The organism is Luteimonas sp. GW821-FHT14E02, from assembly GCF_058803905.1.
In genome coordinates, this window is the sequence record NZ_JBXAPK010000015.1 from 10,080 (window position 1) to 56,226 (window position 46,147).

The 46,147-nt window shown below is 66.2% G+C and carries 29 protein-coding genes and 3 pseudogenes; 8 read left to right on the forward strand and 24 right to left on the reverse strand.

Annotation, left to right across the window (positions count from 1 at the left end; all coding sequences use genetic code 11):
* Positions 1-261: pentapeptide repeat-containing protein (locus tag AC1RNP_RS18505; protein ID WP_493052797.1), on the forward strand; the 261-nt coding region annotated here is incomplete at its 5' end.
* A gap of 172 nt (positions 262-433) precedes the next feature.
* On the opposite strand, the pseudogene AC1RNP_RS18510 reads toward AC1RNP_RS18505, so the two are convergent.
* Positions 434-634, reverse strand: a pseudogene (locus tag AC1RNP_RS18510) (hypothetical protein); the annotation flags it as partial.
* On the opposite strand from AC1RNP_RS18510, the pseudogene AC1RNP_RS18515 reads away from it, so the two are divergent.
* Positions 538-1,071 (forward strand): annotated as a pseudogene (locus AC1RNP_RS18515) (hypothetical protein); the annotation flags it as partial. The pseudogenes AC1RNP_RS18510 and AC1RNP_RS18515 sit on opposite strands and share 97 nt — an antisense overlap.
* 496 nt (positions 1,072-1,567) lie before the next feature.
* On the opposite strand, the pseudogene AC1RNP_RS18520 reads toward AC1RNP_RS18515, so the two are convergent.
* The 5 genes and pseudogenes from AC1RNP_RS18520 to pilG all read right to left on the reverse strand — a co-directional run.
* Positions 1,568-3,319: pseudogene (locus tag AC1RNP_RS18520) on the reverse strand (Hpt domain-containing protein); the annotation flags it as partial.
* A 79-nt stretch (positions 3,320-3,398) separates the two neighbouring features.
* Entirely contained in the window at positions 3,399-5,420 is a 2,022-nt protein-coding gene (locus AC1RNP_RS18525; protein WP_493052772.1) for a methyl-accepting chemotaxis protein, read from the reverse strand.
* A 37-nt stretch (positions 5,421-5,457) separates the two neighbouring features.
* Positions 5,458-6,012: a chemotaxis protein CheW gene (locus AC1RNP_RS18530; protein ID WP_226470572.1), complete on the reverse strand. Its 555-nt coding sequence runs from the start codon at positions 6,010-6,012 to the stop codon at positions 5,458-5,460.
* A gap of 1 nt (position 6,013) precedes the next feature.
* Entirely contained in the window at positions 6,014-6,379 is a 366-nt protein-coding gene (locus AC1RNP_RS18535) for a response regulator (protein ID WP_493052773.1), read from the reverse strand.
* A 19-nt stretch (positions 6,380-6,398) separates the two neighbouring features.
* The gene (pilG, locus tag AC1RNP_RS18540) at positions 6,399-6,800 is read right to left on the reverse strand and encodes a twitching motility response regulator PilG (RefSeq protein WP_493052774.1); all 402 of its coding nucleotides are present in this window, start codon (positions 6,798-6,800) and stop codon (positions 6,399-6,401) included.
* A gap of 202 nt (positions 6,801-7,002) precedes the next feature.
* Here pilG and gshB point away from each other — a divergent pair, with 202 nt between their 5' ends.
* A complete protein-coding gene (gene gshB / locus AC1RNP_RS18545; RefSeq protein WP_493052775.1) occupies positions 7,003-7,965 on the forward strand; it encodes a glutathione synthase in 963 nt (320 codons plus the stop codon).
* A 161-nt stretch (positions 7,966-8,126) separates the two neighbouring features.
* Positions 8,127-9,002, forward strand: a complete 876-nt coding sequence (locus AC1RNP_RS18550; protein ID WP_493052776.1) for a TonB family protein — start codon at positions 8,127-8,129, stop codon at positions 9,000-9,002.
* Positions 9,003-9,058: 56 nt separating this feature from the next.
* Here the strand turns inward: AC1RNP_RS18550 and AC1RNP_RS18555 are convergent, their stop codons facing one another.
* From AC1RNP_RS18555 to mrcB, 8 genes are all read right to left on the reverse strand, one after another.
* Entirely contained in the window at positions 9,059-9,328 is a 270-nt protein-coding gene (locus AC1RNP_RS18555; protein ID WP_226470567.1) for a hypothetical protein, read from the reverse strand.
* Positions 9,325-9,555, reverse strand: coding sequence for a hypothetical protein (locus AC1RNP_RS18560; RefSeq protein WP_493052777.1), 231 nt, complete (start codon positions 9,553-9,555; stop codon positions 9,325-9,327). The genes AC1RNP_RS18555 and AC1RNP_RS18560 overlap by 4 nt, the downstream gene beginning before the upstream one ends.
* 64 nt (positions 9,556-9,619) lie before the next feature.
* Positions 9,620-10,300: a class I SAM-dependent methyltransferase gene (locus AC1RNP_RS18565; RefSeq protein ID WP_493052778.1), complete on the reverse strand. Its 681-nt coding sequence runs from the start codon at positions 10,298-10,300 to the stop codon at positions 9,620-9,622.
* Positions 10,301-10,465: 165 nt separating this feature from the next.
* A complete protein-coding gene (gene lepB / locus AC1RNP_RS18570) occupies positions 10,466-11,092 on the reverse strand; it encodes a signal peptidase I (protein WP_493052779.1) in 627 nt (208 codons plus the stop codon).
* Positions 11,093-11,151: 59 nt separating this feature from the next.
* Positions 11,152-11,853 carry a tRNA (adenosine(37)-N6)-threonylcarbamoyltransferase complex dimerization subunit type 1 TsaB gene (gene tsaB / locus AC1RNP_RS18575; protein ID WP_493052780.1) on the reverse strand — a complete coding sequence of 234 codons (702 nt, stop codon included), beginning with the start codon at positions 11,851-11,853 and terminating at the stop codon, positions 11,152-11,154.
* Positions 11,854-11,965: 112 nt separating this feature from the next.
* Entirely contained in the window at positions 11,966-13,942 is a 1,977-nt protein-coding gene (gene yoaA, locus AC1RNP_RS18580; protein WP_493052781.1) for a DNA repair helicase YoaA, read from the reverse strand.
* Entirely contained in the window at positions 13,926-14,456 is a 531-nt protein-coding gene (locus AC1RNP_RS18585) for a hypothetical protein (protein ID WP_493052782.1), read from the reverse strand. Before AC1RNP_RS18585 ends, yoaA begins: the two co-directional genes overlap by 17 nt.
* Before the next feature lie 161 nt (positions 14,457-14,617).
* Positions 14,618-17,104, reverse strand: a complete 2,487-nt coding sequence (gene mrcB / locus AC1RNP_RS18590; protein WP_493052783.1) for a penicillin-binding protein 1B — start codon at positions 17,102-17,104, stop codon at positions 14,618-14,620.
* Positions 17,105-17,284: 180 nt separating this feature from the next.
* Between mrcB and AC1RNP_RS18595 the strand changes: the two genes are divergently transcribed.
* Entirely contained in the window at positions 17,285-19,405 is a 2,121-nt protein-coding gene (locus AC1RNP_RS18595) for a glycosyltransferase (RefSeq protein WP_493052784.1), read from the forward strand.
* Between the two features lie 137 nt (positions 19,406-19,542).
* On the opposite strand, the gene AC1RNP_RS18600 is transcribed toward AC1RNP_RS18595, so the two are convergent.
* The 4 genes from AC1RNP_RS18600 to AC1RNP_RS18615 form a co-directional block, all read right to left on the reverse strand.
* Positions 19,543-21,078, reverse strand: a complete 1,536-nt coding sequence (locus AC1RNP_RS18600; RefSeq protein ID WP_493052785.1) for a hypothetical protein — start codon at positions 21,076-21,078, stop codon at positions 19,543-19,545.
* A 229-nt stretch (positions 21,079-21,307) separates the two neighbouring features.
* Entirely contained in the window at positions 21,308-22,282 is a 975-nt protein-coding gene (locus AC1RNP_RS18605; RefSeq protein ID WP_493052786.1) for an amidohydrolase family protein, read from the reverse strand.
* Between the two features lie 149 nt (positions 22,283-22,431).
* Positions 22,432-23,211: a TylF/MycF/NovP-related O-methyltransferase gene (locus AC1RNP_RS18610; protein WP_493052787.1), complete on the reverse strand. Its 780-nt coding sequence runs from the start codon at positions 23,209-23,211 to the stop codon at positions 22,432-22,434.
* Positions 23,212-23,342: 131 nt separating this feature from the next.
* The gene (locus AC1RNP_RS18615; RefSeq protein WP_493052788.1) at positions 23,343-25,556 is read right to left on the reverse strand and encodes a RelA/SpoT family protein; all 2,214 of its coding nucleotides are present in this window, start codon (positions 25,554-25,556) and stop codon (positions 23,343-23,345) included.
* Between the two features lie 62 nt (positions 25,557-25,618).
* Between AC1RNP_RS18615 and AC1RNP_RS18620 the strand changes: the two genes are divergently transcribed.
* Positions 25,619-26,113, forward strand: coding sequence for a hypothetical protein (locus AC1RNP_RS18620; protein WP_493052789.1), 495 nt, complete (start codon positions 25,619-25,621; stop codon positions 26,111-26,113).
* A gap of 39 nt (positions 26,114-26,152) precedes the next feature.
* Here AC1RNP_RS18620 and hrpA read toward each other — a convergent pair whose 3' ends face one another.
* On the reverse strand, positions 26,153-30,187 hold the full coding sequence (gene hrpA, locus AC1RNP_RS18625; protein WP_493052790.1) for an ATP-dependent RNA helicase HrpA: 4,035 nt from the start codon (positions 30,185-30,187) through the stop codon (positions 26,153-26,155).
* Positions 30,188-30,298: 111 nt separating this feature from the next.
* Here hrpA and AC1RNP_RS18630 point away from each other — a divergent pair, with 111 nt between their 5' ends.
* A complete protein-coding gene (locus tag AC1RNP_RS18630) occupies positions 30,299-30,853 on the forward strand; it encodes a Dps family protein (protein ID WP_493052791.1) in 555 nt (184 codons plus the stop codon).
* A gap of 212 nt (positions 30,854-31,065) precedes the next feature.
* A complete protein-coding gene (gene recQ / locus AC1RNP_RS18635) occupies positions 31,066-32,943 on the forward strand; it encodes a DNA helicase RecQ (protein ID WP_493052798.1) in 1,878 nt (625 codons plus the stop codon).
* A gap of 78 nt (positions 32,944-33,021) precedes the next feature.
* Here recQ and AC1RNP_RS18640 read toward each other — a convergent pair whose 3' ends face one another.
* From AC1RNP_RS18640 to AC1RNP_RS18660, 5 genes are all read right to left on the reverse strand, one after another.
* The gene (locus AC1RNP_RS18640) at positions 33,022-34,824 is read right to left on the reverse strand and encodes a prealbumin-like fold domain-containing protein (RefSeq protein ID WP_493052792.1); all 1,803 of its coding nucleotides are present in this window, start codon (positions 34,822-34,824) and stop codon (positions 33,022-33,024) included.
* A gap of 839 nt (positions 34,825-35,663) precedes the next feature.
* A complete protein-coding gene (locus tag AC1RNP_RS18645) occupies positions 35,664-36,620 on the reverse strand; it encodes an endo-beta-N-acetylglucosaminidase (RefSeq protein WP_493052793.1) in 957 nt (318 codons plus the stop codon).
* 19 nt (positions 36,621-36,639) lie between these two features.
* Positions 36,640-38,496 (reverse strand): prealbumin-like fold domain-containing protein, encoded by a 1,857-nt coding sequence (locus AC1RNP_RS18650; RefSeq protein WP_493052794.1) that lies wholly within the window; start codon positions 38,494-38,496, stop codon positions 36,640-36,642.
* Positions 38,497-38,583: 87 nt separating this feature from the next.
* Entirely contained in the window at positions 38,584-42,327 is a 3,744-nt protein-coding gene (locus AC1RNP_RS18655) for an RHS repeat domain-containing protein (protein WP_493052795.1), read from the reverse strand.
* A 16-nt stretch (positions 42,328-42,343) separates the two neighbouring features.
* Positions 42,344-46,147: Ig-like domain-containing protein (locus tag AC1RNP_RS18660; protein ID WP_493052796.1), on the reverse strand; the 3,804-nt coding region annotated here is incomplete at its 5' end.

Genomic DNA, 46,147 nt, shown 5'->3' on the forward strand with positions numbered 1-46,147 from the left:
CAAGGCGTTCGGCTTCGAGGCGTTCGGCTTCGAGGCGTTCGGCTTCGAGGCGTTCGGCTTCGAGGCGTTCGGCTTCGAGGCGTTCGGCTTCGAGGCGTTCGGCTTCGAGGCGTTCGGCTTCGAGACGCTCGGCCTCCAGGCGAGCGGATTCCTTCGCTTCTTCCTCGGCAATGCGGGCGGCTTCCGCACGCGCCGCTTCGAGATGTGAAACTTCGAGCTGTTCGGCGGCGAAACGAGCCGTTTCGAACCGCTCGGCCTTGATACGCTCCGCTTCGAGCAAGCCGGACTCCAGTTGCTGGAGCTCTCGGCGTTCGATTTCGAGGCGCTCAGCTTCGAGACGGATCGCTTTTTCGTGCTCCTCGGCCAGCACCTGCTCGTGTGCGATGCGTTCTGCTTCAGTACGCTCGGCTTCCAGGCGCGCGGATTCTTTCGCCTCTTCCTCGGCGAGGCGAGCAGCTTCTGCACGCTTGGCCTCGAGACGTTCGGCTTCGAGACGTTCGGCTTCGAGACGTTCGGCTTCGAGACGTTCGGCTTCGAGACGTTCGGCTTCGAGTCGTTCGGCTTCGAGACGTTCGGCTTCGAGACGTTCGGCTTCGAGTCGTTCGGCTTCGAGTCGTTCGGCTTCGAGACGTTCGGCTTCGAGTCGTTCGGCTTCGAGTCGTTCGGCTTCGAGACGGCTTTCCTCTTGCCGGCGCACTTCGTCCAGCAGCATCGCTTCCGCCGCCGCGGTCGCCACCGCGGTTTCGTCCACGGCAACCGCCAATGCGGGACCGCCGTTCAGCAGGCTCTCGCTGTCGTCGAGTTGAACGATTTCGACTTCGTCCTCGAAACTCTCGAACGCGCCGATGGTCGGCGTGCTCACTTCCGGCAGGCTATCGCGCAAGGCCGCGAGGCGTGCCGCCACGGCATCGCAGGTCGGCACGTGCGGCGAGGAGGCATGCAGGCCGGCGACGGTCGCGCGGATCAACGCGGCCAGTTCGGTCATGGCCTCGACGCCTTCGCCGCTCGCTTCCTGCTTGGCCGCGAGCATGCGTCGCACCCAGGCTTCGGCCGGGCCGAGCGCTTCGTTGATCACCGGCACTTCGGCCATCGCGAAAGCGCCGTTCATCGTATGCACGGCACGCAGCAGCGCATCGCTGGCGGGCGTGGGCGCGCTGCGCGCTTGCGCCAGCCAGGCGTCGACGGTCACCAGATGGCCGGCCACCTCGGCGTCGAGGATTTCGAGCAGCAGGGCATCCACCGATGCGGGGACGCGCTTGGGCTCCACGACCGGAGGCGGGGCCGGAGTCGGCGGTGGCGGTTCGGCCGGAGCCGGCGGCTCCACTTCGGCCAGGCTCGTCGCGGCTGCCGGCGTGGCGATCACGACTGTCGGCGCGGCGGCGGTCGGAACGACAACGGCTGGCGCGAATACTTCCTCGCCTTCGGCGACGCGGTCGGCGAACACCTGCAGGCTGCCCAGATCAGCGGTGATGGCACCGTCGCCACGCAACGCGGCGTGCAATTGCGGCAGCGTCTCGAACGCGCGATCGACGACGGCCACCACGGCCGGCGTCGGGCTGCGCGCACCATCGAGCACGCGGTTGAGCAGGCTTTCGATCTTCCAGCTGAACTCGCCGAGCGTGCGCGCGCCGACGAGACGTCCACTGCCCTTGAGCGTGTGGAAGACGCGCCGGATCGGGCGCAGGCGGTCGAGATCTTCCGGCTGCTCGCGCCAGGCGGGCAGCAGGGTTTCGAGATTGGTGGTTTCTTCCGCGAACTCCTCCAGGAAGACTTCGCGGATTTCGTCGTCGATGTCGTCGCCGGCATCCTCGAAGCCGCTGGTCGTCGCGGAGACAGCAGGAATGGCAGCGGCAGGAGTCTCGGCAAGCACCGGCGCTGGCGCTTCGGCGACGGCTTCCTGAGCCGTGGCGACCGCAGTCTTCTCGACTTCGGCCGGGGCTTCGGCGAACGTTGCGGAAACGACTTCGCTTTCCGCCGCTTCCACCACTTCGGCCACCGGTTCCTCGGCGACTTCGGAAACGGAGACCACGGCTGGCCGGATTTCGGAAATGACCTCGGGGATCACTTCGGGAATCGGCCAATACCCCAGGGCTTCCAGGCTGTTCTGCGCGACGTCGAGGATCTCGTCGCGATTGGAGCGATTCTCGCGCAACGCCTCGGCGTAGTACTCCAGGCTGGTCAGCGTATCGGCCACGGTGTCGAGCTGGCGGCCGTTGGGAACACGTTTGCGTCCGAGCAATTCAGTCTCGGTGTACAGGCGCATGCCGTCGAGATAGGCGGCCGGCTGCGGCAGGTCGAGCATGGTCATCGCGCCAGCCACTTCGGCGAGCAGGCGCGGCACTTCGCTGAGCTGGTGATGATCCCAGCCGGTTTCGACGAAGGCGACGAAGGCCTGGCGCGCATCGGCGAAGTTGACGGCCGCCTCGCGCGAGACGGTTTCGACCACTTTGCGCGATTCGTTACCGATCCTGCCTTGCTGGCTGATGTCGATATCGCTGTCGGCCAGGCGCGCGACCTGTTCGTCGAGCGTGGCGTCGACGTAGAGCAAGGCGCCGGCGACGTCGAGCAAGGTGCCTTCGTCGGCGGGCTGCTGTCCGTTGGCGATCGCATGCACGGTGTCGCGCTGCTGCTGGACGATGCCGCGCGCGACGCCGAGGCCGAGCATGCCCAGCGTGTCGGCGACACGATCGAGCGTTTCCGCCTGCGCCTTCAGACCGGAGACATCGTCGCCGTGGCTGCGCACGTGCAGGTCGAGCATGTCCTTGACCCGCAGCAGTTCTTCCTTCACCGCCGCCGCGACGGTTTCCAGCAGCGTGCGGTTGCGGCCGCGCAGGCTGCCTTCCGCATGTCCGATTTCGATTTCGCTCGGTGCCTGTGTCGGCTCCGATGCGAACAGGACGGTTTCGCTCAGAACCGTCTCGCCGCGCGCGGCGCGTAGTTCGTTGAGCAGCGGCAGCAGCACGATCGGGATGTCGCGATGGCCGCTCTGCAGGCGCTCCAGGTAGTCCGGCAACAGCAGCGCGCCGCGCATCAGCGCGGTGCTGCCGGCATCGCGATCGGTGATTTCACCGTTCTGCAGCGCCTGCGCCAGGCGCTCCATCTCCTCGGCCACCATCGCCGGCGCGTACAGTTCGAGCATGCGCAACGTGCCCTGCACCTGATGCAGGTGCTCGACGCATTGGCGCATGTGCTCGCTGTCGGTGGGATCTTCCGCGAACCCCTCGATCTCCGCGCGCGCCTGGCGCAGGGTCTCGTCGAGTTCGGGCTTCACCCAACCCAGCGTGGTGTAGTCGATCGCGGAGCGCAACGCGGCCGTCATCGCGTGACCTCGGGACACGTCGGCGTGTTGCGGCGGCAGGCGGCGGTCCCGGTCATGTCGATACGCGTCTCGAACCTGCTCAGGCTGGCAGCTTGAAGTCGGCGACCGAACGGCGCAGGTCGGCGGCGAGTTGCGCCAGGTTGCCGATCGACTCGGCGGTCTGGTTGGCGCCCTGCGAGGTTTGGGCGGTGATCGACTGGATCGTGTTCATGGTGGCGGTGATGTTCGATGCCGCGGCGGATTGCTGCTGTGAAGCCGTCGAGATGCCTTCGATGAGCGAGGCCAGGTTGGTGGAGACGTTTTCGATCTCGCCCAGCGCGGTACCGGCGTCCTCGGCCAGGCGTGCGCCGGCCACCACTTCCGAGGTGGTCTGTTCCATCGAACTCACGGCCTCGTTGGTGTCGGACTGAATCGCCTGCACCAGCGTTTCGATTCGCTTGGTGGCGTTGGAAGCACGCTCGGCGAGGCGCTGCACTTCGTCGGCCACGACCGCGAAGCCGCGACCTGCTTCACCGGCCGAGGCGGCCTGGATGGCCGCGTTCAACGCCAGGATGTTGGTCTGTTCGGAGATGTCGTTGATCAGTTCCACGATCTGGCCGATTTCCTGTGACGACTCGCCCAGGCGCTTGATGCGCTTGGAGGTTTCCTGGATCTGGTCGCGAATCGAATCCATGCCGGCGATCGTCTCGCGCACCACGCCCGCGCCCTTGGTGGCGATCTGCACCGAACGCTGCGCCACGCTGGCCGATTCGGTGGAGTTCTTCGACACCTGGCTGATGCTGGCCGCGATCTCGTTGATGCGGTCGGTGGCGGAGGAGATTTCCTGCGCCTGGTGTTCGGCGGCCTCGGCCAGATGCATGGCGGTGGCCTGCGTTTCCTGCGCGCTGGAGGCCACCTGCACCGAGGTGTCGTTGATGGTGGTCACCAGGCCGCGCAGGTTCTCCACGGCGAAGTTGATCGAGTCGGCGATCGCGCCGGTCATGTCCTCGGTCACCGTCGCCTTCACCGTGAGGTCGTTCTCGGCGAGCGCGCCGATCTCGTCCAGCAGGCGCATGATCGCCTCCTGGTTGCGGTTGTTGAGTTCCATCGTGGTTTCGTAGCGCTCGCGCTGGGCGGCGCCGAGGCTGATCACCAGCAGCACGATCGATGCCAGCACCACCAGGCCCGAAAAGATGCTGATCCAGATGTTGCCGAGGATGCTGGTATCGCGCATCGAACCGAAGGCGGTGAAGGCGCGGAACAGGTCGACGCTGTCGGACAGCAGCTTGTCGGAACCGGCGGTCAGCGTGGCGGCGGAGGATTGCGCGCTGAACAGGTTCTTGGAGCTGGACAGGATCGCGTCGAGGTCGCGCTTCATCTGCGTCCACTGCGTCGTCGCCTGATCGAGCGCGGCGATGGCGGCGCGGTTGCCGAGCGGCTGCACGTTCATCGCCTGGTCGCCGGACTTCAGGCCGGTGAGCACCTGCTGGAACACGTTCACTTCGTTCGCCAGCGCCTGTCCGGCCACGGCCGCGCCGGGGCCGCCCGCGCGCACTTCGGTCACGCGCCGCGAGAGGTTGCCCGCCAGCACGTTCTGGCGCAGGGCGATGTAGATCTGCGAAGCCGGCGAGCCGCTGGAGGACATCGCGCGCACCACTTCGTCGAGCTGGGCCTGCAACTGCGGCACCGCCTTGGTGAAGCGATCGGCATTGCCGGCCAGGGCGAGCACGGCCGACTCGCTGGCGATCACCTGCTGCGCGCTCTTGTCCAGCGGCGCCCAGGTGTCGGTAACGGTGCGGATCGGGCCGCTCAGCCCGGTGGTTTCGCCGTAGCTGCTGTTCAATTGCTGGATGTCGGTGTCGATCTGTGCCTTGGTGGCCTTGAACGCCTTGAACGCCTCGGCCTTGCCCTCGACCGCCTCGCGGCCCTGGTTGGCGAGCTTCTGCGAATTCACCTGCAGGTTCGAGGCCGCCGTGCTGGCACCGCCGAGCCGGGCCGCCTTCCAGAAGGCGTAGCCGATGTTGACGCTGAAGATCACCAGCGCGACCACCAGCACGATCAGCCAGAAGTTGCTGTTCAGGAACCGGCGCTTGCCGGTGTCGCGACCCATCATTGTGCTCATGTTGCGATCCCCTAAACCTTCAATTACATCGCGCCGCTCATACCGCGGCTTGTCTGAACTCTGGTGTGCGGGCCAGCTTTTCCAAGCTGAAAACCCCCCACGCATGGTCGGCCAGCTGATAAGCCCGGCCAATGAAATTTGCATACCGGCCGACCGCCAGCGGGCTGTCGGACAGCACCTCCGCCGGCATCGTCTGCTCCTCGAGGAAGCTGCGCTGGCCGTATAGCTCGTCGATGGTGACCGCCACGTCGCCACCGGGCTGACGCACCAGCAGGATGCGCTGGTCCTCGTGCAGCACGGTGCGTTCGCCTTCCAGGAACTGCTTCAGGTCGACCACCGGCAACAGATTGCCACGAACGTTGGCCACACCCAGCATCCACCCCTGCGCGCCCGGCACGGGCGTGACCTGCGGCATCGGCAGGATTTCGATGACTTCGTCGAACTCCGACGCCAGCCGCCGCTTGCCGACGCGATAGCCGACACCGCGCCACAGGCCGGGCGCGTCGAGCTGTTCGGGAAGGCCGACGACGTGCGCGAGGCTCTTGCGCTCGTATTCGGCCAGGATCTCGAACGGATCGCGCGCGTCGGTCATCTCAGGCCCCGAGCGCGGCGTTGATGCGGCTGATCATGTCGCTTTCCACAGGCGGCTTGACGATGTAGTCCTTCGCGCCCTGGCGCAGGCCCCAGGCGCGGTCGGTCTCCATGCCCTTGGTGCTGACGATCAGCACCGGGATCGCGCGGGTGGCATCGTCACGGGCCAGCGCGCGGGTGGCCTGGAAGCCGTTCATGCCCGGCAGGACGACATCCATCAGCACCAGATCCGGACGCTCGCGCCGGCACACCTCGATGCCGGCCTCGGCGGTGGCCGCGGCCAGCACTTGGTGGCCGTTGCGTTCGAGCAGCGACGTGAGCACTGCCGTGTCGGTCGGCGAGTCCTCGATCAACAGGATACGTGCCATTGGGATGCCTGCCCCCCGGTCAGGCGTTGACATGCTTGTGGATCGCGTCGAGGAGCTCCTCGCGCGTGAACGGCTTGGTGACGTACTGCTCGGAGCCGACGATGCGGCCGCGCGCCTTGTCGAACAACCCATCCTTGGACGAGAGCATGATCACGGGCGTCTGCTTGAACAGCTGGTTGTTCTTGATCAGCGCGCAGGTCTGGTAACCGTCCAGCCGCGGCATCATGATGTCGACGAAAATGATCTGGGGGCGTTGGTCGACGATCTTGGCGAGCGCTTCGAAGCCGTCGGTGGCGGTGACCACGTCCGCGCCTTCCCGTCTGAGCAGCGTTTCGGCGGTGCGGCGGATGGTTTTCGAATCGTCGATCACCATCACGCGCAGCCCGTCGAGGCTGCCAGCGCGTGCTTCTTCATGCATCATCGTCATTCCCCTGGCGCGACGCTTCATGCCTGCCGGCGTCGCTGCAAATCGCCTTATATCCCAGTGAAATGGCGCACTGTCAAGCACTCGATCGCAGCCCGGGCTGTGATTGGAACGCAGTCCGCACTTAACGCCGTCAGGCATGCCACCGCATGCCGAGACGCCTGATAACATTTGTCACAATCTGCCGTGGAAGGTACGCATGTCTCTCGACGTCATCGTCGTGATGGATCCGATCGGATCCATCAAAATCGCCAAGGATTCGACCTTCGCCATGCTGCTGGAAGCGCAGCGCCGCGGCCACCGCCTGCACTACGTGCTGCCCGGCGGGCTGTCGATGCGCGGCGGCGAGGCCGTGGCAATGCTGGCGCCGCTCACCGTGCGCGATATCGAGCCGGGCCGTCAGCCCGGCGAAGGGGCCGGCTGGTACGAACTCGGCGACGCGGCCGCACGCGCGTTCGGGCCGGGCGACGTGGTGCTGATGCGCAAGGACCCGCCGGTCGACGCCGACTACATCCACGACACCCAGGTGCTCGGCTTCGCCCAGCGCGCCGGCGCCCAGGTCGTCAACGATCCGCAGGGCCTGCGCGACATCAACGAGAAGCTGGGCGCGCTGGAATTCCCGCAGTGCTGCCCGCCGACCCTGGTCAGCCGCGACAAGGCAGCGCTCAAGGCCTTCGTCACCGAGCATGGCGATGCCGTGCTGAAGCCGCTCGACGGCATGGGCGGACGCTCGATCTTCCGCGCCCGGGCCGGCGAATCCAATCTCAACGTCATCCTGGAAACGCTCACCGACGGCGGTCGCCATCTGGCGATGGCGCAGCGCTACCTGCCGGAGATCAAGGATGGCGACAAGCGCATCCTGCTGGTCGACGGCGTGCCGGTCGACTACTGCCTGGCGCGCATCCCGCAGGGTGACGAATTCCGCGGCAACCTCGCCGCCGGCGGGCGTGGCGAAGGCCGGCCGCTGTCCGAGCGCGATCGCTGGATCGCCGCTCAGGTCGGCCCCGAGATGAAACGGCGCGGCATGCGCTTCGTCGGTCTCGACGTGATCGGCGACTACCTCACCGAGGTCAACGTCACCAGCCCGACCTGCATCCGCGAACTGGATGCGCAGTTCGGCATCAACATCGCCGGATTGCTGTTCGACGCGATCGAAGGCTGAGGCGCCTTGCTTTGGCCGCCCGGCCAGACCCGGGCGGCATCGCGCATCATCGACGTGCCTCGTTTGCGCACTCGTTAAAACGAGACCGCCTGCCAAGGACGACAACATGACACTCGCGCATCGGATCACCGGCGCGCGAGGAATGACAGAATGGACGACTCATGGCCACCCCCGCCCCACACCCCGGCAACATCGGCGACAACCAGCGCCTCAGCGCGACCCTGGTGCTGTCGGTGGCGCTGCACGCACTGCTGATCCTGGGCGTGGGCTTCTCGCTGGAGAAGGCCGCGCCGGTGATGCCGACGCTGGATGTGATCCTCACCCAGACGCAAAGCCCGCTGACCAAGAAGCAGGCCGACTTCCTCGCCCAGGCCAACAACCAGGGCGGCGGCGAGCACGACAAGACCTCGCGCCCGCGCGACGATCAAACGGGTGTCGTGCCGCAGATCGAGGACGGCGTCGCGCCGAAACCGCTGGAAGCGCAATCGCCCTCGCCGCGGCCGCCGCCGGAAGCGCGTGTGATCAGCAGCATGAGTTCACAGCAGCGCATGCCGGCACCCGATGCGCGCCAGCAGGCGGATGAGTCGGCGTTGCCGCCGGGCCCGGAGAAGATCGAACGCGACCTGGCGATGGCGCGGCTCGCCGCCGAGATTCATCTGCGCTCGGAGCGCTACGCCAAGCGCCCGAAGCGCAAGTTCGTCTCCGCCAGCACGCAGGAGTACGCCTGGGCCGCCTACCTGCGGGCGTGGGTGGATCGCGTGGAGCGCGTCGGCAATCTCAACTATCCCGACGAGGCGCGGCGGCGCAAGTTGTCCGGCACGCTGGTGATCAGCGTGGCGATTCGCCAGGACGGTTCGGTGGAGCGCGCCGATGTCATCCAGAGCAGCGGCATCAAACTGCTCGACGCCGCGGCGCTGCGCATCGCCAGGCTCGCCGAGCCTTATCCGCCATTGCCCAAGACCGAGGAAAACGTCGACGTGCTGCACGTCACCCGCACCTGGAACTTCCTGCCGGGCGGGACGCTGCTCGACGACTAGGGCGATCAGCCATCCAGATCATTGGCTCGCCCAGGCGATGGCTGATGACGGACGGGTTAGTACTTGTGGATGATGATCAGCGACACGCGCAAGTTGTACACATCCAGAAGTTTCCGCAGACGCATCTCGACTTGCGTCAGGTCTCTCAAATGCTGAGCTGCGTACAGCGAGTACGTGGGTTTGTCGGTCGGATGCGCGCCTTGCGAGCGCCCGACGCTCACCTCCGACGATTGGCAGGCCTGCGCCCATAACGCCCTGAGCGGTATCGGCCCAATGCTTTGCCCCTGTCCCAGCGTGAACTTGAACATGGGAATCTGATGCTTCATGGCGCCCCCGCCTTGCGATGCGGGTTGATGGTCGATCGCATCGGCGCCGCGGCGGGATCATCACTGTGTTCCAGCTTCTTCAATACCTGGGTGACGCCGAGGACCTCGATATGACCGCCCGCATTGCGGAAAGTCTCGAGGTCGCGCTCGATCCGCTCGCTGGTCAGTTGCTTGGTATCGGTTTCCTTGCGCTGGAATGTCTTGGCTGTGGAGCCCTTGCGGATCATGGAGCCTCCGGTTCTATGAGATGGAACATCACGCATGCGGCGGATCGACGCTTGTGTCGTCGGTTCATTGCGCGGTACCCGGCGGCCGTGTCGCACCGCGCTCGTATCGCAACAACCGGCCGCGGTATGGCGGCGAATCCTCGTCGTCCAGCGGGCACCGCAGTTCCTGAAGGGAAAATCCCTGCGCCTGCAACATCCGGGAAAGGCTTGCGCTGTTGCCGCGCCCCGGATCGGTGAGCATCACGCAGGCATGTTTATGCGCGTGGCGATCGATGACGCCGCTCAGGAGTTCGGCATGGCCGCGCTCGTAAAGAATGTCGCTGCCGATGATGAGATCGAACTTGCCCAGCGTCGGCAGCGGGATGTTCCAGCGCAGTTGCCGGTAATGCACGGCCGGCAACGCGTTCAACGCCGCGTTGTAGGCGAGGAAGGATTCCGCCAAGGGATGGATGTCGGTCGCGACGATGTTTGCGCCGCGTCCCTGCAACACCAGGCTGGCCAGGCCGATGCCGCAGCCGATTTCGAGAATGCGCTCGTCCGCGATGTCCAGGCGATGCATCGCCTGGGCCAGCAGGCGTCCGGAGGGCCAAATCTGCCCGAACAGGCTCCATTGCGCATCTGAAATGCCCAGCCGCCCGCCGTGGCCGTCGGGATCCGAGAATTGTTGAAGGTCGCTGAGCACCCTCAGCTGCCAGACATCACCGCCGATCGTTAGTGAGAGCTTGCGGGTCGAGTAGCCTGGCAACGAGTGCTCCCATACAGAGTCCGCCCCGAGGTGGGGAGGTGACGCGTAAAAGGGAGCGAAGCGGACGACGGGGAAGTCGGGCGGGACGCGCGAATGAAGCTATGGTATCCATCCTACACCACGCCCGCCATGGCGGCTGAATGGCCTTTTGGAAGCATCAAACCGCTACAGCCGCTTCCAAACGAACCCTTCGCCGCGCCGGTAATAGACGCCGACCGCCCTGGCATACAAAGCATGGCTGGGCACCAGACCGAAGAAACGGCCATCCGCGCTGTTGCCGCGATGATCGCCGAGCACCAGCACCTGGCCTTGCGGGATGCGCAGGGACGCGATGTCGGGCCCGCCGCCGGCATCCAGATTCAATGCGGCCACATGTTCGGGAAAGCGCTCGATGTCCTCAATCCCCGGTTCGGCCAAGGCTTTGCCGTTGATCCGCAGATGACCGTCGCGCAGTATCACCTCATCGCCGCCGACCGCCACCACGCGCTTGATCAGACGCGTGCCGTCCCGAGGTGATTTGAAGATCACCACCTCGCCGCGCTGCGGCTCGGCGCGCGGCACGACCACTACATCGGTGAAAGGCACGCGCACTCCATAAGCGGTCATGTCGACCACGACGCGGTCGCCGGGCATCAGCGTGTCTTCCATCGACCCGCTCGGCACCTGGTAATGGTTCGCGAACGAAGTGCGCGCCACCGTCAACAACACCAGCATCACCACCCAGGAACGCGCTTCGGTCCTGAACCAACGACGCAGCCGCTGGCGCTTGCCCGGCTTCTCCATCTCCGTCATGCGAATTCCCCTTCTCGTCTGGTCAAGCCTCAGACTGCGGCGACCCGGATTGGTTCCGCTCAGCGCGAGGCACGCAAGGCCTGCTGCTGTTCCAGCGTGAGCGCGACCTGGTTGCGCAGATAGGCGGGCTCCAGGCGCTCGGGCGGCAGCGCTTCGCCGCGGGCGAAGGCAATCGCACCCAACCGTGCGACATCCGCTGCATGCGGCAGCGCGGCGGCGTCCACGCGCACGAGTCTGGCGTGCAGACGTGTTTCCAGCACGCGTTCGGCCGCGGCGAAACCTGTGCCCACGCCCTGCCATTGCATGCCGTCATCCGGCAGTTCCACCGCGCCCGGCGCGGAAACAGTCTCCGCCGACAGGGCTCGCAAGTCCTCGCCCTCGCGCGCGAAGGCCGCCGAATACACCTCGCCCATGCGGGCATCGATCGCGGCCAGGATGTGTTGCGCGTCTTCGCCGGCACGCATCGCCAACGCCGCCAGCGTCGACACGGGCACGACCGGACGATCGAGCGCCAACGCGATCCCCTGCGCCAGCGCTACCGCCAGTCGCACACCGGTGAACGCACCCGGCCCGCGGCCGACAGCGATGGCATCGAGTTGCGATTTCGCGATGCCGGCCTCGTCGAGCAAGGCTTCCGCCCAGGGCAACGACAACTCCGCATGCCGGCGTGGCGCGATCTCGAAACGCTCACGCACCGCGCCGTCGATCCAGAGCGCGACGGAGCAGGCTTCGGTGGCGGTTTCGAACGCGAGGAGATACATGGAGGGTCGAGAGCAAGGAATCAGAGGAAGATTAACCGCTTTTTCTCGTCATTCCCGCCTTGCGGGAATGACGATGTCCATTGGCGACGCGCAACCGCGCGGATGTCTCGCATCACTCATTGACGGGCTCGGCGAAGAACGCTTCGACATCCCGTACGTCCCGCGTCCTCGGAAATGGCGGCAGCGAATCCAGGAACAGTTTCCCGTAGCTCTTGCCGAGCAGACGCGGATCGCACAGCACCAGCACGCCGCGATCGGTTTCGGTGCGGATCAGGCGGCCGACGCCCTGCTTCAACGCGATCACCGCCTGCGGCAATTGCTCGTCGCGGAACGGATTGCCGCCACGATTGCGGATCGCATCCAGGCGCGCCTCGAACACCGGATCGTCGGGCGCGGCGAAGGGCAGCTTGTCGATCACCACCACGCTCAGCGCGGCGCCGGCGACATCCACGCCCTCGCGGAAACTGGCCGCGCCGAGCAGCACGCCATTGCCGGATTCGCGGAAGCGCTGCAGCAGCACGTGACGCGGCGCCTCGCCCTGCACGAACAACGGCCATGGCCCGTCGCGCAGATGTTCGGCGGCCTCGCGCAAGGCGCGATGCGAGGCAAAAAGCACGAAAGCGCGGCCTTGCGAAGCGTGCAGCACCGGCAGCAAGGCATCTGCGATCGCGGCGGTGTAGTCGCGGGAATTCGGCTCCGGCAGGCGCGGCGGGAGGTAGCACAAGGCCTGACGCTGCCAATCGAACGGGCTCGGCGCGAGCAATGTCTGCGGCTCGAGCAAGCCCAGGCGCGTGGCGACGTGATCGAAATGACCATCGACCGCGAGCGTCGCCGACGTGAACACCCAGGCCGCACGCGAGCTTTCCCGATGCGCGCGCAACGGCGCCGAAACATCGAGCGGCGTGCGTTGCAGGCGGAAGCCACGCGGCGACAACTCGTACCAGCGCACGTCGTCATCGGCGACTTCGAGGTCCTCCTCGAACTCGCGCCGGATGCGCCAGCGCGTCAGGCGCCCGAGCTGGTCCTGCGCGCGCACGTGGCAGGTCTCGAATCCGGGTGCGGCATCGCGCAATGGTGCAATCGCTTCGGCGAAACGGGTCAGCGCCTGCGCCAGTTCGTTCAATCCCTCTTCCACGCCGGGCGCTTCCAGCGCGCGCCATTGCGTGCCGCGTGTCGACAGCGTGTCCATGGCCGCGCGCAAGGCGCGTGTGGCGTTTTCGAGATCGCGCGCGGGCTGCTGCACGATGGCGAGCGCGCCCTCGACCTCCTTGCATTCGCCCAGGGCATCGCGGCCGAGTTCGACCAGCGGCCGCGCCGACAATCCTTCGCCGAAGAATTGCGCGGCCAGATCGGGCAACTGATGCGCCTCGTCGACCACGAAAGCTTCCGCGCCCGGCAGGATTTCGCCGAAGCCTTCCTGCTTGAGCGCGAGATCGGCCAGCAGCAGATGATGATTGACCACCACCACGTCGGCGCTCTGCGCACGTGCCCGCGCCTGCACGACGAAGCATTCGCCGTAGAACGGGCAGTCGCTGCCGAGGCAGTTCTCGACTGTGGAGGTCACCATCGATTGCAGCGGCGAATCCTCGGGCAGCGCGTCGATCTCGGCCAGATCGCCCAGGCGCGTGCGGCCGCTCCAGGCGACGATGCGCTGGAACTGCGCGATCTGTTCGCGCGAGGTGAAGCGCGGCTCGCCCTTGGCGCGTTCGAGCCGGTATTTGCACAGATAGTTCGCGCGCCCTTTCAGCAGCGCGGTTTTCAATCCGACGCCGAGCGCATCGCGCACGCGCGGCAGATCGCGATGGTAGAGCTGATCCTGCAGCGCACGCGTGCCGGTGGAGATGATCGTCTTCGCCCCCGACAGCAATGCGGGGACGAGATAGGCGAAGGTCTTGCCGGTGCCGGTGCCCGCTTCGGCCAGCAGCACCTCGCGCTGCGTGAACGCGTCGGCGACGGCCGCGGAGAGCTGCTGCTGCGCCGCGCGTGGCGCGAAGCCCGGAATCTGCACCGCGAGCACGCCGCCCTCGGCCAGCGCGGCGCGGCTGCGTTCGGAAAGCGATCCGGGGGAATCTTCAGAACCTGTCGACACCGGGAACCTTGCAGGCAGCCAACTGCTTGTTGGCCTCGGCCGCGCCGGCGCCATCACGGGCAATGTAACGCATGGCCCGGATGGTGGCCCAATGGCGGCGGCACAACGGGCCGACCTTGGAGCCGAGTTCGAACGCGCGCCGCGCCAGCGCTTCGGCATTGCCGTAATCCTTGAGCAGCACCGCCGCCTCGGCGCGTTCCTGCAACAGCGCGGGATCGTCCGCGACGATGGCCAGCGCCTGATCGAGCGCCTTGGCCTCGTCCGCGTACTGCTTCTGTGCTTCCAGGCGCTGCGCCGTCTCGCGCAGGTCTTCCACCTGCGAATCACGCAAGGGCTGCACGGCCAGTTCGCTGTCGCCGCTGCCGGCGGCGTTGCGGATGGTGGCGACCACCCGTTCGGGCGAGGCTTCGACGGAAGCCGACTGCGGAGGCGACGGTGGCGTCGTCGTGCAGGCTGCGAGGCAGAACGCAACGAGCAACAACGTGGAACGGGTGTGGGGGAATGGAATCGACATCAAGGACCTCAACACGGACTTCGAGTGGTTCAGCGGTTGCGCTCCCGATCCTGCGATCCGGAGCGCCGGATTCCCCCCCAGCCCCTTCGTTACAGTGTCTCAAATCGGATATTCACAGGCCGTCATCCCAGCGAACGCCGGGTGACGTTGGCTTTTGTTTTTCAACGCGGTTCCTGCTGCTCGGGTTGCGGTGCCTGCACCGGCGGCTCCTGCGGTTGTGCCGGCTTGTTGCCCTTGAACAACCGGCTCCACCAACCGCCGCCGCTCTCGGCCTGTGTCGCCTGTTGCGGCTCGCCGAACGGCGCGGCTGGCTCCGCGTATGGACAAGGCTCGTATGGCGGCGCGTAACCCGCCGCGAACGGGAAGCGGCGCGCGCCCGGACAGCCGGCATCGGTACTGTTCGACTGCGCCACCCACTGCCAATCCAGCCCCTTGGCGCCGAACTGCAACGACCCGCTCGGCAGGCGAGTGAACAATCCCGACCACACCCGCATCGCGCCGGTGGCGCCGTACAGGCCGGTCATTTCGTTCTTGTCGTTGCCGACCCACACCACCGCCAGATGATCACCGGTCCAGCCGGCATACCAGCTGTCGCGACCGTCGTTGCTGGTACCGGTCTTGCCAGCGGAATTGAGGCGGCCGAGGCCATCGTTGAGCAACTGCCGCGCGGTGCCGGAGGTGACGGTGTGCTGCAAGGCCGTGGTAATCAGGCGCACCGCGATCGAGTCGCCGGCCTGCGCCGGCTTCGGCGGCTTGTCGTAGCGCTTGACCGTCTTGCCCTGCGAATCGAGCACGCCGCGCACCAGATGCAGCGGCTGGATCTCGCCACCGGAGGCGAGGAACTGGTACAGCTGCGCCATCGCATACGGGCTCTGGTCGACCGCGCCGAGGATCAGCGAAGGATTGCTCGGCGCATCGATGCCGGCGAGCGTGTGGATCAGGTCGGCGACCACCGCCGGCTTCACCTGCATGCCCACGCGCACCGTGGCCTGGTTGTAGGACTGCGCCAGCGCATCGATCAGGCGCACGGTGCCATGGCTGCGGCCGTCGGAGTTGCCGGGCGTCCAGCGCTTGCCGTTGTCGAGCGTCACCGTGACCGGCGAATCGTCCACCCACGTCGCCAGCGACCAGCGATCCGGCAGCGCCAGCGCGCGCAGATACACGAACGGCTTGAGCAGCGAACCGACCGGACGCTGCGCCTCGATCGCGCGATTGAACCCGGGTTGCGCGAAGTCGCGGCTGCCGACCACCGCGACGACATCGCCGTTGTGCACGTCGGTGACCACGACGCCGGCCTGCAGCGGCGGACGGCGCTTGTTTTCCAGCGATTTCAGCGTGCGCGCCACCGCGCCTTCGGCATAGGCCTGCGCCGAGGGCGACATCGCCGTCATCACCGACAGGCCCGCGCCCTGCAAGGCATCGGCCGGGTAATCGCGGATCAGCTGGCGCCGCACCAGATCCACATAGGCCGGGAAACGATTGGCCGCCAGGCTACCCGGCGCGTGGCTGATGTTGAGCGGCATCTTCAGCGCGCGATCGTATTCCGGCTGCTGGATGAGATTGGTTTCCAGCATCTCGCCGAGCACGAAGTTGCGGCGCTGCAGCGCGTTGTCCGGATTGCGGCGCGGATCGTAGGCGGACGGCCCTTTCACCATGGCGATCAGCAGCGCGATCTGCTCGGTGCTCAGGTCCTGCAGATCGCGACCGAACCAGAATTCAGAACCGGCCGCGACGCCACGGATCGCCTGCTTGCCGCGCTGGCCGAGATACACCTGGTTGAGATAGGCCTCCAGGATGGTGCGCTTGTCGTAGCGCATCTCGATCAGCAGCGCGTAGAGGATTTCGTTGAACTTGCGGGCGGGCGTCTGTTCGCGGCCGATGCCGAGCAGGCCGCTGCGCGCGAGCTGCTGGGTCAGCGTGCTGGCGCCCTGCTTGTTCTTGCCGCCGGAACGCAGGGTGACGAACACCGCGCGCACCATGCCACTGAGATCGATGCCGTGGTGATGCGCGAAATCGCGATCCTCCACCGCCTGCAGGCCGGTTACCAGCAATTCCGGCACATCCTCGATACGCACCAGGCGGCGCTCTTCCTGGCTCTGGCCGTAGAGCGTGGCGATGCGCGCCGGATCCAGCCGTACCGATTTCAGCGCGCGCCGGCTGCGGGCATCGCGCAGGCCGGCGACGCTGCCGCCGGAGAGCGTCACCTCGACGCGGCTCGGCGCCACTTCGCGATCGACATCGCGGAAGCCGCGGCTGGTGATGGTCCAGCGCGCGCCCTCCTGCGTGTAGGTGCCCGGTCCGATACCGCCGTCGCTGCGGTAGGACGCGGCGTCGAGTTCGGTCTTCAGCGTGCGCGCATCCAGGGCCACGCCCGGGGCAAGCAGCAGCGGGCGTCCGTACACGCGCGTCGGGATCTGCCACTGCAACTGGCCGAAGCGCTTGGTGACCTGATGGTTGAGATAGATCGTGTACGGAATGAGGAAGCCGAGGCCGAGACCGATCGCGGCCAATACCCAGGTCAGTACGCGGCGCCGCCAGTTCGGGGCCTGATCGCCATCCTCGTCGTATTCGTCTTCGTCGTAGTCGATGCGGGCCACGGTTGGCGGTATGGGTAGGGAACTGGAGGCGATGATGCCTGCTCGCGGCATGCGCGCGGCGGCTGAGTCTAGCGCAGACGGCACCGCGCCCCGGCGCGTCTTGCGGCCGAGGCCCGGATTTCAGGCGTCTGGCGCGACTTTTCATAACCGGGCGTTCAGGGACGAGGCCGGCGTAACGGGCGTATCCGTTAAGCTCATGCGGTCCCCCAGATGCACCGGAGCAGTCCTGGAATGTCGTTTTCACTGGTCGATGTGCGCTTCCTGTTCGATCGCGCCACCGGCCTTTTCCATCGCGGCTGGCTCAGCCTGCGCACGCGCGGCTGGCGCGGCACCTGGGAGCGCCTGCGCGCGCAGTTCCAGCGCGTGCCGGCGGCGCGGCGACCATCGCTCTACTTTCCCGCGACCGACCCCGCCTCCGGCGGCCTACCGGCGCCGACCGCGCTTGCCACCAGCACCGAACCTCGCGTCAGCATCGTCATCCCCATCTACGGGCAGCTCGCGCACACGCTGACCTGCCTGCGCGCGCTGGCAGAGCATCCGCCGCGGATGCCGTTCGAGGTGATCGTGGTCGACGACGCCTCGCCCGACCAGAGTGCGGACGTGTTGCCGCGCATCGCCGGACTGCACTACCACCGCCGCGTCGAGAACGGCGGCTTCGTAGCCGCCTGCAATGATGGCGCCAGCCTTGCGCTCGGCGAATTCCTGGTCTTCCTCAACAACGACACCGTGCCGCAACCCGGCTGGCTGGAAGCGCTGCTGCGCACCTTCGACGAGATTCCCGGCACCGGGTTGGTCGGCGCGCAGCTGCTGTATCCGGATGGCCGCCTGCAGGAAGCCGGCGGTGTGGTGTTTTCCGACGGCAGCGGCTGGAACTACGGGCGCTTCGGCGCGCCGGGCGATTCGCGCTATGGCTATCTGCGCGATGCCGACTATGTCAGCGGCGCGGCGATCGCGATCCCGCGCGCGCTGTTCGCGCAGCTCGGCGGTTTCGACACGCGCTACGCGCCGGCCTATTACGAGGACACCGATCTGGCCTTCGCCGTGCGCGCAGCCGGCCTGCGCGTGCTGTACCAGCCGGCCGCGCGCGTGGTCCACGCCGAGGGCGCCACCGCCGGCACCGATACCGGCAGCGGGATCAAGGCCTATCAGGTGCGCAATCGCGAGCAGTTCGTCGCGCGCCGTCACGACATGCTCTCCGCGCAGCTGCCCGCGGGCACCACGCCGACACCGGCGCTGCTGCATCGCCACCAGAAGCAGGTGCTGATCATCGATGCGCTGACGCCGACGCCGGATCACGATTCCGGATCGGTGCGCCTGCTCAACCTGATGCGGCTGCTGATCGAGGAAGGCGCACACGTCGTCTTCCTGCCGGCCAACCGCAGCTACGCCGGCGGTTACACCGAAGCCTTGCAGCATCTGGGCGTGGAAACCTGGTACGCGCCCTATGCCAAGCGCGCGCCGGCCTGGCTGCGCGAGCACGGATCGCGTTTCGACAGCGTCATCGTCTGCCGCCATTACGTGGCGCGCGAGTTCCTGCCGCTGCTGCGCGAACATGCGCCGCAGGCGCGGATCGTGTTCGACACCGTCGATCTGCACTATCTGCGCGAACGGCGCGCCGCCGAGATCGCCGGCGACACGAAACTGCTGTCCGCCGCCGAACGCACGCGCAACCTCGAACTGGACGTGATCGCGCGCAGCGACATCACCCTGGTCGTCAGCGCGGCCGAGCGCGAACTGCTCGCCCGCGATGCGCCGCAGGCCCGCGTGGAGCTCCTGTCGAACCTGCACCGCATCGCCGGCGCCGGGCTGCCGTTCCCGCAGCGGCAGGATCTGGTCTTCGTCGGCGGTTTCCGCCATCCGCCGAATGTCGATGCGGTGCGCTGGTTCGTCGAGGCGGTGTTCCCGCATGTCCGCCGGGCATTGCCGCAAGTGCGGCTGCATTGCATCGGCGATGACGTTCCGCCGGACATACAGGCGCTCAGCGCGCACGAAGGTGTCCTCGTGCACGGGCATGTCGCCAACATCACGCCGTACATGGACGGCGCCCGCGTCGCGATCGCGCCTCTGCGCTTCGGTGCCGGCGTCAAGGGCAAGATCAACCTCAGCATGGCGCATGGCCAGCCGGTGGTGGCGACCTCGTGCGCGGTGGAAGGCATGCATCTGCAGGACGGTGTCGACGTGCTGGTCGCCGATGCGCCGGAAGCCTTCGCCCGCGCGGTGGTGCAGCTCCACAGCGACGAAACACTGTGGATGGAGTTGAGCATCCACGGACTGGAGAACGTCGCGCGCCACTTCTCGCTGGATGCGGCGCGCGAGACGGTGCGGCGGGTGTTTCTCAACACTTCGCGCTAAGACTCGTCATTCCTGCGCAGGCGGGAACCCAAGGACGTCCGTGCCGCGACGATAGAGCGGGAAGCAAAGTCCATGGATTCCCGCCTGCGCGGGAATGACGAGCAAAAACAACAGCGATCAATCCCCCGAATCCGCACTCACTTCCCGGCTGAGGCGGCCTTCACCCGCCCTTCGAATTCCGCGATCCCCGGTGTCGAGGGATCCAGCCGGCGTGCCGATGCCAGCGCCGCGGAAGCCGCCTGCACTTCGCCCGCGCCCAGGCGCTCATCGCCCACCGCCAGCCAGCGCTGCGCCAGACGGCGGCGCGCCTGCGCCAGCGACGCGGTCTCGCCCTCGGCGATCGCGCGCGCATCCAGGCATCCGCCCGCGCGCGCGAGGTTGTTGCCCCGCAATTCCTCCTCGAAACAGCGCTTCGCGGTCGGCAACAGGCGCGCCGAGGCGCGCTTCACGGCCGGATCGTCCGGCGCCAGCGCGCGCGCCGCGCGCAGCTTGTCGAAGGCGCTGTCGCCGGGCGGCGTGAGCAGATCGCCACGCGATTCGGCCGCTGCGGCGGCTTCAAGCAATGACTTCACGCGCCGCGCGCGCGCGCGCGGCGAGAGATCGCTGCCCAGGCGCGCGTGCGACTGCCGCGCACGCTCGATGTGGCGCTCGACCTCCGCCAACTCTCCAAGACGCGGCGAGAGCGTGCGCGCCTCGTCCAGCAAGCGATTGGCCTCCGCGAAACGGAAATCGCTGGCGGCCGCTTCCGCGCGCTGCGCCAGGGCTTTCGCCACCTGCTCCAGCCCCGCCTCGGCTTCCGTCTTCAGTCCAGCATCGGCGAGCATGCGGTAGGCGTTCGCGGCGCGCTCCAGGCGGCCGCCGCGCAGATCGTTGCCGGCGCGGCGCCGCACGTTGTCCAGTTCCTCGTTCAGTCGCGCCTCGGTGTCGGGCAGATCGACATGGCCCGGATCGTATTCGCGTGCCAGTGCGATTGCGGCCACCGCCTCGGCGAGCTTGCCCTCGCGCAGCTGCGCCCGTGTCTGCTGCAGCAGCGTACCGAGCGCGTCCTCGCGCCCTTCCAGCGCGGTCTTGTTCTCCGGCTGTAATGCCAGCACGCGCTTGTAGAGCGGCAGCGCCGCGTCGCCGCCCTCGGCACCGCTCTCGATCAGGCGTCCGGCGGCGGCCGCGGCATTCGCACGCGCCAGCAGCGACGGCAGGCCGGCATGCGCGGCCTCGCGTTCGCGCAACGCGCGCTCGACCGGAAGGATGTCCGCTCGCGGCGCCGACAGCTCGCGTGCCAGCTTCAGCGTCGCATGCGCCTCGGCGAAGCGGTTCTTCTCGCCCAGCGAACGCGCCTGCGCCACCGCGGCAACGGCCACCCGCGACAGCCCCAGCCTGGCCTCGTTGCGGTCCGGATCGATCGCCAGCGCGGCCTCGTAGAGTTCGCGCGCGCCGCTGCCGTCCTCCGCGGTCAGTTTTCCCTCGCGCAGGGCCTGCGCCGCCTGCGTGCGCAAGGCCTGCGCCCGCGTCTGCGGCCACAGCCGGTCGGCCAGTGACTGGCGGAACAGCAGCGCCAGCCCCAGCAGGACCACAATGAGGATGCCCCCGCCCCACCACAGCCAGCGTACCGGCTTCTCCGCCTCCGCGATCCGGCGCGGCACGGCACGGAAATCGAGATCGCCAATCCACCCCATCCTGGGCTCGGAACGGCCATTTCCCCCGCTCCCGCCGCCGATGTTCCCATCGCCGGTCTCGTGCGGGATGTCCTGCGTTGGCGTCTTGCTGTCGCGGCTCACCCGCGCAGCATAAGAGAAGGGGCGTTGGAATCCAGTGCAGCGCGGGACGTGGGTTCAGGCGGGCTCCCGTTCGTCTGCGCCGTTCGTGAGGCTTCAGAAGCTCGGAGCCGCCTGCCCGCGACGTCAATCACTCCGGCGCCGGCTTCGCGATCGACGTTTCGCTCAACCCCAGCAACTCGGCGGCATTGCGATCCAGGATCGCCACGATTTCCTTCTCCATCAATCCCGCACGCGGCACGTAATCGACCGCCGCCCGGAACAGTTCGCCCGCCTGGTACGGAAAATCGGTGCCGAGCAGCAACCGGTCCGCGCCCAGCGTGTCCACGGCGGCGCACAGGGCCGGCACATGGTTGTGCCCCACGGTGTCGTACCACATGCGCCGCGCGCCCAGGCTCGGCAGCTCCGGCGTCCCGGGCGCTTCCCAGACAACCTGGTGATCGACCCGCTGCAGCACCATCGGCAGCGCACCGCCAAGATGCGACAGGATGATCTTCATCCCCGGATAGCGCTTGGGAATGCCGGCGAGGATGAGATGCATCGCCGCGACCGTGTCCTCGATCGGCGCGCCGATCGACCAGGTCAGATGATGATCGGCGATCAACGGCGAACAGGCGCCGCATCCGGCCGGATGCACGTAGAGCACGCCGCCGAGCCGGTCGAGTTCGGCATAAAGCGGATCGAAGATGGGATCGGCGATGGAACGCCCCAGCACCGAGGTCGTGATGCAGGCGCCGAGCATGCCGAGTTCCTCGACGGCGCGCTTCAGCTCAGCCAGTGCCGCGTCGATGTGTGGCAAGGGCAGCGAGGCGAATGCCCGGAACCGCGACGGATGACGGCGAACGAGCGCCGCATACTCGTCATTGACGAAGCGCGCGGCCTCCACCGCCGCGGCTTCATCGGTGAAATGCGGCGAGGCCGGCGTCGCCGACAACACCTGCAGCCGGATGCCCACCGAATCCATCAGGGCGAAGCGGGCCGCGAGTTCCTCTTCCGTCATGCCGGCGCCCAGCCCGCGATGCACGGCGGTGCGCTCGTTGCCCAGCCGCGCCAGCAGGTCCAGATAGGCCTCGCTCCAGGCATGGGCATGGACATCGATGCGCATGGATTTGCTCTCTACGTCTTCGGCGGATGCGGCAGCTTATCGGTGCCGCGAGAACACGGTGCGATTTTGCAAGAAATACACACCGTTGCATGAAGCCCGGCCGCGTTGCCGATCCGCCTCGCAGCATGCTCCATGCTGCATACGAACATTTATTTACGGAAATACACGCCGATCGCATCGATCTGCCGGAACTTCGGTTCGATGCCGCGCTGCGCGAAGAAATCGTGCACCGCCAGCCTGCACGCCTCGACCGCCCAGTAATCGTCGACGATCACCCAGCCGCCCGGCGAGAGCCGGTCGTAGAGGTGCGTCAACGGATCGATCGTCGATTCGTACATGTCGCCGTCGAGCCGGATCACCGCGAGCTGTTCGCTAGGCACCGTCGGCATGGTGTCGCGGAACCAGCCCTTCAGGAACACGACCTGCTCGTCGAGCATTCCGAACTTGCGGAAATTCGCCTGCACCTGTTCGAGCGACACGGCCAGATCGCTGTATTCATGCAGGCGGCTGCCATGATCGGCCGGCCACGCCGTCGCGTTCGGCGGCGGCAGGCCTTCGAACGAATCGGCGACGATCACCTTTCGATCGCGCACGCCGTGCGCGGCCAGCACGGCGCGCGCCAGGATCGAGGCGCCGCCACGCCAGACGCCCGTCTCGATGATGTCGCCGGGAATCCCGCCCGCGATCGCGTATTCGATGACACGCCGGAAATTGCGCAGACGCCGGCTGCCGACCATCGTCAGCGCCGTCGTCGGCCAGTCGAGCCCGGACTCGCGCGCCTTCGGATCGAAGCCCCGCACCGACATCGGCGTGCTCGGCAACGCGGGGTCCTGGATGTCGGTGCCGGTGAGCGTGGCTTCCAGGTCGACGAGATACTTGCGGCGCTCGGCTTCGTTCTCGATGGGAAATCTCTGCTGCTGGATACTCATCGATTGCGGCGAAGCTCCGGATTCATGTCGCGCACATGTCGTCCATACATGCACGACGCTGTTGTTCCGTCAAAACTAGCAAAATTCCGGGGCGACTGGCGCGTATCGCCAGGCCACCTCTTTTCGGACGTTCAGCTGCGCCGCGCCAATTGCACGCCTGGCAGGCTGTCGAGCTTGCCGAGCAGGCGCGACAGCTGGCCGTAATCCTGCACGCGCAACTGCAGTTTCAGGCGCAACTGGCCGTTGGCGGAGCGTCCATGGGCAGCATGATCGCTCTGGATCGACATCACGTGCACGTCCTCCTGCGCGATCAGGTTGGTGATGTCCTTGAGCAGGTACTTCCGGTCGATCGCATCGATGCCGATGCCGGCCTCGTAGCCGCCGCCCGTGCGTCCCCACTCCACCGGCAGCACGCGCTGCGGCTGATTGGCCGACAGGCGCAGGAAGGCCGCGCAATCGGCACGATGCACGCTCACGCCGCGATTGCGGGTGAGATACCCCACCACCGCCTCGCCCGGCACCGGCTGGCAGCAGCGCGCCACCTGTACCAGCAAGTTGTCGACACCGACCACGGTGAACGCGGAGTCGGAGACCTTCGGCGCCTTGCGCGGCTGCCGCAGCGCGATCTCCGGCATCGACTGCGATGCCTCCTGCTCCAGGGCGCGCTCATGCTCGTGCAGCGCGCGCGCCACCTGATGCGGGCCGACGTCGCCGAGCGCCACCAGCACGTACAGATCATCGAGCGTGGCGGCATTGAACCGCGTCAGCGCCGGCGCGAGATCCGAATTCTGCAGACCGAGACGCTTGAGCTCCTTCTCGAGCAGTTCGCGCCCGGCCTGCACGTTGCCGGCACGGTCGAGCTTGTGGAACCACACCCGCACCTTCTCGCGCGAGCGCGCGCTGGCGAGGAAGCCGTTCGAAACCAGCAGCCAATCACGGCGCGGCGCCGCGGTCTTGCCGGTGAGGATTTCCACGCGCTCGCCGCTGCGCAGCTTGTAGTCGAGCGGCACGATGCGGCCGTCGACCTTCGCGCCGCGGCAGCGATGTCCGACCATCGTATGCACGTGGTAGGCGAAGTCGAGCGGCGTGGAGCCATTGGGCAGATCGATCACCTCGCCCATCGGCGTGAGCGCGTACACGCGGTCCTCGACGAGTTCCGTGTCGAGCCCGCCGGCAAGCGCCGCTTCACTGCGAGCATGTTCGTCGCCGTCGCGGCTTTCCGCGTGCGCTTCGAGCAGCCGCCGCATCCATTCGATCTTGCGATCGTTGGCGGCGTTGCTGGCGGCCGAACGCTGTGAGCCACCGGTTTCTTTATAGCGCCAGTGCGCGGCGACGCCGAGCTCGGCCTGCGCGTGCATCTCGAAGGTGCGGATCTGCACCTCCAGCGTCTTGCCTTCCGGCCCGATCACGGCCGTGTGCAGCGAGCGGTAGTCGTTGTTCTTCGGGCGTGCGATGTAGTCGTCGAATTCGCTTGGAATCGGCACCCACAACGCATGCGCCACGCCGAGCGCGGCGTAGCAGGCCGGAATGTCGTCGACCAGCACACGCACCGCGCGCAGATCGTAGAGCTCGCCGATCGGCACGTTCTTCTTCTGCATCTTCTTCCAGATGCTGTAGATGTGCTTCGGCCGGCCGGCGACCTCGGCATGCACGCCCTGCGCCTGCAAGGCGTCGCCGAGCAGCTTCTTGACCTGCACGATGTAGCGTTCGCGGCCGACGCGCTTGTCGTCGAGCAGGCGCGCGATCTTCTGATAGGTATCGGGTTCGAGGATGCGGAAGGCCAGATCCTCCAGCTCCCACTTCAACTGCCAGATGCCGAGCCGGTTGGCCAGCGGCGCATGGATGTCACGCGTGAGCTGCGCCAGCGCGCGGCGCTCGGCTTCCGGCCACTGCGCGGCGTGACGCATGCGCGCCAGCTGCCGCGCCAGCAGGATCGGTACCACGCGCAGGTCGCGCACGATCGCCAGCAGCAGGCGCCGCAGACCTTCCGCGCCGCCGCGGCGACTGCGTTCGGCATGCAATGTCCACACCTGCTGCGCCGCGCGCTGGCCTTCGAGCAGCGCGAGCACGCCGGCCGGCTCGCGCGCGAGCTTCGGCTCCAGGCGTTCCGCCCACGGCTTGACCGCGTGCAATACGGTCGCCAGCACGGACTCGCCGTCGGCGCCGAGCAAGGTCAAGGATTGCAGCGTATCGGCGAGCACCGGCAGCGGTTCCGACAGGATTGTGCCGGCATCGCCATCCCCCTCCGCCGCTTCGCGCAACAGCGCGCGCAGGCGCTCGGGCAAGGCGGCGACGGCCGGCAAGGCCAGCAGTTGTTCGGACACGTTGTGCGCGGGGGACGACACGACTGAATCGAATCTCGGCAGAAGTGTCTACACTAGTCTTCTCCCGCCTTCAGGAACAGACCATGCGCCGGTTGTCCGTTCTCCTCGCCATTCTGCTCTGTGCCGCCCTGCCCGCCTTCGCGCAGCAAGCCACCGGACAGCAGGCGATCGAAAAGCAGATGACGCCCGAACAGTTCAAGGCCGCCGGTCTGGAGAAGCTGAGCCCGGAAGAGCTCGCCAATCTCAACGCCTGGCTGAACCGCACCCTCGACACCGAGACCACCAAGGCTGCGGTGCAAGCGGAACAGAAGGTGAAGGACGAGAATCGCGGCTTCTTCAATTTCGGCTCGTCCGAACCGATCGTGTCGAAGATGACCGGCGAATTCCGCGGCTTCGCCCAGGGACGGCAGTACACGCTCGAAAACGGCCAGGTCTGGCGCCAGACCGACAGCGCCACGCTCGCGGGCGTGCGCGTGAACAATCCCGACGTGAAGATCACGCCCAGCGTGATCGGCAATGCCTGGTATCTGCAGATCCAGGGCTACAACACGCGGGCGAAAGTGGAGCGGTTGAAGTAACGGCCCCGCACGGACGAGGTCCGCGAGGCACACAAGGCGCTACGACAACTGCGCCAGCCGTGCGGACAGCTTCTTGGGCGAGACGCCCCCCTTCGCGCCGAGTTCCTGCGCGAACAGGGAGACGCGCAACTCCTCAATGTCCCAGCGCAAGGCCTGCCAGCCGGGTTCGTCGCCATCTCCTTGCAACGCGGCCTCGGACAGCGCGTCAGTGAACGGCTTGATGTCGAGCATGCGCTGCTGATCGCGCACCGGGTCGTTGAGCGCGCGATCGGCACGGATCGTCAGCGCCTTCAGATAACGCGGATACTCGGCCAGCGCCGTCGCCGGCACATCGCGCAGGAATCCCGGTGGCACCAGCCCGGCGAGTTGCGCCTGCATGTCGTCGAGATTGGCGCGCGCCCAACCGATGAGCTTGGAATCGAGTCTGGCGCGCACGTCCGCGACCAGGGTCAGGATCGTCTCGGCCTGCTGCAGACGGCGCATCGCTTCGCCGAACAGCACTTTTCCGATCGCTTCGCTGCGCGCCTCGAACGTGGCGGCGTCGCGAATCCTGCCCAAGTCTTCCGCCGCGAGCGCCGCGAAAGCGCCGTCCACCAGATCCTCGCGCAGATGGTCCGCGGGACGCCCTTCCGTCGCCGCGCGCGGCGCCTGCGATTCGATTGCCGCGTACAACAGCGCAGTCTTTGGCGAGACCGGCAGCTGCTTGCGCGCCTGACGCATCCTGTCGGCCAGCGCGATGGCAAGCAGACGCCGGACACCGCGCGGATGATGGCGCTCGGCTTCGGATCGATCGGCGTGCACGGCCAGCGACACGCTGCCACCGTCGTCATGCAGGGCCGGATAGGCGGGAACGCCGCCCACGCCCGGCACGGAGACCGGAATCGCCGTCGCCGGAAACGCCGTCAAGCCGCGCTGCGCCAGGCCTTCGGCGGCGCGCGCCGAGAATGCCTGCGCCGCACGCGCGCCGAAACGCGCGCGCAGATCGGCCAGATCACGCGACTCGGCCAGCACATTGCGGCCATCGCCATCGAGCAATCGGAGATTGGCGCGCAGATGCGGCTCCAGCGCGGCCTCGTCGAACTCCATGGCCATCACGTCCACGCCCGTCAGCCGCTTCAGGAACCGCGCCAGCGCGCCGGCGAATGCATCGCCTTCCGGTGCTTCGTGCGCCTGTGCGAATGCACGCGCGAAATCCGGCGCCGGCACGAAGTTGCGGCGCAGCGCCTTCGGCAGCGTCTTGATCATCGCCGCCGCCTTGTCCGCCACGAATCCCGGCGCGAGCCACGACAGGCGTGGCTCATCGAGCGCGTTGAGCAGGTGCAGCGGCACCACGACGGTCATGCCATCGTCGGGCGCGCCGGGTTCGAAGCGATAGCGCACCGCGAGTTTCGCTTCACCGAGCGTGAGATAGGCCGGGAAGCGCTCGGCATCGGCGCCGTCGACGACCAGCAGATCGTCGCGAGACCATTCCAGCGCCTTCTTCTTGTCGGCCGGCAGCTTGGCGTACCAGGCATCCAGCGCCTGCGCGCTGACGATCTCCACAGGAATCCGCTGCGAGTACCACTGCGCCATCCACTCCTCGTCGACGACGAGACCGGCGCGGCGCTGCTTGGCCTCCTCCTCTTCGGCAAGCGCCAGCGTCTTGAGATTGCGCGCGAGGAATGCACTGCGTGTGTTGACCTCGCCCGTGACCAGGCCGTCGCGCAAAAAGATGCCGCGCGATTCTTCCGGATAGAGCCCGCCGTAGTGAATCGGCTTCTTCGGCGCCAGCACCAGCCCGAACAGACTGATCTGCTCGCTGCCCAGCACACGTCCCTGGCTGCGCGACCAGCGCGGATCGTAATGGCGCCGCGCCAGCAGTGCGGGAAGTTCGGCGATCACCCACTCCGGCTCGATCGCGGCATTGGTCAACGCCCAGACGCGTTCGGTATCCAGCAGCGTAGCCGAGAGCACCCACGGCGGCGGCTTGGAGGCCAGCGACGAGCCCGGGAACAGCTGGAACTTGCGTCCGCGCGGGCCGTCGTACTGCCCACGCTCACTGCGGTTTCCGATCTGTGTCGGCAGGCCTGCGATCAGCGCGCGATGCAGGGCTGCGTACTGATCTTTACCTTCCGTGGTCGGCTGCCATCCCTGGCGCAACAAATTCGCCTGCGGATCGTCCTGCCCGGCCATCCCTGGCCGGGCGTTCGCCGCGCTGACGGCGCGGCTCACCCAGCCCAACTCATCGCATTGCAATTTCAATTGCCGGTGCAGCTCGCGCCACTCGCGCATGCGCAGGAAACCGAGGAAGCGTTTCTCGCACCATTTGCGCAGCTGCGACTGCGTCGAATCCTCGTGCACGGCCCGATAGGCGTCCCAGAGCTTGAGGATGCCGACAAACTCCGATTTCGCATCGCGGAACTCGGCATGCGCATTGTCGGCGGCGGCACGCTGGTCGGCCGGACGTTCGCGCGGATCCTGGATGCCGAGGAACGAGGCGATCACCAGCATGTCCTGCAAACAGCCATGCGCCTGCGCCGCAACCAGCATGCGCGCGAGCTTCACGTCCACCGGCCACTTCGCCATCGTGCGGCCGATCGGTGTGAGTTTGCGCTGCGCGTCAACCGCGCCGAGTTCGGCTAGCTGCTGCCAGCCATCGGCGATCGCGCGCGGATCAGGTGGCTCCACGAACGGAAAATCCTCAATATCGCCGAGGCCGATCGACAGCATTCGAAGGATCACGCCCGCCAGTGCCGCGCGACGGATTTCAGGATCGGTGTACTGCGCCCGCGACTCGAACTCGGCCTGCGAATACAGCCGATAGCACACGCCCGGCGCGACACGTCCGCAGCGGCCCTTGCGCTGGTCGGCGCTGGCCTGGCTGATCGGTTCGATATGCAGGCGATCGAGTTTCTGCCGCGGGCTGTAGCGTTTCACGCGCGCCAGCCCCGGATCGATCACGTAATGGATGCGCGGCACCGTGAGCGAGGTTTCCGCGACGTTGGTGGCAAGCACGATGCGACGCTGCGGACCGGGATTGAAGACGCGGTCCTGATCGCGCGCCGACAGCCGCGCGTACAGCGGCAGCACTTCGGTGTGGCGATACTTGCGCCGTTCCAGCGCCTGGTGCGCGTCGCGAATCTCGCGCTCGCCTGGCAGGAAGATCAGAGTGTCTCCCCATGCGCCATTGGCGCCGGGCCGTTCGCGCGCGATCTCGTCGCAGGCGGCGACGATGCCGTCCAGAACCGTGCGCTCGCCTTCTTCCTCGCCTTCGCCTTCCAGTGGCCGATATCGCGTCTCGACCGGATAGCCGCGCCCTTCCACGTTCACCACGGGCGCGTCGTCGAAATGCTGCGAGAACCGCTCGGTATCGATGGTGGCCGAGGTGACGATCACCTTCAGGTCGCGGCGCCTGCGCAGCAATTGCTTCAGATAGCCGAGCAGGAAGTCGATGTTGAGACTGCGCTCGTGCGCCTCGTCGATGATCAGCGTGTCGTAGGCCGACAACCAGCGGTCGGAAGCGATCTCGGCCAGCAGGATGCCGTCGGTCATGAACTTCACCGCCGTGTCCGCGCTCACGTTGTCGTTGAAGCGCACCTGATAGCCGACCGTGCCGCCGAGCGGCACCTGCAATTCTTCCGCCACGCGCCGCGCCACCGCGCGCGCGGCGATGCGGCGCGGCTGGGTGCAGCCGATCATGCCCGCGGCGCCGCGCCCGGCCTGGATGCACAGCTTGGGCAGCTGCGTGGTCTTGCCCGAACCGGTTTCGCCGGCGATCACCACCACCTGGTGCTTGCGGATCAGCGCGACGATCCGTTCCGCCTCCGTGGCGATCGGCAACGCCGGATCGACCGCCGCCTGCGGCAGTCGCGACGCCCGCGCCTCGCGCCGGGCCAGCGATTCGGCCAATGCGGTCGCAAATGCGTCACGGGCTGCGGCATCGTCCCCACGCGAGTGCCAGCGACGCCACAGGCCATGCAGGCGCGCGGCATCGCGGCTGCAGGCGCCGTCGATGGCGCGCCGCGCCTGCTCGAGCGGCACGGGCGCCCGTGCCTGCTTTAACGTCGCGCTTGCATTGGATTCGATAGGCTTCATGGATCGCTTCGATTGCAAAGGCATTGGGAAGAGAACTTCCGGCTCTCTTGCTTTCCTTTTCCCAGCCACTACTTATATTTTGACGGCAATCCCTTCTTCTGGAGACACCCGATGGCCAAGTCCAAACCCAAAACCCCGAAAACGCCGAAGCTGGAGCCGGCGGCGTCGCCGGGTCCGAACAATGGCGCGCCCGGTATCGATATCGGGATCAAGCCGGCCGATCGCAAGAAGATCGCCGAAGGCTTGTCGGCCTTCCTGGCCGACAGCTACACGCTGTACCTGAAAACCCACAACTTCCACTGGAACATCACCGGGCCGATGTTCAACAGCCTGCACCTGATGTTCGAGACCCAGTACACCGAACAATGGGGCGCGCTCGACGAAGTGGCCGAACGCATCCGCGCGCTTGGCTTCAACGCACCCGGGTCCTATGCCGAGTTCACGAAATTGTCGTCGATCGCGGAAGAACCGGGCCTGAGCGACAGCGCCGACTGGCGCGAGATGGTGCGCCAGCTCACCGTCGGCAACGAAGCGGTCTGCCGCACCGCGCGCAAGGTGCTGAAGACAGCGGACGACGCCGGCGACGACCCCTCGGTCGACCTGCTGACCCAACGCCTGCAGACGCACGAGAAGTACGCCTGGATGCTGCGCTCGCTGCTGCAGTGATCCCGGGAGCGCCCTGCCCGCCATACGAGCGGGCGCGGGCCTCGGAAGAACAGACGCGGACAATCCCCGGCACTCGCCGGGGATTTTTCTGACGGCCACGCGCATCGCAACCGGTATCCTTGCCCCCAGCCATGGCGCGACCTGACCCCACCGACGCATCTCCGGACCCCGCTTTCCACGAACGGGCCTTCGGCGTGTCCGATGTCGAGGCGATGCCGGCCGCGCACGCCCCGCCGCTTTCGGCGGCGCAGGAAGTCCTGCAGCGCGTCTTCGGCCATGCCGGCTTCCGCGGCGAACAGGCGGCCGTCGTCGAGCATGTCAGCGGCGGCGCCGACGCGCTCGTGCTGATGCCTACCGGCGGCGGCAAGTCGCTTTGCTACCAGATTCCGGCCCTGTTGCGCGAAGGCTGCGGCATCGTCATCTCGCCGCTGATCGCGCTGATGCAGGACCAGGTCGACGCCTTGCGCCAGCTCGGCGTGCGCGCGGCCTACCTCAATTCCACGCTTGATGCGTTCGATGCCGAGCGCGTGGAGCGGCAACTGCTCGCCAACGAACTCGATCTGCTTTACGTCGCGCCCGAACGCCTGCTCACCCCGCGCTTCCTCTCGCTGCTGGATCGCAGCAAGCTGGCCCTGTTCGCCATCGACGAGGCGCACTGCGTCTCGCAATGGGGCCATGATTTCCGGCGCGAATACCGCGAACTCACTTTGCTGCACGAGCGCTGGCCGCAGATCCCGCGCATCGCCCTCACCGCCACCGCGGACCCGCCGACCCAGCGCGAGATCGCCGAACGCCTGCAGCTGGAACAGGCGCGACGCTTCGTCAGCTCGTTCGATCGCCCCAACATCCGCTACACGGTGGTGCAGAAGGAGCAGGCCAAGCGGCAGCTGCGCGACTTCCTCGATGCACACCGCGGCGAGGCCGGAATCGTCTACTGCCTCTCGCGCAAGAAGGTGGAGAGCACCGCGGCGATGCTGGTCGAACTCGGCTTCGATGCCCTGCCTTATCACGCCGGTCTCAGCGCCGAAACGCGCATCGCGCATCAGCGCCGGTTCGTGCGCGAGGAAGGCGTGGTGGTCGTCGCCACCATCGCCTTCGGCATGGGGATCGACAAGCCCGACGTGCGTTTCGTCGCACACATCGACCTGCCGAAGTCGATCGAAGGCTACTACCAGGAAACCGGGCGCGCGGGACGCGACGGCGAACCGGCCGAAGCCTGGCTTTGCCACGGCCTCGCGGACGTGGTGCTGCTCAAGCAGATGATCGAACAGTCCGAGGCTGGCGAGGAGCGCAAGCGCCTGGAGCGTCGCAAGCTCGACGCCCTGGTCGGCTACTGTGAAACCACGCGCTGCCGCCGCCAGGTGCTGCTGGCGAATTTCGGCGAGGACTACGTGCCGCATGGCCGCGAGGCCGGCGGCAACGGACAACCGTGCGGCAACTGCGACAACTGCCTGCAGCCGGCCGAAACCTGGGACGCCACGGTCGCGGCGCAGAAAGCACTGAGCTGCGTCTACCGCACCGGCCAGCGCTTCGGCGCCGCGCACCTGATCGACGTCCTGCGCGGCGGCGATACCGCGCGTATCTCGCAGTTCGGCCACGACCGCCTGCCGACCTACGGTGTCGGCAACGACATCGACGCGCGCACCTGGCGCGGCATCTTTCGCCAGCTGGTGGCCGCCGGCCTGCTCGACATCGACGCGGATGGCTACGGCGGCCTGCGCCTTACCGCGGACAGTCGCACGGTCCTGCGTGGCGAACGCAGCGTGCTGCTGCGCAAGGAAACACCGCGCAAGCAGGAGCGGGAGCGCACGGCGCGTGGCTCCGGCTCGAACACAGCCGATGCAATCGCGCTCGCGTCCGCCGACCGGCCACTGTTCGAAGCCTTGCGCGAGATGCGCGCGCAACTCGCGCGCGAGCAGAACGTGCCCGCCTACGTGATCTTCCACGACAGCACGTTGCGCGGCATCGCCACCGGCCGGCCTGACTCGCTCGACGCACTGGCGCAGATCGGCGGCATCGGCACGACCAAGCTGGAGCGCTACGGCGAGCGCGTGCTGGCCACGCTCCGGGAAGCGGAAGCCACGACCTGACATGGCGGTCCGCTCATCCGCCCAGTGAACCATACACGTCAGGGTGGACGTCAGCGACGAGCTGGTTTGCGTCCAGCCCTATTGCACTGTGCAAGTGACCTTGAATGTCAGGGCGCTGCCGGCCGCCATCGACGGAATCACGACGCCCGCTCCCTGCAGATTGGCGATGGATAGTTGGCCCGCTCCCGTTCCGACCGTTGGGCAGGTCGCGGTTCCGCCGGTCACCGCGCACGCCGGTGTTCCCAGCGTGCAACCGGTCAGTCCTATGGGTGGCGGGTCGCGCAACGTTGCGTTGGTCGCTACACCGGGGCCGCCATTGCTGACCACCAAGTCATAGATGGTCTGCGCTCCCTGGACCACCTGATCGCTCCCCTGATCGGTCGGCCCCGCACCCGGAGTATTGGTCTTGGTGATCGACAGGTTCGTGCTGGTCGGCGTATTGACGAACGTACAGGTGATGTTGTCGCCTGGCGCCGGCGTCACGGCGATGCTTGTACTCGTCCCCGCCGGTATGGTCGTTGTGCCAGGGCCGGCATTCGTGCAGCTGTAGGTTGTCGCGTATTGCGACAGATTCGCGGGCGGTGTACCAGCGCCGATCTCGCTCAGGGCGTATGCCGTTCCCGGCACTGCCGTGAACGTCGGCGTGGTCACGCTGGTCGCGGCGCCGGTCGACGTGACGCTCGGACCGCCGTTGTTGATGCTGAGCGTGAACTGGTCGGTCGCGGCGTTACGTCCAGCGATCGTCTTGGCCAGCGTCAATCTCGCGACAGCGGTATTGATGAACGTACAGGTCCAATCATCGTCATAGGTCGGCGTGATGGTGACAGTCGTGCCAGTGCCGTTGCTGGTGGCGCCAGTGCGGGTGTTCACGCACTGATAGGTGGTGACGTAGTTGGCGAGGTTGGTGCTACCCAGTCCGACTTCATAGAACACGACCGGTGCGTTGGGTGCCACGGACTTCGGGCCGGTGGTGACCGTGGATGCCGATCCCGTGCTGCTACCGGTCGTATCGACCGAAGCGAAATCGGTGCCGCCGGCCTGCATGCGGACCTGGAACTGATCGCCGGCCTGATAACGCGAGTTCACGGTCTTGCGCACGGTGGCCGACGCCACCTGCACAGCATAGGCGAACGCCTGCGCGGTGCCGGCGATTGAAATGCCGGCCGTGGTGACATTCATGTTGCCGAACAGGCCATTGGGCATGTCCGTCGCCGCGAAGACGGCTGGCACGCGCGTATCCGGGGTGATCGAGGGAATCACCGCCGTGCAATTGGCCGTACCGATGACCGTCGTCAGGAACAAGCATTGCGTGCCGCTGCCATCGGTCGCGGGTAGTACCTCGAACTGCGTGATGACGCCAATCGCCGTCCACTGCATGGATTGCGTGACGGGAGGAAGCAGACTGGATGTGGTGAGCGATGCGTCGCCCGCCACGACCCTCACCACCGATGGGCTGCTCCCGTCGGGACGGGTCAGGCTGACCGTGGTGAAGAACAAGGTGTTGGCATTGATGAGCGTCGAGCGCGAACGCAACGCCGGCTGCCCGGGAATCCCGATATAACCCGAATTGCCGAAGGCCACCGTCGAATTGACGGGAACCGCGACCGCATCGAAGCCCACCCCCGGCGTACCCGCCCAGGTCGTGGCGGAAAGCGTGGATCCATCATCCAAGCGCCAGGTCGAGGGACCGATATTGATGAATGGATTGGTCCATCCCGTCCAGTCGAGCCAGCACATCTTGTGCTGGCCGGCGCCCTGGGTGGCCGCGAGAAAACAGCGGTTGTTGTTGATTTGCGCATGCGCTCGCTCCGGGATTAGGAACAACGACACGAGCAACAACAGCGCCACCAGACCAGAGCGGCACAGCTTGAACAAATTCATGGCCCCTCCTCCAATCGACCCCGATGCGAAACACATCGAGACCTCACCTCAAAGGCAGTGCGGCAACTTGCTCCTTATTATTTGGAATCAACATCCTGTCCAATTGCCCGATTTGAACGCCATCAGCGCGGCGGCCATTTCCCGCGCAAAACTGATCGCGAAGCAATCCCCATCCTTCAGATGTCGCGGACACCTCCATCATTGATCGCAACGTCCTGCCCCGGACTGGCATTACGAATGAACATGCCAACTTCCACGTTCATGTTTACCCGCCGCGGGCAGCCGATGCAATGTTTCGAAACATCTAGCAATTCAGAATTTAACCGACTGTAAAAATCATCACACTTTCATCACAAGCCATGATTTTCATTTGCCGGTTTGCGCTCTTCGACTTTCGTAGTTGCAACACTTCCCCGATCGACATCCGCCAGAGACGAATGCTTCCGGGATCACTGCGTATCGACACCGCCTGCAGCGGCGCGAACCCGCAGTCATTTTCAGTGATTCACATGCTTATCCTGCAAACATTCTCCAAGCTGTCACGACGACGCCATTCGATCCGGTGGAAGCCGAATCGAATGGCAAGGTTTCGATGTTGGGAACTACGCATGTTGAAAGACCTGCCTGTCCATTCAACTCGATAAACTGATTGCCGTTCGTGGCCGTCAGAATCAATCCACTTAGGTGTCAATCACGTTGTTGCTGCAGCACTCGAAAATCTTTGTGACACCAGGCGGACTGGTGTCGTTGTTACCCACGCAGCCGCCGGGGTTTGCCCATGCCGTCTTGCATGTGACCGTGCCGTCATCCATTTCCAGGAAGACGGCGCGGTAGTCCGCTCAAGGGTTCATGACCGAGATCAGCGTGCGCGTCCAGGTGTAGTCCGTCGGCACGATGGCGTTCTGCCCTTCGGGCACGCCGTCGCGATCGATGGCGTAGCTGAAGATGCCGCCCTTCTTCGTGCCCGTCGGCTGCCACTGCGCGTACTTGTAGGCGCGACTGGTATTCATCGGCGCGACCGCGTCGTGCCAGGCCGTCCCGTTTTCCTCGTAGAACGAGAAACCGATGAAGTACTTGCTGGCCGGGATGTATGCCTTGTAGGTATCGAACGTGCCCTGCAATCCGCTGACCGAACGCCCATACGACTGCACCAGGACGTAATCGACCTGCGTCGCCACGGCGCGGAACAAGGCATTGGTGCCGTCCTTGTTGGTGTCGTAGATCAGCAGCTTGCCGGTGCCGGATTTCGGCCCCAGATATTTGGACAGCGCCGCGAAAACGCCCTTCGCCTTGGTCAGCTGGCTGGAGGTGAGCGTCTTCTCCATGTCCACGTCGAGACCATCGACGCCGTACTTGTCGACGGTGTCGGCGATGATCTTCTTCGCCAGTGCGTCATAGCCGGCAGTGGTGCTCGGATATGCGGGATCGAGCAGCTTGTCGATGAAGACCGACCAGACCACCTTGGTGCCCTGCGCACGCAGCAGCGGCACGTAATCGTTCTTGATGGTGTCCCACACCGGATTTCCGTCCGGCACGTTGTACGGGAAGACGAACACCAGATCGAGACACGCCGGCAGATCGGCCATCGAGGTCATGTTGATGGTCGGGTCGGCCACTTCGTCGCGCCAGATGCGGAAGTAGCCGAACATCTTCTGATGCTGGCTCTGCTTGTAGGCGAGGATGCCGGGGAGATTCTCCGACGTCGCCTGCGTGTTCGGGTCAGGGCAGGTGACGGCGAAAGACAGCGGGGAAACGCTCGCGAGCAGCAGCGCCGCCATGATTTTCGAAATGGACATCGGGATTCCTCGGTTCGGATCAGTTGGCGGTGCAAGTCAGGCTGAAGGTCAGCGAGCTGTTGGCCGGCATGGTCGGGATCGCCACGCCGCCAGCGGACTGCAGATTCGCCACCGTCAGCGAAGCGGGCGCCGGGCAAGTAGCGCTGCCGCTGGTCACGCTGCAGGTCACCGCCGTACAGCTCACTCCCGTGGGAGTTGGATCGCGCAGCACCGCGCCGTCGGAGGACTGCGGGCCGCCGTTGCTCACGACGATGCTGTAGGTGACGGTCGCGCCGCGCGTCACGGTGTCGGCGGGTTGATCGTTCGGTCCGGAAGCAGGCGTGTTCGTCTTGGTGATCGCCAGATTGCTCAGCCGCGCGGTGTTGCTGAAGGTGCAGGTGATGTCATCGGCAGCCGCTGGGACCAGATTGAAGCTGGTGCCGGTGCCACTGGGCATCACCGTCGACGAGCCCGAGGTGGCGTTGGTGCAGGTGTAGGACGTGGCATACCCCGCCAGCACGGTGGTGCCGGACGCCGTTTCGGACAGTGTGTAGCTGCCGCCCGCATCGGCGGGATTGAAGTCGGCCACGCCGGTGGCCGTGCTTCCGCTGCCGGTCGTGGTGACCGACGCCGTGGTCGCAGTGCCGCCGCGCGGGCCGGTGATGTTGAGCGTGAACTGATCGCCGGCCAATGCGCGGCCGCCCGGCAGCGTCTTCTGCAGACGGATTCTCGGGCGCTGATTGGCCAGCGTGCACGTCACCATGAGACCCGCACTCGTAGTGGCGTTGATGTTGGACAAGGTTGCTTGATTGCCGCTGAGAGTGGTGGTGACGCCGTTGTTGCAGGTCGCGCTCGTGAGTGCGAAGCCGGTCGTTCCGATGGTTTCGGTGACGGTCACCGTATTGGCCATGACCAGGGCCGGCTGCGTGCCTGCCGTGCCCGTGTCGGGATCCGGCATGACGACCGCGGTGGTGCCCGTGGTGTTCATCGTCAGCGGACCGTTCTCATAGGGTCCGCCGGCGGTGGATTGGCTGGTCGTGTAATTGGTGTCGAGGTTGGTCGTGGTAAAGGAGAAATTGCCACCCGTGGTGCTGGTGGGCGTCTGCTTGAGCAGACAGAGCGTGCGCGAGGCCAGCGTGATGTTGCGGATGTAGAAATCGTCGGTGCGGCCCTGCGGCTCACCGTTCTGCATGCGCTGCACGCCAATAACGAGCGGTCCGGTCTGGGCGATGTTGTCGGGCAGGCGTACCGTGATCGTCACCCAGTTCGGCGCGGCGCCGTCGGCAGCCCGGAAGGGAGCAGGCAGACTGCCGGCAAGCAAGGTCGCCGTGCCCAGCGTGCCGATGCGTGCGTTCGTGGTCGGCCCGGCATCGACGTCGTTGGCGGACGTATTCGGTCGGTTCGTGAAGGTCGCCGTCAGCGCTTCGAAGTAATCAACGCCGGCATAACGGATCAACAGGCGTGCCTGGTTGCCGTCATAGACGTTGGGCGCGCCGCCGTATTGGGCATTGTTCCAGGCGAGATCGAATTGCAGGATCGCACCACCCGACACGCGGTTGACGGTCTGCGTCATCGTGTCGAAGCCGGTGGGCACGGCTGCATTAACGGCGCCGTTGGTCTGGTCGTCCCAGTGCTGGGCGGCATTGAAGCCAAGCGCACCGGCGCTCCAGGTGGTGGGGCTGCTCCCGCCACTGTCGCCGTTGGCGACCGTCCACCCTGTCAGGCTGTTGCTGCTACCGGTGCTGTCGGTGACGCGTTGCGGCAACGGCGTGCAGCTCTGCGCGTTCGCGGGCGATGCGATCAAGAGTGCGAACAGGGCGGACAGCGCCGGCGCCAATGCGTGACGAAGCGTGACGAGCGATCGCCAGCTTTTGCGAATCGAGTCGCAAGTTCTCATGATTTTCCCCAAATTTCGCTTGCGAACTGCCGTGCTTCCTCGCCGGCAGCGGCCAGAAGCCGCTGCCGGGGAAAGCTTTTTGATGATTTAGTAGCGACCGACCACGTTGAGGAAGAAGCCCTTGTGGTCGTAATCGAAATCGGTGAGGTCGTCGCTGAACTTGGTGAAGTTGTAGCCGATGCCGATCCTGAAGTTGCGGCCCAGATCGCGATCGATGCCAGCCAGGAAGCCCTGCCGAGTACCGCCGTCGGTGACGTCGAGCCAGCGATATTCAAACAGCGTGTGCCACTGGTCCGCGAACTCGTAACGCACCTGCGCGGCGGCGAAGGTGGCCGTGGAATCGGCCCATTCGCCGGTCATGCGACCCAGTCGCACTTCGCCGCGACGGCGCATCAGCTTGGCGGCGTACTCCCAACGGTTGTCCGGGTTGTACACGCCTTCCAGCGACAGGATCTGGCTGCGTTGATCGTAGAAGGCAGTGTTGTCGCCCACCTGCTCCAGCGTCGAGACGTCGTACAGGTAGGTGTACTTGCCGAACAACGCGTAGCGGGTCGAATTCCACGGACGCCATGCGAAACCGAAGTTGCCTTCGATGAACTTCGAACCGGCGGTGGGATCGATCTCGTCGTCCACATCCTCATAGTTGAAGCGGGCCGCCAGACGCAGGCTCTCGGTGACCTTGTGCGTCAGGTAGTTGGTGGTCGCCCACTTCGTGCGACGCTCGGCGCCTGTATCGCGACCCCACTCCAGCTTGCTGGACCACTGCGTCTGGTTCGAGGTGCGGCCGGCGGAGATGCTCACCGTGTCGCGATCGACGGTGCCGATTTCCTTGTCGATGTCGGCCGTGGTCAGCACGAAGCCGAGGTTCCAGCCCACGCCCGGATAGAAATCCATGCCGTAGGTGTGCTGGAGACCGCTTTCGTTGGGCTCCTTCAGGAACTGGCTTTCGTTGTACAGGTTGACCTGGTTCGACAGGCGCCAGCGCTGACCCAGCGTCCAGCCCGGCACGATGCGGTTGTTGAACAGCGGGTCGTACTTGCTGGTGTCGGTCGAGTAGGTGTAACCGGCATAGACCGTGTGATCCGGCGTCAGGCGATACTCGGCGTTGATCTGCGCCGCGTCGCCGCGATCGCCCGTGGTGGCTTCGGCACCGATGCTCGACAGATTGCCGAACAGGTACTTGCCGCCCAAGGTGAAAGCGTCGTTGTCGGCGTAGCGGCCGTTGTCGTCATCGAGCGTGAGCTGCGCGGTGCCGTAGGCTTCCCACGAGGTGCCGAAGCGCTGCTTATACTGGAACGCGCCGAGCGTGCCGATGGCGTCACCGGTAATACGCTCTTCCTGCACACGGCGTATTTCGCCGGCCAGGGTCACGTCCTCGGTCACGCGCCATTCGGCGGTCAGCTGATCCTGCTCGAGCGATTCCTGCCCGCGTTCGGCACGGCTGTAGCGGCCGTAGATGTTGAAGTTGGGCGCGAACTGCCCAAGCACCTCGAAGCCCTTCTCCTCGATCTCCTGACCGAAGTCGTTGCGGGCAATCGAGAAACCTTCATCGACGTGGCGCCACCAGGCACCGGCGGACCAGTCGAGCTTGGTCCAGCCGAGTTCCTTCAGGTTGATGCGCGCTTCCACCGCCGTCGCCTCGCCCTTGCGCGGGCCGGTGATCGGATTGGTTTCCAGGAAGCTCATGCCGCCGTTGTCGGAGTAGAACACCGGGACGCTGGTCGCCTCGGTCTTGTTGTGCTCCACCTTCAGATAGGTGCCGCGACCGGCCTGCAGCGTGATGTCCGCGCCCTTCAGCGTGTAGTCCTCGCCGGCGCGGTTCTCGTCGACGTAGGTGCCGCCGACGGCGACGTGATCGCCGAACCAGTGCTTGCCGCGGAAACCGGCGGCGACCTTGTCGGCATCGAAACCGTTCGGCACGTACTCGTAGTCGACCAGCAGCACCTGCACGTAGCCGTCCAGCGGACCATCGATGGTCAGCCGCGGCTTGTACTCGGAGCCCTTGGTCGTGCCCGTCAACGGACGCGCCAGGATGATGCGGCCCTGATAGGCGTCGATCTCGTAGTCCGGACCGTTCTGCAACGGCACGCGTGCCTCGACCCGACCGGTGGTCGGATCGCGCACTTCGATGATCACGCGCTCCGAACCCGGCAGCAGATCGGTGTGCTTGAGGTGATAGGTGCTGCCGCCGGTGCCGAGGAATTCGGTGTGTCCCGGAACCGTCTGCGCTTCCGAACCGAACGCGCGCACCTCGGTGCCCGCCTCGCCCAACGACGTGGTGCGGCGGCTGCGCCAGTTGAACGCGCCGCCGTACAGATCACGCGAATACTGGCCATATTCGGTACCGGTGAAGCCGGTTTCGAAGTTGCCCCACAGCGCCTGGTTCTTGTCCCAGTCCACGCGCACGTACAGGCGGCCCATCGTGTCGACGTCGCGGTACGTGGTCGAATCGTCGCCGTAGACCGGGTAATACTGATCCGGATCGAGGCGGCGGAACACGTCCTGCGGATCGGCGTCCCAGAAGCCGTTGAACAGCTCCTTGACCTCGCGCTCCTGCGTGTCGGCTTGCGCGGTGATCAGGTATTTGCCCTTGATCTTGCCCTTCAGGTAGAACGCCAGGCGGCCTTCCAGCAGGAAGTCCTTGTCGTAGTGATCGTCGCCGGCCAGCGGTTCGATCGAACCGGAAACACTGCCCTTCGATGCCGTCAGATCCGCCAATGCGACGGCGAACATGTAGCGGCCGCTCACGTCGATGTCGAGCGTGTGGTGGATTTCCTGCTTGTTTCTGCCGATCAGGCCGACGTCGAACTTGTGCTGACCGATCGGCACGAGATATTCGGCGACCAGCTTGCGCTCCAGGTCGACCGGATAGGTCTCGCCGTTGATCTCGACGTTGTATTCCTCAGGGATGTTGCGGCCCTGGATGCGGATGCGCGAACCGTAGATCGGGATGTTCTGCTGCCGCAAACCGTTGCTGCTGCCGAACACGCTGTCGATCAGGCTCTTTTCCTGCGCATCGTCGTCGGTGTAGTTACTGCCGTACTGCTTCTCGATGGAATTGCGCAGCAGATCCGCACCGCGCTGCACGTCTTCCGGCCGCGCCAGCTGCATGCGGCTGGCGTAGGTCTCGTCGTAGGCACCGTCCGCACCATAGGCGCGGACGATGTAGATCAGTTCATCACCGACGCGTGCTTCAAGACCGGCGGGCAGCGTGCCATCCCACTTCACGTCGCTCACCGCCGCGATCGGCAGCGGCACCGTGGCCAGCGGATCGACCAGATCCTGGTCGGAAGCCCGATAGATCAGGACTTCGGCGCGCTGGATGAAGGCGGAATAGTTGTTGCGGGCGTAGAACTGCACCGGCTTGGTGATGCGGCCGTTCTCGAAGGACACCAGCGACGGCGCGGACACCGTGAGTTCGGGCTGGCCAAGATTGGGATCCTCGGTCGCCCAGATCACGCCGCCGTTGGGCAGCTGCGCGGTCCACTTGCCGATCGCCACGGCCTTGCCCGGGCCACCGGCGACCGTCTGGCCCGCGGTCGGCTGTTCCGTCTGCACGCTGACGCGACGATCAGGTTGCAACGCTTTCGACGTCGAGGCATCGGTGCCGGTGACTGGCTGGCGTGCGCCACGCGTGCGCACGCGCATCACCACGCCCTTCTCGTCCGAGCAGGTGTTGCCGCTGCAATCGACGGCCGGAGGTGTCTGCTGTTCCCCGCTGCCGCCGGATGCGCCGGCGACGGTCGCCGTCGACGTCTCCTGCGCCGCCGCCAGAGGGGCGACGCCGGAGAGCAGGCAGATCAGGGTGTAGTCGAGCAGTTTCATTTTCATGTCGGCGTCCCCCCGGTTATTTGCTTGAACCGACAGGGGCTGTCGGGTTGTCGCTGATTTCCACGCGCAGCTTGCTGCGCACCTCCGGGCTCAATTTCGCTGCGATGGCCTCGTACACCGCCTTGGCGCGACGCAGTGCGAGCGCGTCGTTGTAGGCAGGCGCTCCGCGTTTGTCGGCATGCCCGATCACGCCCACCCCGATCTCGCCAGCACGCCCTGTCCCAAGCTTGTCGATGTCGGCCGCGATCTTCTCGATCACCGGCGCGAACTCCGGCTTGATCTCGGATTTGTCGGTGTCGAACAGCACATCACCGAGCAGTCGCGATTGACCGTCCAGCTTCAACAGCGTGCTGCCGGCATCGGCGACATCCGTGCGCAGGCTGACCTGCAGCGACTTCGCCTGTTCGGCCGAGAGCTGCGCCAGCAGCGCCGACTGCACCGCCTTGGCGCGGTCGTAGGCCAGGGCCTGCGACTCGCCATTCGCCGCGATCACGACTTCGCCGCCGCTGTGCTGCTTCACCTGCTCGGCCATCTTGTCGATGACCGGCAGGTACTGCTCGCGCAGCTTGGCGCTGGCGTCGTCGAACATCACCTCGCCCAGCTCCATCTCGACCTGCTCGTCGCCCTTGCCCTCGATCAGGCCGGACGGCAGCTTGATGCCGAAGTCGAAGCGCACCGGCAGTCCGGGCGTGATACGGCGGACCTGCGGGTTGTCGGTGGTGAAGACACTGCCTGGCGGCAGGGTCGCCGGATCCACCTTCAGGATGAAGTTACGTCCGCGGTTGGCCGGGCCACCGTTGATGCCGATCAGGTTATAGCGACCGAACTGATCCGTCTCGACGATCAGGCCTTCCACCGAAGCGATGCGCACGCCGGGGATGCCGCGTTCGTCGATGCCGGCGTTGCCGATCACGTAATCGACGCGGTAGCCGCCATCGATCTGGCTGACGCGACGCTCCACGGTCGGCTCCGCACCCGTCAGACCCTTGGCGGCGTCGCCGCTGTTGCGTTCGAGGCGGGTCTTGCCGGCCGCATCCATGCGCACGCTCACGCCCTGCTTCGTGGTGAGCACGAAGTCGTCGGTGAAGTCGAGCGAGCTGAGCTTCTGGCTCACCACGACCTTGTGCGCATCGACCGTGTCGGCCTCGGACTGACGACCGGACACTTCGCCGATCGCGATGCCATGCAGCATCGGCGAGCTGGCGTCGGGCTCCGGTGCCGGGCCGTTGCCGCGATCGACCGTGGTCGAGTTCGGCACATAGGCACCCGGAGCGAAGCCGCCCTGGACATGCACGCCGGTCATCGTCGCGGGATCCTGCCAGCCGTCACCGTCGCGATCGTCGTAGGCGTTACCGATGATCAGCGATTCGTCGAGCAGCGGATCGGCCACCAACTGCACGTTGGCCGTCGCGTCGTTCGAGATCGTCGTTCCGCGCTCCTGCACGATGGCGTGGTTGGTGTGGATGCCCGCACCGACGCCCGCGCCGACACGCAGCAGATACATCACCGTCGCACGCTCGCCGGCCTTGATGTCGATCTGATCGACGCCGATCGGGTACGTGCCCGTCAGGCGACCGGCGCCATCGCGATCCGCCACGGTCAACGAGTTGTTGACGTAGGTGAAGCCCGCGGGCGGCGTATCGATCAGCACGCCGTTGACGAGATCCGATTCGCCCGTGTTCTCCATCGTCACGGTGTAGCGGACCAGATCGCCGATCTTCACGTCGCGCGGCGAGGCCGTCTTGATCACGTGTATGCGAGCCGCGCTCTTGATCTCGACGCTGACCTGCGCAGGGTTGGACTTCAGACCGGTCGTATCCGACACCGTGTATTCGATCGGCGTGGTCTTGCCGACGAAGTCCTCTTCCGGCGTGAAAGTGATCGTGCCGTCCGGATTCACCTTCCAGGTGCCTTCGCCCGGCACGACCAGGGTCTTGCCGTCGCCAGGGGCGCCGACGATCACGACCGTGCCCGGATCGATGTTGTTGTCAGGATCGGTGTCGTTGCCGAGCACCGGGATCGTCACCGGCTGGCCAGGCGCGCCCGTACCCGCATCCGGATCCGGATTCGCGACCGGCGGCTGGCCCTTCACGTCCACCGTCACCGTCGCGGTGTCACACACCGGCGTCGGCGTCGAGGTGTCGCACACCTGATAGGTGAAGGTATCCGTGCCGATGAAGTTCGGATTCGGCGTGTAGACGATCGTGCCGTCGTCGTTCACCGTCACCGTGCCATTGGACGGCGGCACGGTGATCGTGACCGAGCCCGGATCCAGCGGCGCGCCCGTCACGGTGTCGTTGTCGAGCACCGGGATCGTCACCGGCTGGTTGGCCGGTGTTTCGGCGGGATCGTCGACCGCGGTCACCACGTTCGGCTGCACCGTCACCGTCACCGTCGCGGTGTCGCACACCGGCGTCGGCGTCGAGGTGTCGCACACCTGATAGGTGTACGTATCCGTGCCGGCGAAGCCGGGCTTCGGCGTGTACGTGATCGTGCCGTCCGGGTTCACCACGGTGGTGCCGTTGGTCGGCGGCGTGGTCACCGTCACCGAAGCCGGATCCAGCGGCTGGCCGGTCGTGGTGTCGTTGCCCAGCACCGGCGTGGTCACCGGCGAGTTCTGCGGCGTGTTGGCGGTGTCGTCGATCGCGGTGACGACATTCGCCGCTACGGTTACCGTCACCGTCGCCGTGTCGCAGACCGGCGTCGGGGTCGAGGTATCGCACACCTGATAGGTGTACGTATCCGTGCCCGAGAAGCCAGGTGTCGGCGTGTAGGTGATGCTACCGTCCGGGTTCACCACGGTGGTGCCGTTCGGCGGCTGCACCGTCACCGTCACCGAGCTCGGGTTCAGCGGAGCGCCGGTCGTAGTGTCGTTGCCCAGCACCGGCGTGGTCACCGGGGTGTTCTGCGGTGTGTTGGCCGTGTCATTGACCGCGTCGACCGTGTTGGCCGCGACCGTCACTGTCACCGTTGCCGTGTCGCAGACCGGCGTCGGGGTCGAGGTGTCGCACACCTGATAGGTGTACGTATCCGTGCCCGAGAAGCCCGGGGTCGGCGTGTAAGTGATGCTGCCGTCCGGGTTCACCACGGTGGTGCCGTTGGTCGGCGGCGTGGTCACCGTCACCGAACCCGGATCCAGCGGAGCGCCGGTCGTGGTGTCGTTGCCGAGCACCGGCGTGGTCACCGGGGTGTTCTGCGGCGTGTTGGCGGTGTCGTTGACCGCGTCGACCGTGTTGGCCGCCACCGTCACCGTCACCGTTGCCGTATCGCAGTTGCTCGGATTGAGCGTCTCGCAGATCTGGTAGGTGAAGGTATCCGTGCCCGAGAAGCCCGGGGTCGGGGTGTAGGTGATCGTGCCATCCGGATTGATCGTGGTCGTGCCATTGGTGGGCGGCACCGTCACGGTCGTCGTGACCGTGCTCGGCGTCGCCGGCACACCGTTGAGCGTGTCGTTGCTCAGCACCGGGACCGTGACTGGCGTGTTCTGCGGCGTGGTCGCAGGATCGTCGGTCGCTGTGATCGGCGCCGCCGAGACGGTCACCGTCACGTTGGCCGTATCGCAGTTGCTCGGGTTCAGCTGTTCGCAGATCTGGTACACGACCGTGTACGTGCCCGCCGGCGTACCCGGGGCCACGTTCACCGCACCCGTGGCCGGGTCCAGCGTCACGTTCGGGTTGGTCGTCGAGGTCTGCGTCAGCGTGACGTTGGCGAGCGTCGCCGCCGCACCGTTCAAGGTGTCGTTCGTCAGCACGTTCGGCACGGCAGTGCCGCCCGACGCACCGTTGGCGCTACCGCTGTCGTCCACAGCATCGATCGGGGC

Coding starts and splice junctions, on each gene's coding strand:
- AC1RNP_RS18525 (WP_493052772.1), bottom strand. CDS start 5,420: ATGAGCACAATGATGGGTCGCGACACCGGCAAGCGCCGGTTCCTGAAC.
- AC1RNP_RS18530 (WP_226470572.1), bottom strand. CDS start 6,012: ATGACCGACGCGCGCGATCCGTTCGAGATCCTGGCCGAATACGAGCGC.
- AC1RNP_RS18535 (WP_493052773.1), bottom strand. CDS start 6,379: ATGGCACGTATCCTGTTGATCGAGGACTCGCCGACCGACACGGCAGTG.
- pilG (WP_493052774.1), bottom strand. CDS start 6,800: ATGATGCATGAAGAAGCACGCGCTGGCAGCCTCGACGGGCTGCGCGTG.
- gshB (WP_493052775.1), top strand. CDS start 7,003: ATGTCTCTCGACGTCATCGTCGTGATGGATCCGATCGGATCCATCAAA.
- AC1RNP_RS18550 (WP_493052776.1), top strand. CDS start 8,127: ATGGCCACCCCCGCCCCACACCCCGGCAACATCGGCGACAACCAGCGC.
- AC1RNP_RS18555 (WP_226470567.1), bottom strand. CDS start 9,328: ATGAAGCATCAGATTCCCATGTTCAAGTTCACGCTGGGACAGGGGCAA.
- AC1RNP_RS18560 (WP_493052777.1), bottom strand. CDS start 9,555: ATGATCCGCAAGGGCTCCACAGCCAAGACATTCCAGCGCAAGGAAACC.
- lepB (WP_493052779.1), bottom strand. CDS start 11,092: ATGACGGAGATGGAGAAGCCGGGCAAGCGCCAGCGGCTGCGTCGTTGG.
- tsaB (WP_493052780.1), bottom strand. CDS start 11,853: ATGTATCTCCTCGCGTTCGAAACCGCCACCGAAGCCTGCTCCGTCGCG.
- AC1RNP_RS18585 (WP_493052782.1), bottom strand. CDS start 14,456: ATGTCGATTCCATTCCCCCACACCCGTTCCACGTTGTTGCTCGTTGCG.
- mrcB (WP_493052783.1), bottom strand. CDS start 17,104: ATGCCGCGAGCAGGCATCATCGCCTCCAGTTCCCTACCCATACCGCCA.
- AC1RNP_RS18595 (WP_493052784.1), top strand. CDS start 17,285: ATGTCGTTTTCACTGGTCGATGTGCGCTTCCTGTTCGATCGCGCCACC.
- AC1RNP_RS18600 (WP_493052785.1), bottom strand. CDS start 21,078: ATGGGGTGGATTGGCGATCTCGATTTCCGTGCCGTGCCGCGCCGGATC.
- AC1RNP_RS18605 (WP_493052786.1), bottom strand. CDS start 22,282: ATGCGCATCGATGTCCATGCCCATGCCTGGAGCGAGGCCTATCTGGAC.
- AC1RNP_RS18610 (WP_493052787.1), bottom strand. CDS start 23,211: ATGAGTATCCAGCAGCAGAGATTTCCCATCGAGAACGAAGCCGAGCGC.
- AC1RNP_RS18620 (WP_493052789.1), top strand. CDS start 25,619: ATGCGCCGGTTGTCCGTTCTCCTCGCCATTCTGCTCTGTGCCGCCCTG.
- hrpA (WP_493052790.1), bottom strand. CDS start 30,187: ATGAAGCCTATCGAATCCAATGCAAGCGCGACGTTAAAGCAGGCACGG.
- AC1RNP_RS18630 (WP_493052791.1), top strand. CDS start 30,299: ATGGCCAAGTCCAAACCCAAAACCCCGAAAACGCCGAAGCTGGAGCCG.
- recQ (WP_493052798.1), top strand. CDS start 31,066: ATGCCGGCCGCGCACGCCCCGCCGCTTTCGGCGGCGCAGGAAGTCCTG.
- AC1RNP_RS18640 (WP_493052792.1), bottom strand. CDS start 34,824: ATGAATTTGTTCAAGCTGTGCCGCTCTGGTCTGGTGGCGCTGTTGTTG.
- AC1RNP_RS18645 (WP_493052793.1), bottom strand. CDS start 36,620: ATGTCCATTTCGAAAATCATGGCGGCGCTGCTGCTCGCGAGCGTTTCC.
- AC1RNP_RS18650 (WP_493052794.1), bottom strand. CDS start 38,496: ATGAGAACTTGCGACTCGATTCGCAAAAGCTGGCGATCGCTCGTCACG.
- AC1RNP_RS18655 (WP_493052795.1), bottom strand. CDS start 42,327: ATGAAAATGAAACTGCTCGACTACACCCTGATCTGCCTGCTCTCCGGC.